Below are 57,671 nucleotides of genomic sequence, written 5' to 3' on the forward strand. Positions count from 1 at the left end.
TCGCCTTCCGCATAAAAGCGGCTGATGAACCGCACCTTGGATAGGATGTCCTCGCAGGTGTAGGAAACAAAGTAGAACCGTGCGTCTTTTTGGCGGATTTGGGTGGCGATCATAACAATCTGATAGCATGCACGAGGACGGCGCTACGTCAATGTTTGAGCCAGCCAATTCCGGGAAAAAAGCATGAATTCTCCTGGGTAAGGAGCGGGAAAGTGGTGGAATCGCGGGTGCAAATGCCGCTGTAACTGCCTCATAGTGTTAAAATTTAGCAACAATAATACTAAATTAATATTAATTTAATTAATAGTTCTTGCATTATAACATAAGTAGCATGTAGTCTATGATCGGAGCAGTAAGTAAAAATTATCAACATCAAATTAAAGAGTATGATCCAATCACCCAATTCCCCCCTTCAAAATCGGCACCGCATGTCTCGAATCAGCCTGCTATTGGCCCTTGTCGTTGTCGCATGGCCTTCTGTCAGCCACGCCGCTGACACCGATCTGGCCTTGCCCACCGTGCGAGATGCCATCTTTCACTTTCCCGGTCTGGCGCTGTCGAGCGAACAAATATTGAGCCTTGGCCTGCTGGTATGTCTGTTGGGGGTCGCTTTTGGTGTTTATGAATATCGCAAGCTCAAGGCATTGCCTGCGCACAAGAGCATGCTGGACATCTCAACGTTGATTTACAGCACCTGCCGCACCTACCTCTTTCAGCAGGGCAAGATGCTTCTTGGCCTGGAGATTTTGATTGGCGCCACCATGGCGTATTATTTCGGATTTTTGAAGGGCCTGCCGGGTTCGACGGTCGCGTTGATTTTGATGTGGTCCGTGATCGGCATCCTCGGTTCGTTTTGCGTTGCCTGGTTTGGGATGCTGATCAACAACGTGGCCAACAGCCGCATGGCGTTCGCGGCCCTGCGCGGAAAGTCGCTCGCGGTTTCCGAGATCCCCACCCGATCCGGCATGAGCATCGGCGTGTTGCTCATCAGCGTCGAACTGTTTGTCATGCTGGTGGTGTTGAAATTTGTCCCTCCGGCGCTGGCGGGCTCGTGTTTCATCGGATTTGCGATCGGCGAGTCGCTTGGCGCCAGCGTTCTGCGCATCTGCGGCGGTATTTTCACAAAGATCGCCGACATTGGAAGCGACATGATGAAGATTGTTTTTAAAATCAAGGAGGATGATGCGCGCAATCCTGGCGTGATTGCCGATTGTGCTGGAGACAACGCGGGCGACAGCGTGGGGCCGACCGCCGATGGTTTTGAAACCTACGGGGTGACCGGTGTGGCGCTGATCAGCTTCATCTGCCTTGCCGTGGCGCCGGCATTTCAATGGCTTTTCATCGTCTGGATTTTCGCGATGCGTATCGTCATGATTCCGAGCGCGTTGATGGCCTGGAAATTGAATTCCATGCTGACGCGCGCGACATGTGGCAAGCGGGACCGCTTTGATTTTGAGCACCCCCTGACCAGCCTGGTCTGGCTGACTTCTGTGCTATGCATCGGGGTCACGTATGCGGTGAGTTATTTCATGCTTCCGCAGGCGCAGTTTGGAGATTTGTGGCTGAAGCTGGCCACGATCATCACCTGCGGCACGATCGCGGGGGCTGTGATTCCGGAACTGACACGGGTTTTCACCAGCACCAACAGCGCGCACTGTCATGAGGTTGTGAATGCGAGCAGCGAAGGCGGTGCGGGTCTGACGATTTTATCCGGGTTGGTGGCGGGCAATTTTTCCTGTTTTTGGAAGGGGCTGGCCATCTCCTCGATGATGCTGGCGGCTTATGCCACGAGCACCTATGGACTGGGTGACTTCATGCAATACCCGTCTGTGTTTGCTTTTGGGTTGGTTGCTTTTGGAATGTTGAGCATGGGGCCGGTCACCATCGCGGTGGACAGTTACGGGCCGGTGGCCGACAACGCGCAGTCGGTTTTTGAGCTTTCCATGATTGAATCCATTCCAGGTGTGTCGGGGGAAGTGCAAAAGGATTTCGGGTTCGATCCTGATTTCATCCTGGGCAAACAGTTGCTGGAGGAGAATGACGGCGCCGGCAACACATTCAAGGCTACAGCCAAGCCGGTGTTGATCGGTACGGCCGTGGTGGGCGCCGCCACGATGATTTTTTCCTTGATCCTTATGTTGAAGGAGCATCTGCATTGGAAGGACCTCTCGGCTCTGAGCATTGTGGATCCCAAGATCATGCTGGGCTTGATCATGGGTGGAGCGGTTGTTTACTGGTTCTGCGGGGCTTCCCGCCAGGCGGTGACGACAGGCTCCTACCGCGCTGTGGATTACATCAAGCGCAACATCAAGCTTTCCGGGACGGAGAGGGCGTCGGAAAAAGACAGCAATGAAGTGGTGAAGATTTGCACCCGCTATGCCCAATATGGCATGATCAACATCTTTGGCGTGGTTTTCTGCCTGGCGCTTGCGTTTGCGTGTTTTGATCCGGTCTTTTTCTGCGGCTACCTGATTTCGATCGCCATTTTCGGCCTTTTCTCGGCCATCAACATGGCGAATGCCGGCGGGTGCTGGGACAACGCCAAAAAGATCGTTGAAGTGGAGCTCTTTCGCAAGGGCACGGACCTTCATGCTGCAACGGTCATAGGCGACATTGTGGGCGATCCGTTCAAGGACACCTCCTCGGTTGCGCTCAATCCGATCATCAAATTTACGACTCTATTCGGCATTCTGGCGGTTGAGATTGCGGTGAATTCCTCCCGATCCCTTTCGTTGGGCCTGGGTTTTGTCTTTTTTGTTGTGGCGCTGTTTTTTGTGATCCGTTCGTTTTACGGCATGAGGATTTCGACCCTGAGTCCCAAACGGCACATTGCGAATGCGGAAGCGCGCACTGCGGCGTTGGCGGCGGAGGCCGCGAGGGGAATCTCGCCGATTTGACGCAATTTTGCGACCGTTCTGCTTCGCAAGCTTGCAGCTTGTGAGATAGTCTCTAGTTTTCGATAACGATGAGTGGGTTTGCTGTTGTGGCTTTGATTCTGGCGGGCGGCGCTGCGGGGTTTGTCAACGCCATTGCCGGCGGCGGCACACTGGTTACATTCCCCACCCTGATCCTGGCCGGCATGAACTCAATCATGGCCAATGCCACCAGCACGGTTGCATTGATTTTTGGAATTACCGGCAGTGTGTATGGCTATCGCAGGCAAATTCCGGCGGTGAAATCCTGGTTGGTGGAATTGACACCCTGGAGTGTGGTGGGCGGGTTGATTGGGGGCGTATTGCTGACCGTGACGCCGACCCGGATATTTGACTGGCTCGTTCCGTTTTTGATTTTGTTTGCCACGCTCCTGTTTATGGCGCAGGGGCTGATTGCCCGGAGGTTTGCGCCGGATGGAAATTTATTCCGGACCCCAGATGGTCGGACGCACGGGGCGGCGATCTTGTTTCAATTCCTGATCGCGCTGTATGGAGGTTATTTTGGGGCGGGTATTGGGATTCTCATGCTGGCCACATTGGGCTGGATTGGCTTGCGGGACATCAACCAAATGAACACAGTCAAAACGATTTTGGGCGGGTTGATCAATATCGTGGCAGCCGTTTATTTTGTGTGGAAAGGGTTGGTGGACTGGGGCAATGTGGGCTTGTTGACACTGGGAGCCTTGCCGGGTTATTACATAGGCTCCGCTTTCGCGCAAAAAATCGCACCCGCGCGGGTCCGGCAATTGATCGTATGGATTGGGCTGCTTATGACGGCCTGTTTGTTTTATCAACGCTTCAAGTAAAACAGCTCCACCGCTTCCAATCATGAAATTCCCCATCATCAGAAAGTGAAGGTAAATGTTTGAAGAGCGTCCTTAAGCACATCGAAATTTTGGGCACTCCCGTGGCATGCGCTACCTATGATACGGCTGTGGAAACCATCCGGACTTTGGCGCAGAAGGAAGCGGCCAGTGCGGTTTGCGCCTGCAACACGCATATTGTCTCGATGGCCCGCCATGATCGGAAGTTCGGGCGGGTTATGCGCAGTTTCGACCTCATTTTGCCGGATGGGATGCCGCTGATTTGGGAAATGAACCGCCGCAGCGCCGGTCTGAAGGATCGTGTTTACGGCCCCTATCTTATGCGCCGTGCATTGCAATTGCTTGGACCGCCGTGGAAACATTTCTTTTTTGGGGGTACGGAAGAGTGCCTGCGGGATTTGGAGGTCCAAGCGCGCCTGCTGTGCCCGAACTTGAAACTCGCAGGGTCATATTCCCCTCCCTTCCGTCCCTGGACAGAGCTGGATGAGGATGAGTTTGCGCGGATTATCGCAGAAAACGATCCTGATTTTATATGGGTCGCATTGGGGGGGGAGCGCCAGGAGCGCTGGATCAGCCGGAATTTGCATCGTTACAGGCGCGGAGTTTTCCTGGCCGTTGGTGATGCGTTCGAATTGCTGGCCCGTCGCCGTTCCTTTGCGCCCGCCTGGCTGCAACGGATTGGACTAACATGGCTCTACCGCTTGATTCAGGAACCCAAGCGCTTGTGGTTGCGCTATTTGAAGTTTAACACGCTGTTTCTGTATTATCTCCTGCGGGATGGAGTTCTGAAAAAGAGGGGATTACCAGACCTTGCGCCCGCAGATGTCGGAGCCGCGCCTGTCCGGATTGCATTCATCGGTTGCCGGGGTGTGCCGGCGCGTTATTCGGGTTTTGAAACCCTGGTGGAGCAACTGGGGGCTCGTCTGGCGAAGCGCGGATATGACGTAACGGTTTATAACCGGGACCCCTATTACGACGGAAGGCGGAATGAATGGAGGGGGATGAAAATTGTCTGGCTGCCCACCGTGCCGACCAAAAGCCTGGACACCATCGTGCACACTTTTTTTTCAATCGTGCATGCTTTGTTTTGCGGATATGACTGGATTTATATCTGCGGTGTGGGCAATGCGCCGCTGGTGAAGATCTCCAAGTTATTCGGCTGCTCCCGCTTGATCATTAATGTGGACGGGGCCGATTTTCGCCGCGCGAAATGGAATGGATTTGCCCGCTGGTGGTTGAAATGGAGCGAACGAAAAGCGGTCAAGCTGGCTGACGTGTTGATAGCTGACAATCATGAAATTGTGAAGCGTTACCAAACGGACTATCAATTCAAGCCGCGCTATGTTTCGTACGGGGCAATAACGGCGCAGCCGGAAGTGCGGGCGGGGGAGTTGGAGCGGTGGGGGCTCAAGTCCCGTGAGTACATTCTTTACGTTTCACGCCTGACGCCCGAAAACGAACCCGACTTGCTTCTTGAGGCCTATGCGTTGGCGGGCGGCCTGCCGCCTCTTGTGATCGCCGGTTCGGCGGGTTATGAACGCAGCTATTACAAGAGGTTGAAGAGGATGGCCGGTGAGCGCGTTGTTTTTACCGGATCACGCTACGGGGACGTGTATGCCGAGCTCAGCCAGCATTCGCTCTTTTTTGTGATGCCCGCGGCCATCGAGGCCACCCGCCTGGTGTTACTGGACCAAATGGGATTTGGCGCCGCAATTCTCTATCGTGACGTTCCTGCCACGCGCGAGGTCGTGGGGGAAACCGGAGTGCCATTTGGTTTCGGCGCCAGTGACAGGGCGATGCTCCTGGAGGCTTTGGCTGGTAAAATGCGGGAGTTGGCCGCACATCCGGTTGATTGCCTTGAAATCGGGGCTGCGGCCCGCGCGCGTGCATCGGAGCTTTTTGACTGGGAGCGGGTGGCGGATGAATATGAGGAAATTTTTCGCCACCAGAAACCCGGTCCTGTGGGATGAAATTTTCCATTATTACTCCCAGCCTGAACCAGGGCCGCTTTCTGGGCGAATGCCTGGATTCAGTGCGTGCGCAGCGGGTTTCAAAACCCGAAGGCTGCCTGGAAGTTGAACACATTGTGGCGGACGGCGGATCGACGGATGAATCGTTGCCGCTGTTGAAAAGTTGTCCGGATGTGACTTGGATTTCCGAGCCGGATGGGGGGCAGTCCGATGCCATCAACAAGGGTTTGAAACTTTCGAACGGGGAGATTCTGGCTTATTTGTGTGCGGATGATTTCTATGAACCCGGAGCTTTGGCCGCGGTGGAACGGGCCTTTGCGGCGCATCCCGAAGCCGATGTGGTTTACGGCGATTATTACTTTATGGAAGGGGCTTCCCGTTGGAAACGTTTGAAGCGCGCCGGGGTGTTTTCGGTCAAACGGCTGAGAAAGGGAAATTTTTTGGGCCAACCTTCGGTTTTTTGGCGGCGCCGAGTTTATGAAAAATTCGGGGGATTTGATGCAGGCCTGAAATATTGCATGGATCATGAGTTCTGGCTGCGCATATGTGGAGCAAGTACCTGGCACTATTTGCAAGAACCTTTGGCAATCTGCCGTCTGCATCTGGACTCCAAGACGAGTTCCCAACTGGTGGCGATGTGGGATGAGGCCGCAGTCATGGGTGAACGTTATGGTGTCGAGCCCGCGCTTAAACGCCAGGCATGTCGGATGCGGATGGGCGGACAGTGGTATTATTGGGCTAAACGTCGGCTTTTTGAATGGATCGGGAAACGGATTCAAAGCCGAGCAAAGAAGAATTTTTTACAGGAAAGACGCGAAGATCGGAAGGCTGATGACTAAAACAAACCTAAAACTTTTGCGACTGCTTGCTGGAAAATAAACACCATGACCCGGACGGAATATTATCTCATCCTGAACAGCCTGCGTCTTATCGGGCCCGTACGCGTCCGACGACTGCTGGATGCGTTTGGCTCTGTTGAAAACGTTTTTTCACAAAGCACCCGCGCACTGGCGTCAGTGGATGGGATTGGCAAGGCGGCCGCGGAATCCATCAAAAACTGGGAAAATGTTTTCAATCCGGAGGAGGAGTTGAACCGGGCCGGGGAACTGGGCGTGCAGGTCATTGACCGCGAAGATCCTGCGTATCCCGCACAACTGCTGGAAATTTATGACCCGCCGCTGGTGCTTTATTACAAGGGAGACCTCGAAGCCGCGAAACGCCGGGGCGTGGCCGTCGTCGGTGCCCGGCATACCTCGCATTACGGCCTCGAGACGGCCAAAAAGCTGGCCTATCAAATCGCGTATGCGGGCTTGACTATAAACAGCGGGCTGGCCCGTGGCATCGACACCGCAGCCCATCAGGCCGCGCTGGCGGCGAAAGGCCGCACGATCGCTGTGCTGGGGTGTTCGCTGGATTTGATGTATCCGCCGGAAAACCGGGCGCTTGCGGAGGCAATTGTGGAAAAAGGCGGCCTGCTCCTTTCGGAGTTCCCCTTCGGCACGCCTCCCGACAAGCAGACGTTTCCCATGCGCAACCGGGTTGTCAGTGGCTTGAGCGGCGGGGTTCTGGTCGTTGAGGCTGGGGAAAGCAGTGGCGCGTTGATCACGGCGCGGATGGCCCTCGATCAAGGACGGCTGGTGTTTGCCGTGCCGGGGCGGATTGACAATCCGCAGGCCAAGGGCTGCCATCGTCTGATCAAGGACGGGGCCAAATTGGTTGAAGGAGTGGAGGACGTCTTGGCCGAGTTTGAATTTTTATTCCCAAAGAATGCACTGGCCGAGCCCAGAAAGGCCGCTCCGGCGGATCTTTCGAGCGAAGAAAAGCAGCTTTTTGAACTGTTGACGACGGAGGAAGTCCATCTGGATGAACTGATTAGAAAATGCGGGTTGCCATCCTCAACCGTGTCCTCTACGTTGCTCCGCTTGGAAATGAGGAAGCTGGTCCGCCAGCTTCCAGGCAAATATTTTATCAAGACGGATTGAAATGAGCGCCGACAAGCAAATGGGCAAGTCACTGATTATTGCCGAGAAGCCGAGTGTGGCGGGCGACATCGCCAAGGTTTTGGGCAAGTTCAAGAAGGAAAAGGACTATTACGAGAATGACCAGTATGTCATTTCCTCGGCCATCGGCCATTTGGTTGAAATCGGCGCGCCGGAGAACGAAGAACCCAAGCGTGGAAAGTGGAACATTGAAAATCTTCCGGTGATTCCCACCCGCTTTGCCCTCAAGCCCATTGAGAGAACCGAAGCCCGTTTCAAGCTGTTGAAAAAACTCGCCGCCCGCAAGGATGTGGCCAATTTGATTAACGCCTGTGACGCCGGGCGCGAAGGGGAGCTGATTTTCCGCTATATAGTACAGTTGGCGGAACTGAAGAAGCCGATCCAACGGCTCTGGCTGCAGTCGATGACTCCAGACTCAATCCGGGACGGCTTCAAGCATCTGCGTTCGGACGAGGAGATGCATCCCCTGGCGGAGGCGGCGCGTTGCCGTTCGGAGGCAGACTGGCTGGTGGGGATCAACGGCACACGGGCGCTGACTTCGTTCAATTCCAAGGGCGGCGGATTCAACAAGACGACGGTGGGCCGGGTGCAGACGCCCACGCTGGCGGTTCTGGTCAAACGCGAGGGACAAATCCAGCGCTTTGAACCGAAACCGTTCTGGGAGGTGCATGCGCTGTTTGGCGCGCAGGCGGGTACTTATCCGGGTCGCTGGTTCGACGAGACATTCAAAAAAACAGCCGGTGACGACAAAGACGAGGATTCGGAGCGGCGCTTGGAGAAGGCGGAACGCATCTGGAACCAGGCACAAGCGGATGCGATTGTCGCAACCTGCCGGGGCAAACAGGGCATCGTTGAGGAAAAGAGCAAGCCGAGCACGCAGCTATCGCCGTTGTTGTTTGACCTGACTTCGTTGCAGCGCGAAGCCAACAGCAAGTTTGGTTTTCCCGCGCGCATGACGCTTTCCATCGCGCAGTCGCTTTACGAAAAACACAAGGCGTTGACCTACCCGAGGACCGACAGCCGCTATCTCCCAGAAGATTATCCGGCGACGGTGCGTACGACGCTTGGGAAGTTGAAGGGAGCAGACTCAGCCCTGAACTCGTTCGCGGCAAAAATCCTGGAAAACGACTGGATCAAACCGACCAAACGTATTTTCAACAATGTAAAGGTCTCGGACCACTTTGCCATTATTCCGACGGCTGAAATTCCCTCCAAGCTGAGCGAGACGGAAGCGAAAATCTACGAGTTGGTGGCCAAGCGGTTCATGGCTGTTTTTTATCCGGCGGCGGTTTTTGAAGTCACCACCCGCATCACGCGCGTTGAGAGCCATGCGTTCAAGACCGAAGGCAAGGTTTTGAAGGAAGCCGGATGGCTGGCGATTTACGGGCGGGAAGAGCAGGAGGAAGGCGATGAAGCCAACCAGTCCCTGCCTGCAGTGACGCAGGGCGAAAAGGTGAATACGGAGGAATTGGAGATCAAGGCGGACATGACGCGCCCTCCCGCGCGTTTCAACGAAGCCACGCTGCTTTCAGCCATGGAAGGCGCGGGCAAGCTGGTCGAGGACGAGGACCTGCGCGAGGCCATGTCGGAAAAGGGGCTCGGCACCCCGGCAACACGCGCGGCGATCATTGAAAATCTCATCAGCGAAAAATACATCGAGCGATTGGGGCGCGAATTGAAACCCACGGTCAAGGCGTTCGACCTGCTCGAAACGTTGGAGGTCATCCGCATTCCGTCCCTGTCTTCTCCGGAATTGACAGGGGAGTGGGAATACAAGCTCAAGGAGATCGAGCACAAAAAACTTACACGGCCCGAATTCATGCAGGAGATCGAGGGAATGACCCGCGATATGGTGGATCGCATCCGCCAAAAGGGAGACCCGTCCGAAGTGGTGCTGCATGACACGAGCCTGGTGGACCCGTTTTCGCAGCAACCGATGATCAAGACCTTGAAAGGTTTCCGGACGAAGGACGGATCATTTGCCGTGGCCAAGGTGATTGCGAGCCGCGTGTTGTCGGAGGCCGAGGTGGCGGAGCTGCTTGAAAAACGAGTGGTGGGACCGCTGGACGATTTCAGGAGCCGCATGGGCCGTTCCTTTAGCGCTTATGTACGGTTGGGCGATGACAAGGAAGTCACGCTGGACTGGGGAAGCACAAAGAACGAGGACGGAAGCTTCCAGACGATGAGCTTTGAGGGCCAGGAACCCGTGGGCGTTTGCCCGATCACGGGTCGCCGCGTGTTTGAAACACCGAATTCCTATATGTGCGAATCGGGAACGGAAGAGAACGGTAAAAAAGCCTTCCGTATTTCGCGAAAAATTTTGGAGCAGGAAATCACGCGGGAACAGGTTGTGAAGATGCTGACGGCCCGCAAAACCGATTTGCTCACAGGATTTGTCAGCAAAAAGACCCGGCGTCCCTTCAAGGCCTATCTGATTTTGAAGGATGATGGGACAACGGCGTTTGAATTTCCTCCGCGCGAGCCGCGGGTTCCGAAGGGCAAAGGCAAGGGCAAGAAAGCGCCGCCGACTTCCGAAGAACCGCCTGCAAAGGACGCGGAGTCTTGAATCGCGCTGCCGGTATTTGTGCGGGTTTGATTTTATTTTTGGCGATTGGGGTTGTGCAGTTGCGTGCTGAGCACGATGCCACAATTTGTACGCCTTTCGCATGCGTGGAATTGACGGTTCCAACAGGGTTCTTCAAAGGCGAGTTGAAAGATCATGCGGATGTAAAACGCGATCTGATGAGTCGCGGAATTAAATTTCCTGTCGGAAGCGAAGTTCGTTACTGGCCCGGAAGCAAAAAGCTTGTCATCAGGAACGACTCGGAAGAGATTGAAAAGGTGAAAGCCTTGCTGGCAGAGCCTCGGCGGTTGTCCTATAAAATCGGCACTCGCTGATTCGCGTTTCCGGATGTGAGACGAAGCGGCAATGCTTCGTCATTGCGAGGAGTCCGGCTGAACCGGACGACGTGGCAATCCAGGACACACCGAAACAAACAAAGAAAAACATCCGCTGCGCAGGATGCGCAGCGGTGCGGGCAGGATGCCCGCGCTCCGGGAGATGCGGGAAATTAGAGTGACACATGACAAAATCTCTCGTTGCAGCAGCAGCACGCAATGGCGCATGATGGCGCAACGATGGCGGATTCCGGCAACAGCCAATTTCTTGAGCCCCGGGCTTGGGCGGGTGATTTTTTGGCCCATCTGGGTTCGGACCGGGGTTATTCGCCGAAAACCATCCGCAATTATCACCAGACGCTGCTTGAGGTCAGCCGCGCTTTTCCCGGCGGCAAATGGTCCGATCTCCAGCCCGGCGACTTTCGAAAGTATCTGTACAAAATTTCCACAGAACAAAAGCTGAGTCCGGCGTCAATCCGGTTGCGCTTTTCCGCGCTGCGGTCGTTTTACAAATTTCTGCTGCGTTTGGGCCGTGTGGCGGAAAATCCCATGGAAGATTTCAATCTGCCAGTCCGGCAGCGGCGCCTGCCGTTGTTTTTGAGCGAGGAGCAGGTGATCCGGTTTTTGAACGCCCCGCTCGAATTGTTGAAGGACGGCAAAAAGAAAAAGCGGGGACCGGGCCGCATGTTGCTGGAATGGCAATACCTGCGAGACGCGGCAATTCTGGAGGTTTTGTACAGCACGGGAGTTCGTATTAGCGAATTGACAGGGATGGAATGGGACGATGTTGATTTTTCCGGCGGGGTCTGCCGGGTGGTGGGCAAGGGGAAGAAGGAGCGCGTGGTGATCCTGGGCGCTCCCTCGCTGGAGGCGATCCGGCTTTATCGCGAAGCGCTTCCCGCGAAATTAAACGCGAAGAGCGTGTTTGTGTCGCCGTCGGGCGAAGCGTTATCGTCCCGGGCGGTGCAGTTGCTGTTCAAGCGCTACCTGGCGCAGGCCGGGCTGGACCCGAAGATTTCGCCGCACAAACTCCGCCATACCTTTGCCACGCATTTGCTGGATCACGGGGCTGATCTGCGCGGGGTGCAGGAGCTGTTGGGGCACGCGAATCTGGCGACCACCCAGATGTACACCCAGGTCACGGCGGAGCGGCTGAAAAAAAGCTACCGCCAGGCCCATCCGCGAGCTTGAGGAGGAATTTAAGTTTTCCTCTGCGTCCTTCGCGATCTTCCTGTAAAAAAGTGTTCTGGTTTTCCTTGCGCCTTGGCGTTAAGTGCTATTTCAGCCGTTCGGCGACCATTAGATTTGAACTCTTCGGCCTCCATTGGTAGCCAAACCCAAATGTCATCGGCGCCGGATGCGAGTTCGAATACACCTCCATAAGGTCCGCCTGATACCGTTCCTTGAACAGCGCGGTCGGCCCGGTGTAAACACCTTCAAAGCGAAGCCTCCACGTTTTCTGGTCGAAATATTTCAGCGGAATTCCCGAATCATCCTGCACGATGGTTTTGGTGTGGCTGAGCAGGAATTTTCGAATCGTGCTGAATCCGTCGTAATGCATCAGATAGGACGCCGCCTTCAACAAACTAACACCATCTCCCTGTTTCGCGCAAAAACTCAGGAACTTGGGGTTGATGTCGCCGTCCGCCAGGTTCGTGCTGAAATAATACAGGGTCTGCTTGCCGCCCGGCCCCGAAAACAGGATCCGAACGCCCATGGCGCCCTCTTGGGCTGGCACAATGTTGCCCGATGCGTCCAAGGTTACAAAATCGACCGATTGAATCCGGCAATTCTGCCGGGCCAAAAAGACGTACAACACTGGCAAGGTTCCGCTCAACCGGGTCTGCTTGAGATCGATCTTCATGTCCTTGGTGCGGAAAAAGCTCCAATTGAGCAGGGCGTCCAGGGACTTGCGCAGGTTGGCCAGTTCGTCGGGCAGCCTGTCATCGGGCTTTGTCACATCCGGCAAAGGTCCGGTCGGCTCCAGCCCGGCCAAAATATATGTCGAAGCGTGCGGGAAAAACGCCGAGGCATAAAGAAAATCAGGCCCGCTGAACATGTAAAACATCGGTCCCGTCGTGGAAGCCGCTTCCCCCAATACCGAAGAACGGGCAATCGGATCCAGTTGCCTCCGCTGCAGGTTCGTCCAGGCACCGTTAAAAAACGCCGCATGGTCTCTCCATGCCTTTTCACTTTCGATCTGGCGCAAGGGCGAATCCGAGCCGCAGGGAAGGCCGGCCAAAAATCGCGCGGTGTCGTCGGCTGTGGCGGCTGCGGCGCGCAAGGACGCGGTTAAAAACAACAACAAAGCAAACAAGGATAATATTCTTTTCATAAAATGGATAGATTTAGCATCAGGTTAGTTTTGGGTTGGGATTGGGTTGGTTCGACATCGCAATCGGATGTGTCGGGGAAATGAAATAAACGGCCAGTCCCACAGCCAAGGTCGCCAGGCCTGCCAGTGATTCCATGGGCCTGTCGGCGAGAATGTGCCACATCATCCAGGCTGTAATGCCCAGAAAAATCAACGCCGTGAAGGGATAGCCCCACATCCTACATGGCCGGGGTAGTTCCGGATGCCGCACCCGCAACACGATCACGCCCAGAACCGCAAGAAACGACATCAAGGTCAGGCTGAACTGGATGTATGTCAGTACGGCATCAAACGTGGAGGTCAGGAGCAGGAGTATCACAATCGCCGATTGCACGATCAAGGCGACCCGCGGCGATCCTTGGGGGCAGCGCTTGGCCAGGAACCGCAAAGCCCGGCAGTCTTCGCCCATCGTCATGGAGACCCGGGGGCCGATCCAGGTCATTGCGCTGACTGCGGATACCAGTCCGAGCCCGATCAGGCCCGACATGATGTCCCCGCCAATCACGCCAAAAATACGTGTCGCGGCGACATGGCCGACGTCAATCCGCCCCGCCAATTCGGTGAGCGGCGCGACATAGAGAAACATCGCGTTAAGTGCCATATAGAGCGCCGTCACGAACACGGTGCCCACCAGCAGCGCAATGGGAGCGGTCCGTGCGGGGTCCCGCATTTCACCCAATATATACACGCACGCGTTCCATCCCGAGTAGGCGTACATCACATACACCAAACTTACCGCAAAAGAGTTTCCCGTGATCAATCCTGTGTCCCTGGTGTGCGGCAGGAACGATGCCTGCGAACGGCCCACCAGTGAAAAGCCCAACACAATCAGCACCACGATCAATATGATTTTCAGCGAGGTTGCGGTGTCTTGAAAAATACTGCTTAGGCGCAACGTGCCCAGATGTATCAGGGTCACAGCGACGACAACGCCCACTGACAGCGCGAGAGGCGCCACCCCCGGGAACAGCCCGTTCAGATAGGTTCCAAAAGCCATTGCCGCCAACGCCACCGGCGCGGCAAATCCGACAGTCGCTGAAATCCAACCCGCAAGAAATCCGACAGCCGGGTGATAAATTTGTGAAAGAAAATGGTACTCGCCTCCGGAACGCGGCAGGGCCGAGGCCAGCTCCGCATACGCGAGCGCGCCGCACAGGGCGCAGACACCGCCGGTTCCCCACAAAACCATGATGGCGAATGCCGACGGCAACCCCGTCACTTGAAATCCGAGACTGGTGAAGACACCCGTCCCGATCATGTTCGCCACCACAATGCATGTTGCCGTGAGGGGCGAAATCAATCGCAGGCCCGTTCCCCGCTGAGAATCCATCCCGGTCATTCAGCCGGATACGTTAGTCGCTCTCGCAAACTGAGTCACGAGAAATGAGGGGTTGTCGGCGAAGCTATTTGGGTGAGGCGGGGGCCGGTGTTTCGACTTTATCTTCCTCTAGGCTGGCTTTTTCAACCAATGTATCCTGGGCTAGAAAATATTGCGCCCACAACGAGGGTTCGCCGACCGGCAGCCAGCGTGGAGGCCAGCTCGTTGAATCAAGCCCGTAATTGCGCCCGTCCGAGCAGTGAAATACCAGGATCGCATGGGTGCCATGCTCGGGAACCGGCCTGGTTTTGGACCATTCAAAAATAACGACATGGGAAGGAGTCCCGGCAGCATCGAGGATTTTTTTGAGTTCGTGCGCAAATAAAAGGTCCTGGCTCGGCTGGTTGCGTCCGGGAACCCTGGCTTTGCGAATCAGGGCAAAGGTCGAGGCGCGATCCGGCATTTCGACGGGCTTGGCAGGACTTTCCGCCGGGGTGGCGGCAAATCCGGACTTTAATGCGGCAAACGAAAAAATAACGGCTGCGCAAAAAACGAAAGCCTTCATGGCGTCAATCTAGCCGATTTGCAGCCTCATGACAGTCAAAAAATGCCTTCCTCTGCGCCTCCGCGTCTTTGCGCGAGAAATGCTTTTCCATTAAATCTTTGGGGGATTGCAATTTCATGACTACCGCGTTATTTTGAAGGTGTGGCAATGCCAGGCAACGAAAAAGAAACGGATTCCGAAGCGCTTCCGGGGCGGGGCATTGTCATGAGCAGCCGCGTCCGCCTGGCGCGCAATTTGAAGGACAAGCCTTTTCCCGGATGGTTGAAAAAAAGCCAGCGTGAAGATCTGCTGGGGCTTCTCAAACCGGCGGTCCGCCACCTTCCGCAGATGGAGAAAGCCGCAATCGACCAAACGATGGATGCCTTCACTCCTTTGGAAAAGCAGATGCTGGTGGAAGAGCATTTGATCAGCCGCGAGCATGCAGCCAAAAATTCCGGCAGCGGGCTGGTGGTCAATGGCGAAAAGACCCTCAGCGTGATGATCAATGAAGAGGATCATCTGCGTCTTCAGGCCATCCTGCCCGGGCTCAGCCTGGAACAGGCCTGGAGTTGCATTGACGGGATCGACACCCAGCTCGAGAACGAGCTCAATTTTGCCTTTTCGCCGACCCTGGGCTACCTCACGGCCTGCCCGACGAATGTCGGCACCGGCATGCGCGCGTCCGTCATGCTGCATCTGCCGGGACTCGTGCTGAGCGAGCAGATCAACCAGGTGATCAAATCGGTCAACCAGATCGGCCTGGCCGTCCGCGGCCTTTATGGTGAAGGCACCGAGGCGTTAGGGAATCTGTTCCAGGTCTCCAACCAGATGACCCTGGGCGAAAGCGAGCAGGACATTCTCAACCGGCTGCAAAAAGTCATCAGCCATCTGATTGAGCACGAGCACAACGCGCGCAAGAAGCTGTTGCAGGAAAAGTCCCGGATGCTGGCCGACCAGTTGGGACGCTCCTACGGGATTCTGCTGCACTCCTATTCGATTTCCTCGAAAGAGGCGCTGAATCTGCTATCTTTACTCATACTGGGAGTCGATTTGGGGCTATGGCCGAACAGCCTGAGAGCCAAGATTGACGACCTGTTTATCCAGACCCAGCCGGCCCATCTTCAGAAGGCGGCGGATAAAAAACTGGGCGCGGAGGAACGGGACGCATTCCGGGCCGACCAGCTTCGGGAGAAGCTCAAGTCAATCCCGGCGCCCAATATAAAAAAAATGAAGAGTGTTTAAAATGGCAGGAGAAGAACCGATGAACAATTTTACGCCCAGAGCCCAGCAGGTACTGGCTCTGGCCCGCAAGGAAGCCGACCGGTTTAACCATAACTATGTCGGCACCGAACATCTCTTGCTGGGATTGATCAAGCTCGGCCAGGGTGTCGCGGTCAATGTGCTGCAAAAAATGGGGCTGGACCTGGAGACGGTGCGCATGGAAGTCGAGAAACAGGTCGGCTCCGGGCCCGACACAAAAATTTCCGGCAATATTCCCTACACTCCGCGCGTGAAAAAGGTGCTGGCGCTCGCGGGCAAGGAAGCCAAGAACCTGCATCACAGCTATGTGGGCACGGAGCACATCCTGCTCGGACTCTTGCGCGAAGGGGATGGCGTTGCCGCTCGAGTGTTGAAAACCCTGGACGTGGATCTGGACCGGGCCCGCAACGAGGTGCTCAGGGAGCTCGACCCGAATTTCGAAGCCTCAGAAGGCGAGGAAGAATTTAATGCGGGAGGGACCGGGGGCGAATCCCAGCAGGCCGCCGCTGGCGGGAAAAAGGAAGTCAAGACCCCGGCGCTCAAGGCCTTTGGCCGCGACCTGACGGAGCTGGCGTCAAAAAACGAGCTCGACCCTGTCATCGGCCGAAAGAACGAAATCGAGCGCGTCATCCAGATTCTTTGCCGCCGCACCAAAAACAATCCGGTGCTGATCGGCGAAGCCGGGGTTGGCAAGACCGCCATCGTCGAGGGGCTGGCCCAGGAAATCATCGCCGGCAATGTGCCGGAATTGCTTCGCGACAAAAAGGTCATCACGCTCGACCTCGCGTTGATGGTCGCCGGTACGAAATATCGCGGCCAGTTTGAGGAGCGCATCAAGGCGGTGATGGAGGAAATCCGCAAGTCCAGGAACATTATTTTGTTCATCGACGAAATGCACACGATCGTCGGGGCAGGTTCCGCCGAGGGCGCCATGGACGCGTCCAACATCATCAAGCCAGCGCTTTCCCGGGGCGAGCTCCAGTGCATTGGCGCCACCACGATGAATGAGTACCGCAAGTACATCGAAAAGGATTCAGCGTTGGAACGCCGCTTCCAGAGCGTGAAAGTCGATGCCCCCAGCGTCGATGAAACCATTCTCATCCTCAAGGGCCTGCGCCCGAAATATGAGCAGCATCACCGCGCCAAGATCAGCGACGAGGCCCTGGATCACGCCGCGCGTCTGAGCGACCGCTATCTGACCGGTCGTTTCCTGCCGGACAAGGCCATCGATATCATGGACGAGGCCGGCGCCCGCGCCCGCATTCAGGCGACCACGCTTCCTGCCGAATTGAAGGAGCAGGAGGGGGGCATTGATAAAATCCGGGAGGAAAAAGAGGCCGCCATCAAACACCAGGATTTTGAAAAAGCCGCTTCGCTGCGCGACAAGGAAAAGGCCGCCAAGAGCAACTTTGAAAACCGCATCGCCGAATGGCGCAAGAAGCGGGATGAGCAGGAAGTGCTCGTGAGCGCAGACGACATTCTTTCGGTGGTAGCCAAGTGGACCGGCATTCCGCTGACCCGCCTGGAGTCCAAGGAGATGGCAAAACTTTTGAGTATCGGAGACGAACTCCAGGGCAAGGTGATCGGCCAGGAAGATGCGGTCAATGCGTTGGCCATGGCGCTCCGCCGGTCTCGTGCCGACCTCAAGGACCCGAACCGGCCGATTGGCTCTTTTATTTTCCTGGGCCCGACCGGCGTGGGCAAGACTCATCTGGCCAAGTCGCTCGCCGAGCATGTTTTTGGAGAAGCCGATGCGCTGATCCAGCTCGACATGAGCGAGTACATGGAAAAATTCAATGTTTCGCGCCTGGTCGGTTCCCCTCCAGGATACATCGGATACGAGGAAGGAGGCCAGCTCACGGAAAAAGTCCGCCGCCGCCCGTATTGCGTGGTGCTGTTCGACGAAATCGAAAAGGCGCACCCCGATGTCTGGAACATTCTCCTGCAGATTCTGGAGGACGGACAGATTACCGACAGTCTTGGGCGCAAGGTGGATTTCCGCAACACGATCATCATCATGACGTCGAATGCCGGCGCCGAGCTCATGCGCAAGCAGAACACGGTGGGGTTTGGCGTGAATACGGATGAACAGGCTTACGAAGCGGTGAAGGAAAAACTCCTGGCCGAAGCCAAGAAAGTCTTCAAGCCGGAGTTTCTCAACCGCCTGACCGATATCATCGTGTTCCATTCGCTCAATCGCGAACATTTGGGCAAGATCGTCAGTCTGGAAATCGAAAAGGTGCAGAAGCGCCTCAAGGCTCGCAACGTCATACTCAAGCTGGCGCCTGCAGCCAACGAACTTCTGATCGACAAGGGCTACGATCCCGCTTACGGCGCCCGTCCATTGCGCCGGGCCATCGAACGATATTTGGAAGATCCGATTGCGGAAGAGTTGATTCGCGGCACAATCAAACCCGACTCCGTCGTGCTGGTGGATGCGAAGGACGACAAGCTGACGTTTACGTCCGAAGTCAAGGCCGGGCCCGAAGCGCCTGCGGCGTCGAAGGGGTGAGAGGCGGGATAGAAGGAAGGCGGAATTTAGAATTCAGAAGCACCTTCGGTGCTTTTCTTAAGAACTCGCACTCATTCCCACTTGTGTATAATGGAGAGCTTAATAGAGGGGATTAGGTCTCGCCAGGTTCAAGCAGTTCTGCTTGAACAATACGCATGAAAATTCCTGGGCTGGTCAAGGGTGATATCGACGGCTTTTTCGGCCTCTTCATCGATAATCTGCTGCAGCTTTTGTTGATCGCCACCCTGTGCCCGCTTATCTGCGGGTTTCCCGCCGAGTTTGTCACCCACCGCATTTTGCCGGCGGCGGCGCTGTCGATCCTGGTGGGCAATTTGTTTTATTCATGGCAGGCGCGACGTCTGGCGCAGCGCACGGGCCGCGACGATGTGACGGCGCTGCCGTATGGAATCAATACGGTAACGCTAATCGCGAACATCTTCCTGATCATGGGGCCGATTTACCATGCCACCGGTGACTTCCATCTCGCGTGGAAGGCCGGGTTGTTCGCCTGTTTTTGGAGCGGCATCATGGAGATCATCGGCGCGTTTGCAGGGGATTCGCTTCGTCGCCGCACGCCGAGGGCGGCGATGCTTTCGGCCCTGGCGGGTGTGGCCATCACGTTTATTGCCATGGGCTTCGTATTTCAAATTTTCGCCTCACCCGCCACCGCGCTGATCCCGATGTTGTTGATTGTGGGGTTCTATGCCTCGGGCACCAAGTTGCCGCTGGGGATTCCGGGCGGACTGCTGGCTGTCGGCGTGGGTGTGATTATTGCATGGGGATTGCGGTTTGCGGGTTTTGAAAGCTTTCATCCGATTTCGGGTGCGCTCCAATTCGGGCTTCATCTACCGGTCCCTGTTTTTGGAGAGCTGTGGGGTATCCTGACGCAGCCAATCGGGTGGAAATATTTGTCTGTGATCCTGCCGATGGGATTTTTTGGCGTGATTGGATCGTTGCAATGTCTCGAAAGCGCCGCCGCTGCCGGGGACCATTATGAAACCCGGTCGTCCCTGTTGATGAATGGCGTTGGATCGTTGGTGGCTGCCTGTTTTGGCAGCGCGTTTGCCACGACGATTTACATCGGTCATCCCGGCTGGAAAGCCATCGGCGCGCGCCATGCCTATTCCGCGATCAACGGGGCTGTGATTGCCGCGTTGTGCGTAACGGGCGCGTTGACGGCTATTCTGAAAGTGGTTCCGATGGAGGCGGCGCTCGGCATATTGCTCTGGATCGGCCTGATCATCATGGCTCAGTCGTTTCAGGAAGTGCCGAGGCAGCACGCATTGGCCGTGGCTTTTGGTTTGGTGCCGGCCCTAGCCGCATGGGCGTTGCTGCTGATCGAAACATCGCTCCGGGTTGCGGGCAGCAGTTTGTTTGAGGCTGCGCCAAAGTTTGGAAATACGCTTTATATCCACGGCGTGATGGCGCTGAGCCAAGGATTTTTGCTTTCGTCGATGATCTTTGCCGCGATCCTCGTGTTTACCATGGAGCGGAAATTGATCTCCGCCGGCCTTTGGACATTGGTGGCCTCCGTATTGTCAGGCGTGGGGCTCATTCACGCCTACACCCTGGCGCCGGAGGGCGTTCAAAACAAGTTCGGCTGGCTGGCGGCCCCGGATTTTTTCTGGTGCTACCTGGCCGTCGGGCTTGCCTTGCTGGCGCTGGGTTGGGCGAAAGCCCGGCAGGCGCGGGGGTAGGTGGGACGACACGGGGGCCGTCCCTCCAACCTGCCGCGTTTATTTCTTAACCGCGCCGTAGATCTTGCCGATCTCGTCCCAGTTTAGAACGTTCCAGATCGCCTTGAGATAATCCGGACGGCGGTTCTGATATTTGAGATAATAGGCGTGCTCCCAGACATCGACGCCGAAGACCGGCTTGTGGCCGTCCATCAAAGGACTGTCCTGGTTGGCGGTGGAGATGACAGACAATTTTCCGCCGCCGTCCACAATGAGCCAGGCCCAGCCGCTGCCAAAGCGCGTGGCACCGGCCTTTTCAATGGCTTCTTTCAACGCATCCGTGCTTCCAAACGCTGCCTTAATGTCGTCCGCCAGCTTGCCTTTGGGCTCTTTGGCACCGCCGGGGGTGAGGATTTTCCAGAACAGGGAGTGGTTGGCATGGCCGCCGCCGTTGTTGCGGACAGCCGTGCGGATGGCTTCCGGCACAGCGGAGAGATTGCCAATCAAATCTTCAACCGACTTTGACGCCAGTTCCGGGGCCGACTCGAGAGCCTTGTTCAGGTTGGTGACGTAGGCCGCATGGTGCTTGTCGTGGTGGATTTCCATCGTTTGGGTATCGATGTAGGGTTCCAGCGCATTTTTCGCATACGGTAAATCAGGGAGTGTATAAGCCATAACTGTTGCTTTCTTTGTTGTTGTATTTGGTTTTTACAAAGGTTGAGAAAGCTAAAATAAACCAAAGAACGCAAGCCGCAAGGGGGAAAATCGTTCTTGGTTTCACGTTCCAGGTTCTTTGTGGGTTTGAGCTTAAAAATCGATTGCACGATGCGGGTCTAAACTCCAGCTTGATGCCGAATAAATATGTCAAACCGTCTGCTTTATGAAACCCACATGCACACGCCGCTGTGCAAACACGCGGAAGGATTGCCGGGCGAATATGCCGCCGTGGCCGAAGGCCGCGGTTTAAAAGGCATTATCGTCACCTGCCACAGCCCCATGCCCGGCGGCTTTTCCGCCTCGGTGCGGATGGAATCGGAACAGTTCAACGAGTATGTCGCGCTGGTTGCGCAAGCCCGGAAGGAATGGGAGGGACGCATCGACATCCGCCTGGGGCTCGAGAGCGATTATTTTCCGGGGATGGAGGGCTGGCTTGAAGAACTGCATGGGCGCGCAACATTCCACTACATCCTGGGGTCCGTGCATCCGCAGATCCGCGAATACCTGGCAAAATTTTTCAAGGGCGACTGGACGGAGTTTTACCGCCAATATTACCGGCATCTGGCCGATGCGGCGGAAACGGGACTTTTCGATTGTTTGTCGCATCCTGACATTGTGAAAAACCAGGGCGCGGAATTCTGGAATGTGGTGGAGTTGATGCCGGAAATCAAAAAGGCGCTGGACCGGATCGCCGCCACGGGGATTGCCATGGAACTCAACACCTCGGGCGTGAACAAAAAGGTGGCGGAGATGAATCCCGGCCGGGAAATTTTGCGCGAGATCCGGGAAAGAGGCATCCCGGTGGTGGTCGGTGGCGACGCGCATGAGCCGGAACGCGCGGGGGACGGATTCATAAAGGCCCTGACAATTCTAAAAGAGGAGCGGTTCGAATCCGTGAGTTATTTCCTGGACCGCAAACGGGTTGAAATTCCGCTGGATGCGGCCCTGGCGAGTCTGCGATAATCGCAGGCGTCATGCCACGAGATGATTTTAAAAAACGCTGCCGCAGCCTGGGTGTCAACCCGGCCGATTTCGAGGAATCGTTTTGCCGTTCCTCCGGCCCGGGCGGGCAGAATGTAAACAAGGTTTCCACGGCTGTGGAATTCAGGCACAGGCCGAGCGGCCTTGCCGTGTCGGTGCAGGATTCCCGTTTTCAAGCGCAGAACCGCAGGCTGGCCCGTGAACGATTGCTGGACCTCATTGAAAGCCGTCGGCAGGAACGCACCCAGATGCGATTGGCGGCCCAGGCCAAAGCGCGGCGGCAACGGGCCCGGAGATCGGCGGGAACCAAGCGCGAACTGGTGGCGGGGAAGCGCGTTCGTTCCGCCATTAAGCAAAATCGCCGCCGTCCGTCCGAGGATTAGCCCGCCTAAAGTCAGGGCCGCACGGCCAAACTCTGTTATTAATACAAGCCAGCAACCTGTCATTGCTATTGTTTGTAGGGGAAACTCCATTTAATTTGCACCCATATGAAATCCGGCTCTCATGCCAAACTGCCTGCCAAATCCAGGCCGCCCAGCGCCTCCAGCCCGTCTTTTATTCCCATTAAAAAACTGCTGGTTGCCAACCGCAGCGAAATCGCCATCCGGATTTTTCGTTCGGCCACCGAGCTCGGATTGCGTACCGTGGCCATTTATGCGGAAGAAGACCGCTTTTCCATGCACCGCTTCAAGGCGGACGAGGCCTATCAACTGGATAAAAGCAAGGGGCCGGTCGGGGCCTATCTCGACATCAACGGCATCATTGCCCTGGCGGTCGAGAAAGGCGTGGATGCCATTCATCCCGGCTACGGCTTTCTCTCGGAAAATCCCGCTTTCGCGCGGGCCTGCCAGTCAGCCGGAATTGTTTTCGTCGGGCCCAAACCCGAATTGCTGGAGTTGATGGGCGACAAAGTGGCGGCGCGCGCGCTGGTTGAAAAGCTCAAGCTCCCGACTTTGCCCGGAACCAAGGATCCGATTTCAAACCGGAAAAAAGCGCTGCAAGCCGCAAAACAAATCGGCTTTCCGCTCATGATCAAAGCGGCATTCGGCGGCGGTGGCCGCGGCATGCGCGTGGTGCAAAAGGAGTCCGACCTGGACCGCCTGCTCGACGAAGCCCAAACCGAGGCCGACCGCGCCTTTGGCAATCCCGCCGTTTTTTTGGAAAAATTCATTTCACGGGCGAAACACCTGGAAGTGCAGATTCTCGGCGACAAGCACGGCAATGTGGTACATCTCTACGAGCGCGATTGCTCGATCCAGCGCCGGCACCAGAAGGCAGTGGAAATAGCGCCCTCCGTCGGAATCGACGAAAGTATCCGCCAGGAACTGTTTAACGCCTCGGTGGCGATAGCAAGCGAAGTCGGATATGACAACGCGGGAACCATCGAGTTCCTCTATGACGCGGACCAGAAGGAATGGTTCTTCATCGAAATGAACCCGCGCATCCAGGTGGAGCATACGGTCACGGAAGAAATCACCAACATCGACATCGTCCGCTCGCAGATTCTCATCGCGCAGGGCCATCCGTTGCACGGAACCGAGGCGGGCATTCCGGCGCAGGAGGAAATCCCCTGCATCGGCAACGCCATCCAGTGCCGTGTTACGACCGAGGACCCCGGAAACGGGTTCACTCCGGACTATGGCGAGATACTGACCTACCGCTCGGCGGCCGGATTCGGCATCCGCCTTGACGGAGGAATGGCCACGGCTGGAGCGGTCATCACGCCGTTCTATGATTCGCTCCTGGTGAAAATCACCGCGCATGGAAAAAACTTCCCGATCGTTCTGCAGCGCATGGAACGTTCCCTGCGCGAATTCCGCATCCGCGGGGTCAAGACCAACATTCCCTTTTTGGAAAACGTCATTCTCAACGAAACGTTCCGGGCCGGCCAGGCAACCACGCGGCTCATTGACAGTACGCCCGAACTGTTTGAGTTCAAACCGCGCAAGGACCGGGCGACCCGGTTGCTCGCTTTTTTGGGTGAAGTGATCGTCAACGGGAACCCGCACGCCAAGGGATTCAAACCGGTAAAAATTCCCGCTGAAGCGATCCTGCCGAAGTTTGACCACAAACAGGAACCGCCGCCCGGCTCCCGGCAGCGGCTGCTCGAACTCGGCCCCCGGAAATTTTGCGACTGGGTGCTTGCGCAGAAGCAGTTGCTTCTTACCGACACGACATTCCGCGACGCGCATCAGTCCCTGCTGGCCACCCGGGTCCGGACGTATGACATGGCAGCGGTGGCCGACGCCGTGGCGCGGCTGACGCCACAGTTGTTCAGCCTGGAGATGTGGGGCGGGGCAACCTTTGACACAGCCATGCGTTTTTTGCATGAAGATCCCTGGGACCGTCTGCGCCTTTTGCGAGCCCGGGTTCCGAACATCTGCTTCCAGATGCTGTTCCGCGGTTCCAACGCGGTGGGTTATTCCAATTATCCTGACAATGTGGTGGCGGGATTTGTCAAGCATGCGGCGGAGGAAGGCATCGACATCTTCCGCATCTTCGACTCCCTGAATTACGCTCCCAACCTGAAGGTTGGAATGGAAGCGGCGCTGAAAACGCATGCCATTTGCGAGGCGGCAATCTGTTATACCGGCAACATCCTGGACCCGAAGAGGGACAAATATCCGCTCAAGTATTATGTGAAGTTTGCGAAGGAGCTGGAGCGCATGGGGGCGCACATGCTGGCCATCAAGGACATGGCCGGATTGTGCAGGCCGCATGCCGCCTACAAACTGGTCAAGGCCCTCAAGGAAGAAATCGGCATCCCCATTCATTTCCACACGCACGACACCAGCGGAATCAATGCGGCCTCGATTTTGCAGGCGGCCGAGGCGGGCGTGGACGTCGCGGACGCCGCCATCGCTTCCATGTCCGGCTCCACAAGCCAGCCGAATCTCAATTCCATTGTCGCGGCCCTGCAATTCCATCGCAGGGACACCGGGCTGGATTTGGATACCTTGAACGAATTTTCAGACTATTGGGAGCAGATCCGGACGTATTACGAGCCTTTCGACACCGCGCCCGGCTCCGGTTCCGCCGAAGTCTATCTGCATGAAATGCCCGGCGGCCAATACACCAACCTGAAGGAGCAGGCGGCGAGCATGGACATCGCGCATCGCTGGTCCGAGATCGCCCGCTGCTATGCGGACGTGAATAAATTGTTAGGCGACATTGTCAAGGTGACGCCCAGCAGCAAGGTCGTCGGCGACCTGACCATGTTCCTGATTACGCGCGGCATTCAGCCCAAGGACGTGCCCAATCTGCCGCCCGGAACGGACTTTCCGGAATCGGTAATCGACATGCTTGCCGGCGGACTGGGCCAGCCCTTGGGCGGGTGGCCGAAGAAGCTGCAAAAAACCGTCCTGGGCAGCCGCAAGCCGTTGAAAGGCCGTCCGGGCGCCTCGGCGCAGGCGGTCAATTTCAAGCAGCTTCGCGAGGAGCTGAAAGGCAAATTGCGGCGCGACCCGTCTGACAGCGATGTGTACAGCCACCTGATGTACCCCGCTGTGTTTGCCGAATTTGTAAAATTCCAAAAGGACTACGGCGACGTTTCGGTTCTGCCGACCTGCCCCTTCTTTTATGGATTGAAAATCAACCAGGAAATTTCCGTCCACATCGAGGAGGGAAAAACATTGTTCGTCCGCCTTGTCAATGTGAGCGATGCGGACCAGGAAGGCAAACGGCAGGTGGTGTTTGATCTCAATGGTTTGCCACGGCATACGACCGTGCAGGACAAATCGATCAAGCCGCAGACCCAACCGCGGCAAAAGGCCGACCCTGCCGATTCCCTGCAGGTCGCAGCCCCGATTCCGGGCATGGTGACATCGCTGGCTGTTAGTGTGGGCTCGAAGGTGAAACAGGGCGACAAGCTGCTTATCCTTGAGGCCATGAAAATGACCACCACACTATCATCGCCGGTGGATGGCGTCGTCGCGGAGCTTCATGTCAAGGTGGGCGAGACGGTTGAAAGCAAAGACCTGATCCTCAAGCTGCGCGCGGAGAAATAGAGAGCACGATCCCCCTGACAATGGGGAAGTGAAAGGGGTTGTATTTCCCGCGAACTCCGACATTTGTCGCGAGCGGGAAGACGCGAAAGTAACAAAGATTTTAACCGCAGATGAACGCAGATAATCGCTGATGGAAACGACAAATCGCATTTAAAACCTCGAAACACATTTGGGCAGGCAGGATTTACAGGATCGACATTATGCTTTGCCAGAGGCCTGCTTTTTCGTCCGATAGGCTGCGGACTTTTCGGCCACATGGCAGGTTGTGACTGGGCTAAAGCTGACGTGTACCCGGGCATGAAGGACATCGGCCACCCTGCGGAGCATGGACAACGAATGGCCTTCATAACTCGGAGACTCCAGCCGGCTGACCTGTTGCTGGGAGGTGCTCAACCGACGCGCGAGTTCCGCCTGGCTGAGGCCTGCCATTTTGCGGAGGTTCGTAATTTGAAGTGCAACGTCCCAGGCTTCTCCCGCGCGTTTGAATCGCGCTTCGAAGGCGGGATCTTTGTGCTGCTCTTCTAAATACCTGTCAAAATTGGTTTTTTTCATCTTGTTGCCTCCCGTTCCATCCAATCCTTCATTCGTGCCAAAGCGGTTTCTTTATCCGACACTGGAATCTTCCAGGCTTTGTTCCTAATTCCATGAACAAGAATGATTCTGCGTCCCTTGGTAAAAAACCATAGAACCCGGGTGTTCAGCTTCCCAATATGCCGAAGTTCATAAAGGTTATCCCCGATATCCTTGGAGAGGGGTTCCCGATGACATTGGCGATTTTTCAACTTGTTCAAGCCCGCCATCACAGCGGCATGGTCATCTGGATTGGTTTCCTTTAGCTCCTCCAAAAATTCGAGAACCGGTTTTTTCCCGGTCTCCGATTCATAAAACTCTACAGTGAATTCCATGGGCAGTCAACATCAATATTGATGTATAACCTTTTAGCTCTTCCAAAGAGGATTGTGCGGCGCAACCCAAGGCTTTTCTTTGTCGCTTGTGTGAAAAACGCGTTTCGATTATTGCCTCTGAAAATCCATGCCAATCCGTGGATCAAACGGCGCCCGTTCTTTTACCCTTGTCTCACGTTCGCTGAAGCATTTAGCCCGGATTTTTCACCTGCTTCTGAAAACCCCTGCAAAGTGTCCAGCCAAATGGGCGGGCAAAATCAGGGATGCATTCACATCCGGGCTATAAACAAAACCGCCTGAATTGGATTTTTTTGAATTGGAAACGCCTTATTTTGAGGCGGTTTTGCAATAACCTGCATAGGCGTAGTGCGTGTCTTTCCACGGTCGCGTCACAGCGCAAATAGGTTGATCATTAAAATGAGTGTGAAATATGCAGGTTAGCGCAATCGGCTTGATTCTGTAGTGGCCGGTAATCTTGAACTCGAACAACCGGTCTTCTTCCTGCGCGCCACCGCCAATGTTATGAATGACAAGGGGGCAGCCCGCCGCATCGCTGCGGTCGCTGACGATCATGATGTGGGGAAGATTCTGGGGCACAATGCACGTGACGAGATCGCCCGCTTTATAGTCCGCGGGATTTGTCGAAACGGGCAGTTCGTATCCCTTGCGCTTGAAATAAATCTGCAGATTAGGGACGCGCCGATGGTCAATGTTTTTATCAGGTTGCCTGAGTCCCCACTGCTGGGGATAACTTGAAAAATGCTGCGTCATGTCTTCATGGACTAATTTCTGAAGATCCATGCCCATGCTTGCGCGCAAGGCGCGCACAACCACATCAGAGCATACTCCGCCTGCAATTGGTACATCCCCGCCGGGATAATCCAATTTTTGGTAGCTGGGATCATAACGCAGTGTGCAGCCGATCTGGCAGCGGGCGGCGCTGACAATGTTCACTGGGGCCGCCTCACCGGCAGCCTTAAGCGACAGTGGCAGAGTCAGCAGCCAAAGCGTGATCATTGCCGGAATTTTCATTATGGGATTGAATGTTAAATTTCAGACACTGTGCGCAGAGGAACTGTCTGTGCAGAATTGTTATGCATTTGTTTTGTCACCTTCGAAAGCACGCCTTCGAGAAGCGGCGTCATCAGGTTCAGTTTCTTTAACTGAATCACGGTGTTCCACAGCGGCTCGAATTTCTTCCATCCGCTCGTGTAAAAGAAATGTTTCAGTTGATGTTTAAGCGCGCCATGAGACAAACTGCTCTGGAAGATTGAACTCCACTTGTAGAATTCGCGATACGACCGGTCATATCCGTCTTTCAGTTGCGCGGCGCTTATTTGCGTGGGCATGAATGTAACATGGCGGGTGTCGTATAGGTCCCAATTATCGGTCATGATGCGGTTTGCATCCTTCATCTTCTGATAAAATGCGGTTCCAGGATAGGGTGTGGCAATATGAAAGGTGGCGGTTGTAATTCCGGACTCGACCGCCCATGAAACCGTCCTTTCAAATACTTCATGGTCGTCGCCATCCAAGCCAAAAACAAAACTCCCGTTTATCATAATCCCCAGTTCATGCAACCTATTGACGGCATTGCGATAATTTCTGCCCAGATTTTGCCGTTTATTGCTCTGCCTCAGATTTGATGAATCCAAACTCTCAAATCCCACAAAAATGCTCCTCAGGCCGGCATCCGCAGCCGATTCAATCAGGTCGCCATCCAGTATGGAGTCCACTGTGGCCGCGCCTTGAAAAATTCTCTTCATGCCCCTCATTCCATTGAATAAATCACGGGCAAATTGTTTATGTCCGAGCAAGTGGTCGTCTAAAAAGTAAAGATGTCGTCCGGGGAGCCGCTCGATCTCGCTCAAGGCTTCCTCCACATTCTGGGTATAAAAGGGCCTCCCTCCCTTGAAAAAGGCGTCCTTGTAACAAAACTCGCAATGGTGGGGACAACCTCTGGTAACCACGATTGAGTTTGGAACCAAATATAACTCCCGCTGAATCAGGTCCCTGCGAATAGGCGGGACTCCCTTCAATGTCCTGTTTTTCGAAGTATATTCTTTTTGTAGTGTCTTGTTTTTAAAGTCTTTTAAAAATGCGGGAAACGACTCTTCAGCAGGTCCGATAAAAATAGCGTCCGCATGCACAGACGCCTCTTGTGGCAGTGATGTCACATGCAATCCTCCCAGGATTACAAACACGCCCTTTTTGCGATAGTGGTCAGCAGTCCGGTATGCCCGGTAGGCATTGGTTATATAAACTTGGATAACAACAATGTCCGGTTCATCATCCAGGTACAATTTCTGCACATGCTCATCGATGATTTCCGCGTTGTCGGATGGCGATAAATAACCGGCAAGCGTTGCCAATCCAAGAGGGGGGAAAAGCGAATACTTAATCGGCCGCCAAAAGGGGCCCTCGGCTTCTGTTAAGGCCGGCAGTATGAATTTTATCTTCATTCAAACAATTCTCCGATGGCCCGGCCCTAAAGGTTACTTCGGACTTTTTTCCGGCGCGGGCGGCCTGGGCGGGGGAGGCAACGCCTTATAAGCTCCAGAGACTTGCAAATCAATGCTGTAAAGGGAGGTTCGGGCGGTGACAAACAGGGTTTTATGGTTCTTGCCCCCAAACGTCACATTCGAGGGCTGTTCCGGGAATTGGATGCATTCAAGCAGCACGCCTTCCGGCGAATAAATGGCCACTTTTTTCCCGGCCATATAAACATTGCCGTTATCATCCAAAGTCATCCCGTCGCAATCCTGTTCGGCAAAAAGCCGTTTGTTTCTCAGATTGCCGCCCCGGACGATGGTGTACACCCAGACCCGTTTGGCGCCTTCATCGGAGATGTACAGTTTTTTACCGTCCGGTGTGCCGGCCAGGCCGTTGGGCTTTATCAAATCATCGGTGACCCGCCTCAGCTTCCCGTCCTTGGGCAGGTAATAGACATGCATGCCGTCCTGTTCGAGGTCATCGGTCTTGCCGTAGCGGGGATCGCTGAAATAAATCCCGCCCGCGGGGTCAACCCAGAGGTCGTTCGGGCTGTTGAGCTTTTTCCCCTCGTAACTGTCCGCCAGCGGGGTCAATTGGCCGTTGAGATTGTCACGGATCAGGCGGCGTCCGGCGCCTTCGCAGACGAGCAGGCTCCCGTCCGAATCGAAGTACAGCCCGTTGGCGGCGTTGGATTTTTCCCGGTACAGCTTCAGGTCGCCATTGAGGGTCCAGATGTAGATCCGGTTGTTGGGTATGTCGCTGAAATAAAGGTTGCCGCCCGAATCGCAGGCGGGGCCTTCCGCAAAGCGGAACCCGCCGGCGAGATACCGGATTTCCGCGCCGGGTTGGATCAGGCCCGGGTCGTGTGCCGACACAGGGTTCTGGGAGATTGCGAGCAGTGCAAAGGACAATGCAAAATGGAGCAGGGAGCGTGGATTCATAATCTGAAGTCGGTTTATCCGGATCATGATACAGATTTACGCAGAAGAAAAAAGCAGCTTTTCAAGCAGCCTGCCCCGATGACTATCGGGGATGGAAGAACCCACTTGGTCACAGCGTGAGCCCATTTCATGGCTCGCCTTGTGTTTCGGCAATGAACTTCTGGAGAAAAGACAAATAGTTCCTCGACCCGGGAATATCGCTCCTATGGGTGTCGATTGAGTGTTGCACAGTCTCGATTGCTTTGAGCCAGTCAGATATTTCAAGCGGGCTCTCAATAAGGCTTCCATCGGCATCATTGGATTGCTCCATGATATCGTCTGGCGCGAGGTAAATGCTCCTGGCAAGCCCCGTCAAAATGCGATCCCGCTCTGTTGCTTCAGGCAAATTTGGCTGTGCGCCTTGAACGAGCTTGCGGGCCTTTATGATTGTGGACCGGACTTGAGAATCGGTTAGCTCGCATCCAGACGTTTGGGCAAGCGTGTCAGCCGCGCAGATCATCTGCTCGATATGGAACATCAGGCCTGCAAAGAAGGCGTTCTTCATTCGATTTGTTGGGTTGGATTTCATTTGTTATTCCGATACGTCAGGCAACGTTCTGTCCAGCCTTCGAGCCAGCGTTTTTCGTCCCGTTCCGGCGGTGAGTTGGCCACACGGCGTTTCAGCATCCGGATTGCTGCGGCCGAAAATTCAACCAAAGCGGGATTGCCCGGCGCGGTGTTTTTCATGCTCTGCAAAACCTGGAGCAGGCCCCAGCCTTCGCCTTTGTAACGCTCGGTTTCCTTGATGCCTTCGCCCTTGAAGTTGACGTAATCGATCAGCGCATACAGGCCGTGAGGGGTTGCGGCAACCCGGTAAAATTTATCCCGGATCGGACCGGTCTCGGCGGGCGGCAGGGTTTCCAAAATCCGGGGCAGGGCCTGTTCGAGTCTCTGGGCTGCGAATTGGGCCTGGAGTTCAATCGTGTCGCGCAGAAAAATCCGCAGCGAGTTCATTTCCGGGCTGTTTTGTTCCGTAAGGAATTTCTCGCGCGAGTTCCAGGGACATTCACGGTATTTCAACAGGACTTCGGGGAGCTTGGCGCCGCGGGATTGGATGTAAGCCCGCACCAGGGGAAAACTTTCCTCAAACGGGCCCCGGTAATTTTTGGGATACCAGATGAAATGGCAGATGCCGAGCGAGGCGAAGTTTTCGCCCTCGTTCCAGGACGTGAGGCCCTCGATGGTGCCGTCGCATTCGTTCCGCCAGATTTTTTTGCCGATTTCGAGCGCCTGCTCGCGCGTGACTTGGACCTCGGCCCGGCCGGACGATGTTGCCAGCGCCAGGAAGATGCATAGAAGCGGAAGAATGGGTCGCCATAGGGCAATTTTGGACTGCGGTGGCATGACACCGCTTTTCATTACGGGCGACATGTCGCCCGTTTCCAAAGCGCAGACATGTCTGCGCACTCCAAAGTCGGACTTGCGATGACGCCGGGCGACGCGGCAGTATTCAGGGCCGCCTTGGCTTAATAATCCAGATGTGATTGTTCGGATCATAATGGCGGAAACTCCTCTCCACTGTTCAGGCGTTCGTATTCTTCAAGCGTGCCGACATTGAACCAGTACCCTTGATTGAGCGGCATGCCGAAAAGCGGGCCGTGTTCCCGGGCCATCTGCGACCAGATGGCGGCGAGCCCGCGGGGATTGGAATCGGGAATGCGCCGCAGGAAGGCCGGTTCAATGACGGCGACATTGGCGTAGTCGTGATAGGCAAGATCGGAGCGCGACGCGAATCGCCCCACATCGCCTATGCGGCCATCCGGATCAATGCCGACAGTCTCTATGCCGGGGCGCGTGCGCAGCGCGAGACTGATTTCGGAGTCATGAGCGCGATGAAAATCCAGGAGGGCGTCGATGGGCAGGTCGCTAAGCACATCTCCGCTGTGCAAAAGAATCGTTTCATCGCCCAGCAGGTCCTCGACGTTTTTGAGCCCGCCGGCCGTGCCAAGCAAGAGCGGTTCATGGCGCAATACAAGTGGCAGGCCGTGCCAGGTGTTGTCCGGAAAAGCCGCGGCGTAAACTGCGGCGCAATGATGGGTGTTGATGATAAAGCGCCGGATGCCAGCCCGGGCCAGATGCTCGAAAACGTATGTGATCATCGGACGACCGCAGACGGGCAGGAGGGGTTTGGGGCAGGCGTCGGTCAACGGCTTGAGCCGGGTTCCCAGACCCGCGCCCAAAATAAAAGCTGTCGTGACTTTTTTCAAAACCGCATCACTCTTACCGAATTCAAAACGCGTGTAAATGATGCATACAACAAACTTTGAACCGTTGCGGGAGGCCACGATCCGGGCTTTATCCCTGGACCCGTCCGAACCGCTGGAATTCGACCCGCTCCTGAAGGGGGGCTCCGACCGGCATTTTTACCGGTTGAAGGCCGGTGGGGGACGTTCCTGGATTGCCGTGTGTTATGGCACCGAACGGGCGGAAAACGCGCTTTATACGGACATTGCCCGTTTCCTGGAAAAGATCGGGGTGCCGGTACCGCGCATTGTGGCCGAGGATGCGGCAGGCCGCATGCTCTGGCTGGAAGATCTGGGTGGCGAGGATTTGTATTTTTATCGCAGCGCAGCGTGGGATCAAAAGTTGGAATTGTACGGAAAGGCAATCCGCGCAGCGTCCGTGTTGCATGGCAGCGGATGGGAACGGGCCCAGGCTCTGAAACTGGAGTTGATGCCGGGGTTTGACGAAAAACTCTACGCCTGGGAGCGAAACTATTTTTATGACGAATTTTTGGCCGGGGTTTGCCGCGATCCGCTCGACACCGGCGCGCGTGAAAAGATAGAGGCTGACTTCCAGCCCGTTGCCCGCCGCTTTTCGGAAGCCGCGCCCGAACTGGTACACCGCGATTTTCAATCGCAGAACATCATGGTGCGGGGCGGGGATGTGGTCCTGATCGATTTTCAAGGCATGCGCCGCGGGGTGCGGCATTACGACCTGGCCTCGCTGATTTTTGATCCCTATGTGGTTTTCACAACGGGAGAACGGGAAAAGTTGATAGGGCTGGCCTTTTCCCTGGATGGCGGCGGGCAGAGCCCCGCGGATTTTCGGCGGGACCTGCTGGCCGCCGCCACGCAGCGGTTGATGCAGGCGCTTGGCGCTTATGGATTGCTGGGCTTGAAAAAGGAAAAAACCGCGTTTTTGCGCCACATTCCGCATGCGCTTGAAAATCTGGGATGGGTGCTGCGCGCCGGTGGGATTTCAACAGCGCTGTTGGAGCGCGTGGAAAAACATCTGCCTGTGTGCAAAGAAAAATATGCCGCAACGAAACCCGGTGCTTGAATTGCTGGCGGGATACAAGGCCTTCGACGGAAACGAAGCCGCTTTGTTGGAGCGGATTCTGGAGTTTGTTCGCAGGGAACCCGCCTGCTTTGAGCGCTCAACGCAGGAAGGGCATTTGACCGGCTCGGCCTGGGTTCTGGACCCGGCTGCAAAAAAAGTGCTTCTACTGCACCACGCCAAGCTCGGAAAATGGCTGCAGCCGGGAGGCCATGCCGATGGAGATCCGGATCTCGAACGGGTTGCCAGGCGCGAGGTATTCGAGGAAACCGGCCTTGAAGGCCTGGAATTGTCCGGCAACGGAATTTTTGATGTGGATGCGCATTGGATACCGGCGTGGAAGGATGATCCCGGCCATTGGCATTTTGACGTGCGGTTTTGTTTTTTGGCGGACAGCAATGCGCCGTTGCGTGTTAATGCGGAGTCGCACGAGCTGGCCTGGGTGCCGCTGGATCGGGTGGGGGAATATACGCAGGAAGAATCGGTGCGGCGGATGGTGCGGAAAAGCGGATAAAAACAAGTTTTCGCGCCAAGTTCGCAAAGAAACGCCAAGGGAAACAAATTTTAACCGCGGATAAACGCTGATTTCCGCAGATGGAAAACAAGCGCATTCCTCACGCAAAGGCGCGAAGCCGCAATGAAAAGCACTTAAACCACTAAAATCACGAACAAAGGATTGGCCGCGAACTCCGACATCCGTCGCGAGCGGAGGGACGCGAAGGAAAATAATTTTGAACCACGGATAAACACGGATTTGGAACGGAGTGGCTATTGAGTTATTTAAAGGGAGCGCAGGCGTCCCGCCTGCACCGAGAGGCATCCTACCTCTCGGCTGTTTATAATGAGATCAGAAAAGGACATTCTTGCACCCTGGTTTTGAGATCGTAGGGTTTTAACATGCACTATACCGCCATAATTAAGCAGGATGGAGATTGGTGGATTGGTTGGGTCGGGGAAGTTTCGGGAGTTAATGCACAGGAAAAGAGCAAGGCGGAATTAATTTCCTCACTACGGGGGCTTCTTATGGAAGCGCTTGAGTTTAACCGGGCAGAAGCACGCTTTGCAGCAGAAGCAAATTACACTGAGGAACTGCTATCAATATGAAGCGCAGCGATTTCGTGCACCATCTTGATCTGCACAGATGCACCCTCGTCAGGGAAGGGGGTAATCATCCCTGGTGCGTTAACCGCTCAAAAAACAGAAGATCTAGCGTTCCTCCTCATGACGAAATCTCTGATATACTAGCTCGAAAAATTTGTAGGGATTTGGACATACAGGAAACCCCGCGTCCGCAGCCTTCCGGGAGAAAAACAAGACTTTTTGAAATATGTATTGATGACGATTCCCCTCAAGAACTGAAGGATTATGTAAAGCGGATGCGAGGCTCTGATTATAAGCCAACGCCTGAAGATCAGGTTATCTTTGAGAAATACGCGGTTGAAAAAACACCCGATTCCGGATTGCCACATCCATGATCAAATTCGCCGCATTTTTTGCTTACCCTGTCGCTGAGCTGCGGCGGGCGAGGATGTTTCACGAGGGGATTCCCGGGCTCACCACGCGTAATCCACGGCTTCTCAATATCCGCGACCATCCGTGTTTATCCGTGGTTCAATTCGAGTTTTGAGTTCCCCGTTTCAAGCGGGCTTCGCGATCTTCCTGTGAATATCAAGTTTTAAGTCTTAAGTTTGTAAGTTGTAAGCGGTTCCCATTCCCGATGATTTATTTGCTGCTATCCCGACGATGGCTGGCATAATGGCATCATGGAAGCGTGTGTGTATCCTGAAGATCTTGAAGAGTGGTGGGGAAGACAGGCTCTCAACCATTTTCATCTGCGCGATCTGAAGGTTGCGGCCCAAAAGCTGGCTCTGCAGGCCGGGAAATTAAGCGATGCCTTCACCACGGAACGATCTGCGAAATTTGCCGGTTGTTATGAAACCCCGTTGGATTGGATTACTTACGGCAATTTCTTTTTCCCCCAGACTTACGCCAGGACACAGCTTGCCCTGTCCGAGCTGACGCAATTCAGGGGCTGGAAGCCGGCAGGCAACCGCCCGCTGAAAATTCTGGATGTGGGGGGAGGCAGCGGCGCCGCATTGATCGCAGCCGTGGACACCCTGGCCGCTCAATCGGAAAATCTGAATTTTGAGGCGACGTTGCTGGACCAATCCGAACTGGCATTGAAATATTATCGCGCGCTTTCGCGGGACCGCCGCAAACGTTCCCTTTTCAAAACGACGATCCAGCAAGCGAGCCTGGCCGAGCCGGAGAAATGGCAGAATACAGCCTCGAAATTCGATCTGATCCTCGTGAGCTTTTCGCTGGGCGAGGCTTTTCACGAAAAGCCCGGCACGGAAGTCTTGGCATGGTTGGATCGAATGGAAGACTTGCTGGAAGTGGGCGGAATTCTTCTGATTCTGGAACCTGCGTTGAAGGAAACCAGCGAGCGGTTGGAGCGCCTGCGCAATCACGCCGCCGCAACCCCGTCCTGGCATATCTGGGGGCCCTGCCTGCACCGCCATCATTGCCCGCTGCTGGAAGGAAAAAAATTCTGGTGCCATGAGGTCCGGCATTGGCAGGTGCCGCCCATGGTCAACCGCATCAACACCGGCCTCAAACGCTCCGTCTGGGACCTCAAGTTCAGCTTTCTCGCGCTTGGAAATACGGAGCCATCCCGCCACTACAACGGTTCGGAATATCTGCGTCTGCTCTCTCCCGTCGCCAAGGGGCACGGACGCCTGCTGTTGTCAGGCTGCAACGCCGCCGGCGCGCATGCAGAATACGACATCCTCAAACGCCATTTGTCGAAAGAGCAAACGGCCAAAATTGAAACTCTCGAGCGGGGTGATATTATTTCCCTGGGAACTTTGGAAACGCTCGGTGGCACGGGCCAGTTCCGCATCGTGAACCCGGATCAAATCCAGCGGGTCCTTTTGAATTCATGATCGTCGAAGTCATCAACACCGGCAGTGAGCTGCTTCTGGGGCATACCCTCAACACGCATCTGGGTTATCTTTCCAGCCGGTTGCTGCCGCTGGGCCTGCAAATTCAACGGCAACAAACCGTGCCGGATGGTCCGGAGATCGAGCACGCCCTGCGCGAAGCGCTTTCCCGTTCCGAGATTATTATTGTGACCGGCGGTTTGGGGCCGACTTCGGACGATCTCACGCGCGACATCGCGGCGCGTTTGTTCCAGGCCCCGCTTGAATTTCATCCGGAGATCCTGGAAATAATCCTGGGTCGTTTTGCCCGGCGCAAGATATGTCCTCCCGACATGGTGCGAGTGCAGGCATTTGTTCCCAAAGGCGCCGCTGTTTTGCCCAATGAGCATGGCACCGCGCCTGGGCTTTATTTTGAGCGTGACGGGAAACACATTTTTTTTCTGCCCGGTCCTCCGAACGAACTGCATCCCATGTTCGAGGATTCCGTCCTGCCGCGATTGCGCGGCCTGTCTGCCGGGCGGGCGGCTATATTGAGCAAAACCCTGCGCGTTTACGGACAGGGCGAATCCTTCGTGCAGGAAGCGGTTGAAAAGCCTGTCAAGAAACTGGGCGCTATCGAAGTTGGTTATTGCGCGCGCGCCGGGGAAGTGGATTTGAGGCTTATGGCGCAGGACCCGGATCTGTTGGCCCGCGCCGCCGATCTCGCCCGGCATTTGTTGGGGCACTCTGTTTATGCCGAGGATGAGGCCGGGATGGAAGAAACGGTGGTGCATCTTGCAACCCAAAAAAATTGTACGCTTGCCACAGCCGAGTCCTGTACCGGCGGGCTTGTTGCCCATCGCCTGACCAACGTGCCCGGCGCTTCAGCCGTGTTCCTGCGCGGATGGGTCACTTACAGCAACCTGTCCAAAATTGAGGAATTGGGGGTCCGCGAGGAAACGCTTCGAGCGCATGGGGCGGTCAGTGCTGAGACAGCTTCCGAAATGGCGCGGGGCGCCCTTCAAAAGAGCAAAGCGGCGCTGGCCGTGGCGGTGACGGGCATTGCCGGGCCCGGGGGAGGGACTGCTGAAAAGCCGGTGGGTACGACTTTCTTTGCTTTGGCGCAGCTAAATTTTAACACAAATGATATAAAAGTTGCCACATACGCAAAACATCTTGTTCCCCAGCGTGAAGTCTTTAAAACTATGGCCTCGCAATTTGCGCTCGACCTCTTGCGGCGGGCCTTGCTTGCTCTAAACTGAACAACAAACACATAAATCTATGCCACCAAAAGCCGAAAAATCCGAACCCAAAACAGAACCGAAAGCCGCCACAGCCGATAAGGACCGTAAAAATCTGGATCTCGCCATCCAGTCCATTGTCAAACAATACGGCGACAACTCCATCATGCGCCTGGGGGACGAGCGGGCGAAGTTGAAAATCGATGTGATTCCGACCGGCGCGGTTGTGATTGATCGCGCGCTTGGCGTGGGCGGGTTCCCGAGAGGCCGCATCATTGAAATCTACGGGCCGGAATCTTCAGGTAAAACCACCCTCACGCTGACCGTGATTGCCCAGGCCCAGAAAATGGGCGGCACGGCCGCATTTATCGACGTGGAGCACGCCCTGGATCCAAGCTACGCGCGCAAGCTTGGCGTCAACATGAACGAGCTGCTGGTTTCCCAGCCTGACTCGGGCGAGGAAGCCCTTACCATCACCGAAACCCTGGTACGCTCAAACGCGATTGATGTCATCGTGGTCGATTCCGTGGCCGCGCTGGTCACAAAATCCGAACTGGAAGGCCAGATGGGCGACGCGGTCGTCGGCTCACAAGCGCGACTGATGAGTCAGGCCATGCGCAAGCTCACCGCGCTGATCAGCAGGGCCCGGACCATCTGTATTTTTACCAACCAGATGCGCGAAAAAATCGGCGTCATGTTTGGCAGTCCGGAAACCACGCCGGGAGGGAAGGCGCTCAAGTTTTATGCGAGCGTGCGCGTGGACATCCGCCGCATCGGCGCGATCAAGTCGGCTGACGGAACCGTTCTGGGGAATCGCACCCGCGTCAAGCTGGTCAAGAACAAGGTGGCCCCTCCGTTTACCGAGGCCGAATTCGACATCATGTATGACGAAGGCATCTCCAAGACCGGGTCGTTGCTGGATCTGGCCATCGAAATCAACATCCTGGAAAAGAAGGGCGCTTGGATTTCATTTGAAGGCACCCAGATTGCCAACGGCCGGGATGCCGCCAAGGAGGAGCTCAAGAAAAGCCCTGAGCTCTATGCCCGGATTGAAAAGGCCGTGCTGGCCAAACTCAACGAGGTTCCCCTGCCCATCGGCAAAGCGGATAAGGCGGATAAGCCGGATGGCGGCGCGGCGGCTGAATAAGTAAGAGGCCATGAGCCAGGACGGAGTTGACGATCCGCGATCTCTGGATTGCCGCGTCGTCCGGCTGAGCCGTTCTCCTCGCAATGACGTTGTCGTGTACTTCGTCATCGCGAGAACCCAAACCTTTCAAAAAAGGTGTTTTGAGCGGGAATGAACGTGGGTTCGTGAGAGAAGCACCAAAGGTGCGGCCCATACCAGCCTGGGGCAACGCCCCAGGAATACGAATAGTATAAAATCTCAAGCACTGAAGGTGCGCTCTAACGTATGTCGAGCTCTGGGTCGCTCCTTCAGAGCTCGATACATTTTTATACGTCCACACCTAGGGCTTCGCCCCAGGCTGGTATAGGGCGGACCTTCGGCCCTCATGAAGCACACAAAATATCTAAGGTATTCTATCTTAACATCTTGTAGCAAAAAAACAGTCACAGAGCGGCTCTAAAATAGGGTTAAAAATCATTGTGAATAACTGCCTTGGAAAAAGCTTGTGCCGTTGACTTAAAGTGTGCCTGACCGAAGCTAACGTCAGGTCATGAAAGCAGGCACACTCAACTACGCTTTAGGAAAAGAATATCGGACAACCCATGCCGACGCGCGCTACCGGCGTTATTTGCTGGCTCTTCTTGCGTCCGTGCTCGTGGCGTTGGCCGCGTTGCTTGGCACCTGGAAAAGCGCCCCCCACCACGGGCACAATTCTCCGGTTGAACTTATCAGCGGGGGATAAGCCGGCCGCGCAGCGCGGTTTTCTTTTCCGGCATTCGTAATAAAAAGGTTGTCGCCAGACAGTATAGGCATAAACTGCGGCGATGGCTAACAAGGCAGTGCTAGCAGCTCTCACGATTGCCGGCTCCGACAACAGCGGCGGAGCGGGCATCCAGGCCGATCTCAAAACATTCACCACACTGGGCGTATTTGGCGCGGCAGCGGTTACTTGTGTCGTTGCGGAGCATCCCGGCCGCGTGGAATCCATTCATCCGGTGCCGCCAAAAGAGGTGGCCCGCCAGATAGCCCTGGTATTCGAAGCATTTCCGGTTGGCGCGGCCAAAACCGGCATGCTGTATTCGAAGGCGATCATCGAGGTGGTCGCCCGCGAGCTTGAACTGTTGCCCCGGAAGAAGCGCCCTCCGCTGGTGGTCGATCCGGTTATGGTGGCAAGCAGCGGCGCGCTTTTGATGAAAAAGGAAGCCGTGCGCGCTTTGATGAATCGGCTGCTGCCTCTCGCGGCATTGGTTACGCCGAATCTCAATGAGGCCGAGGTTTTGTTGGGGCGCAGGATTCGCAACGTGGATGAGGCTGAATCGGCGGCTGTCGATTGCTTCCAGATTTGGGGGGTGCCCTTTTTGATCAAAGGCGGGCACTTGCAGGGGAGCGAGGCGGTGGATTTTTTATACGACGGCAGGAGGATGATGTCCCTGAACGCGGCCCGTGTTCCACGGGTGAAGACGCATGGCACCGGCTGCACCTATTCCAGCGCCATCACGGCCTGCCTTGCGCGGAGGCAGACGTTGTCGGAATCGGTTTGGACCGGCAAGGAATTTGTCACGCGGGCCATCCGGGATCATTTCAGATTGGGGCGCTATCAGTTGTTAAACCAATTGCCGGAGTGAGGTATCTGGGGAGCCGTCATGAAAGAACATTCGCAGCAAGCCGGAGCGTTGTTCTGGCTGGGGTTGGCCGCTTGCGCCGGAGTGTTTGCAGGCCGGGCGTGGCTGATGCCACCGTGGATTATCCCCGTCCTGTTTCTTTTCAGCGCCGGGCTTGTGCTTGGGACGAAAAAATGGCCCAGAGCCGTTTTCGCATTGTGCGCGGCGTTTTTTGCCTTTGCCTGTTACAGCAACGCGTTGTTGCATTATTATCCGCCGGAACACCTGCTGCGCACGATTGGCGAGGCGGGACAAACACAAAGGCTGAGGCTGTTGATTGCCGATGAACCCGGGAAAACATCCGACTCAAGCGGGCGGGCCCGCTGTGATTTTCTTGCGGAAGCCCGGGAGGCTTGGTCGGAAGCGGGTTGGCAAAAAATTTCCGGAAAAATCCGGGTGCGGATTTCCGGCGCCCCGATGCCGGACTTGCATTACGGCGATGTGGTGGAAACGGCGGGTTATGTCCGGTTCCCGTCAAGCCCCCGTAATCCCGGCGAATTTGATCTTCGCTCCTACCTGGCCGCAAAGAACATTTATTACGAGTGCCGTGCCGATGCCGGTGAGACGGTGGTGCTGCGCAGGGGCGAAGGACGGTGGCTGGAGGTGCAGGCGTACCGGTTGAGGGAACACATGTTGCGGACACTCGGCATCGGGCTTCAGGATGACCCGCAAATCTCCGCCCTGATGGCGGGAATGCTGTTTGGTTATCGCGACGGGATTGCGGAGGAAGTGACGGAGGCGTTTCGCAATACCGGGACGCTGCATTTGTTTGCCGTCAGCGGGCAAAATGTGGCGGAGATCCTCGGAATTTTGCTGGTGACTTTGCAACTGACCGGCGTGGTAAAGTGGCGCTACGCGTGGCTGGCATTGCCCGCGTTGTTGGTCTTTTGCCTGGCCACCGGGATGCAGGCCAGCGCGGCGCGCGCTTTCGTCATGGCCGCCTTTATTCTGGCGGGATGGGCCATCTGCCGTCCCGTGCAGGTGTTGAATTTGCTGGGGGCGGCGGCCTTGTTTCTGTTGGTCTGGGAGCCGAGGCAGATGTTCGACTGCGGGTTTCAACTTTCATTTCTGGCGGTGATGGGCCTGGCAACTGGCAGTCGCCCCGTGTCTTTATGGTGTTACCAGTGGGGAAAGCCGGATCCCTGGATTCCGAAGCGTCTGCTTTCCCGTTCGCGGAAGCTGATGGACCGGATTTACTACGGAGTTTGCGGGCTTGCGGCAGCTTCAATTTCGGCCTGGGTGGCCACACTCTGGATTTTGATCCTGCAATTTCATGTGCTGTCGCCTGTGACCCTGCTGGCGAACCTGGTGGTGGTTCCGTTGGCGGGACTGGTTGTAACGGTGGCGACGCTGTCTGTTTTTTGCGGATGGATATGGACGGGAATTTCCCTGCTCTTGAACCAGGTAAACTGGCTGTTGCTTAAGGCCATCCTGTGTTGCGTCATGTTGCTGTCAAAAGTGCCCGGCGGTTCTTTTTATGTCGGTTGGGATTCTCCCCCGCAGGAGCACGCCCGGTTTACTTTTTTCCAGGCCGGCCAGGCGGCGCCGGGTTTGTTGGAGTACGCCGGCAGGCGATGGCTGATTGATACCGGAACGGAGCAGGCTTGGAAATATACATTGGATCCCTGCCGCCGCAGCTTGGGTGTGAACCGGTTGGATGGCTTGATTTTGACGCAGGACGCCACCGCACATCTGGGTGGAGCGCCGGATCTGGCCCGGCATCTGCCGGTGCAGTTTTGGGTGGAAAGCGGATACCAGAGCCGGGCGGCGGCGCAGCATCGATTGTTGGATACATTACAACGGATGGGATTGGGAAAGCGCTTCTGGCGGCGTGGTGAAGTGCATGATCTGGCGGAACATTTGCGGGTACGGGTACTCTGGCCGCCGGGCTCGGAAACTTTTCCCCGGCAGGAGGACAACGGGTTGGTGTTGCAGTTTTGCATGCCTGGGGGCCGGCTGCTCTATGCCGGTGATATTTCGGAGGAGGTGGAAGGCCGACTTGCGGCGGAGGAACCGGATTTGAGGTCCGATTGCCTGGTGGAAGGGGAGCATTCAGCCGTTCGGAATCTGTCCCGGACCTGGCTCGAAAAAGTGCATCCGCGTTATGTGGTGCGTCCGGCCCGCGGTTACCAGCCTGACCGTTCCCTGACGCCCGATTTCTGGGAACGTGCGTCCGCAGGGGGGATCGAGGTGTTGCGCATGGAAAAAACCGGTGCGGTTTTCTTTGAAATTCAGCCGGAAGGCTGCCATATTGCCCCCTATCTTTGGGAGACCGGTTGGAAATAGTGGAAAGGCTTGTGGGATTGCGATGCGTGCGAAGCTGATATCGGGGACGGAAAAATGGGGCTTTGAGCAGCCAAGGGTTACTCTTGGGCGTTCCAGCCGCTGTGATATTAATGTGTCAGATCCTTCCGCCTCGCGCGTTCATGTCCAACTGAGGTATGATCTTTTGGGCCGTTACATGGTCATGGATTGCGGCAGCCGCAATGGGACCCTGTTGAATAACGAGCTTATTTTGGGGCCCACACTTCTCAAAAACGACGACGTGATCCGCATCGGCCAGCAGGAATTCATTTTTCAAGGCAATACCGGGTTGCCTGAATCCGGTACCGGAAAAATCGGCGCCAAGGTCGAAGCGCTTGAAAAATTCCCCATGATCATGGTGGCGGTCCGCTTGAGAGAGGATTCCTCGGCCCTGGTGCGCGAGCCATTGGCGTATAGCAATGTGTTTGGCCAATGGTTTGACGCCCATGAAAAATCGGTGGTAAAACATGAGGGCATTTTTGACAGCATCGATCAACGCGGTTTTTTCGCCTACTGGCCGACCGAGGAAAAAATTGTGCGGGAATCCATGAAGCAGGTTCTGGCCTTTGTGAAGGAAAGCCGGAAAACGACGGCCCGGCTTGTTGAGGAATTGCGCGAAGCCATTCCAGGCGCCCAATCGCAGCCGTTTCTTGCCTCGGGCATCGGGCTTCATTTTGGCATTGGGCACGGACGCAGAATGTCCAGCGGCGAGGCTGAATATTACCTGATGTGCGGCGAGGATGTGGAACTGGCGATTGACCTGTCATCGAAGGCGATTCAGAACGTGGACTTGGTGGTCTGCGATGAGAAAACCCAATCCATGCTGCCGGACCTTTCCCTTGCAACGCCGTTTGTGATGGGCGTGGTGGGCCCGCGCCGCCAGGCCATGCTGCTTCACAAATTGAAGATTTGAGGCGGCTTTTTATTCGCCCTTTTGATCCAGCGGAATCCAACTGTTGCCATCCCGTTTGAGCAGGTAGTTGGCCTCGGTGGGCCCCCAGTCGCCCTGCCGGTAGATGGCCACGGGGCTGTCCTGCCAGCCTTTTGAAATCGCATCCACAATCCGCCAGGCTTCGAGCACCTCATCCGACCGCGTGAAAAGTGTGGAATCACCCACGATAAAATCATGCAGCAAGCGCTCATAGGCCTCCGGGGAATAGGAGCCGAAACGGTTCTTGTAGGCGAAATCCATATCGACTGATCCCATGGCGCTTTTGCCCGGCACCTTGGCGTTGAATTGCAGGTGAATGCCTTCGTCCGGCTGGAGGCGGATGTGCAGGCGGTTCCGGTGCATTTGTTCCCGGTCCGTGGCGTGGAAAAGCGTCAGGGGCGGGCGGCGGAAGACAACAATGATTTCACTGGCGCGGGTGCGCAGGAATTTGCCGGTGCGCAGGTAGAAAGGCACGCCCGCCCAGCGCCAGTTGTCGATCATCAGCTTGAGCGCCACATAGGTTTCCGTGCTGGACGCCGGATTCACACGGTCCGACTGCCTGTAGCCCTCGTATTGGGCGCGAACCACGATGTTTTCCAGATTGGCCGACGACGGCGTCGGAATGGATTTCAGCACTTTTACTTTTTCATCGCGAATCGCCTCGGAATTGAGGGTCCCAGGAGGCTCCATCGACGTGATAGTCAAAAGCTGCATCAGGTGGTTTTGCACCATGTCCCGCAGGGCGCCGACCTGGTCGTAGTACGCGCCGCGGGTGCCGACGCCTTCATCCTCCGCCACGGTGATCTGGACATGGTCAATCAGCGAACGGTTCCAGATGGGTTCGTAAATCGAGTTTGCAAACCGGAAATACAGGAGGTTTTGAACCGTTTCCTTGCCGAGATAGTGGTCGATGCGGTAGAGGCAGGACTCACTGATGCAGCTTTGCAGGGAAGAAACCAGTTCCTTGGCCGATTGGTAATCGTGGCCGAAAGGTTTTTCGATTACGACGCGTGAGCGGCATTGGGGAGAAACGAGCCCGCAGCCGTGCAGGTGTTGCATGACGCTGGTGAAGCATTCCGGCGCAGTGGAGAGATAATAGAGCTCCTGCTGGAGTGATTTTTCCTGTTTCAGGCGGGCAACCCGCTCGGACAGGCTTTGGTAGGCGGCGGCATCGTCAAAGTTTCCGATATGATAGGAAAGGTGGGGGGCGAAGGCGTTCCAGTCCGCATCAGAAATCGGGGAAAAACGGGAATATTTTTTAATGCCTTCCAACATTTCTTCACGAAAGGCATCTTCGGTTTTTTCCCGGCGCGCGAATCCGATGATTTGGAATTGGTCGGGCAGGCTTTTTTCCTTGAACAGGCCGAAAAGCGCGGGGATCAGCTTGCGCCGGGTCAAATCGCCGCTTGCGCCAAAGATGACGAGAACAAAGGGCTTGGCGGTGCGCCCGGAAGGCAGGGATGAAAGATCCTGAAGCATAAGAACCGTAACGTTATCCGACTTTTAGCTAATTTCCAGTGCAACCTCGCATTTTTTCATTGCTCCTAAACGGTACAATTAAATATCCGGATTTCTCCAGAGTCACAGGCAATGCGGCCCGCCGGGAAGTCCGCGCCCTGGCCCTGCGCCATTTTTTCGATCCAGGGTTGTTTTTCGGCGCCCTTGGATACAAACCAAATTTCGCGGGCAAGCTTGAACAGCGGATAGGTGAGGGTCAGGCGCATGGCATCGGCTTGGGGAACCCAATTTGCCACCGCAAGTTTTGAGTTTTCTTCCAGAGCTTTTGTGCCGGGGAAAAGGGACGCGGTATGTCCGTCATTGCCGATTCCCAGCAGCACCAGATCGAAGCGCGTGGGGTGGGAGAGTTCCTTGTGCAGGCGCCTTTCGTAATCAGATGCCGCGTCCTCGGGTTTTTGCAGTTCGGTTTTCCAGCGTTCCAGCCTGACGTTGCGGGGATAAAAAGATTCATAAATCATGTGATAATTGCTGTCCTTGTGGTCCGCCGGCACCCAGCGTTCGTCGCCGATAAAAAGCTGGGTGGAAGACCAGGGCCACTCGATTTTGCTCAAGGCCTTGTAAAAGCTTTCAGGGCTGGAGCCGCCGGAAAGCGAAACGGTAAAATTACCGCGCTTTTGCAGGGCATTGCTGCCGGCCTGCTGCCAGGCTTTGATCAGGGCTTCGATCCAACTGTTTTCCGATTCAAACCGCAAGTGGGTCATTCGCGCACATAATAGAACGGCCGCGGGAACTGGCTACAAAGAAAAAACCGGTTTTTGGTCTTTTCTCAGGCGGGCGTTCGGCTTTAATCGGGCGGCATGGGCCCGCTCGACGAACTGGATCTCAGCAAGCAGATTGAGAGCAAGGCGAAGTACAAGGAGAAGCTGGAAAAGTACCAGTTGGAACTGCTGCATCTTCAGCGGATGCTCCAGCAATCCCGCCGCAACCTGATCCTGGTGTTCGAGGGCCCGGATGCGGCCGGCAAGGGAGGAGTCATCAAGCGTACCGTCGAGATCCTGGACCCGCGCAATATTCGCGTCTATTCGATTGTTAAGCCAACGCCGGAGGAATACAAACACCACTACATGTGGCGGTTTTGGAACAAGCTGCCGGCCTATGGCGACATCGCCATTTTCGACAGGAGCTGGTATGGCCGCGTCCTGGTGGAACGGGTGGAGGGTTTTGCAACCAAATCCGAATGGAAGCGGGCTTACGAGGAAATCAACAATTTTGAACGGGTGTTGGTGGACGATGGTTCGATCCTCATGAAATTCTACCTGCACATCACGAAGGAAGAACAACTGCTCCGTTTCAAGAAACGGGAGGGCGATCCCTACAAACATTGGAAGATCAACGCGGAAGATTGGCGCAACCGCGAAAAGTGGAACCAGCACAACGAAGCGGCGGAAGACATGTTTGCCAACACCAACACCAAATACGCGCCCTGGATGCTCGTGGAGGCCAACTTTAAATGGTATGCCCGTCTCAAGGTTTTGAAAGCCGTCGCCCGGAAACTGGAAAGCGAGCTGCCGCCCGAATGAATTCCCCCTCACTTCCCGACATACCGGAAGCAACCGTCAAGGTCCGGGTTTATTTTTTCGACACCGATGCCGGCGGGGTGGTGCATAATATCGCCTACCTGCGCATGATCGAGATTGCCCGCTCCGAACTGGCGGCTTCCCTCGGCTGGTCTCTGGATCAAATGACCACCGGCAACCGGGAATGCCCTGTCGTGGCGCGGACGGAAATCGATTATCTCAAACCCGCGCGCCTGGGCGACGATCTGCAGATTCATGCCTGGCTGGCCGGAATGGAAAAAATCAGATTTTACATTGAGTTTGTGGTGTCGCGCACCTCCGATGGCGCGGTCATCAGCCGTTGCCGCCAGACCATGGTGACCGTGGCACTGGACACCGGACGCCCGCGGCCGCTGCGCGAGGATTGGCGGGCCAAATGGCCGGCCCTGGAACAAAAAGCGCAAGCTTGAGATTTTTTCCACCGCAGAGAATGCAGCGGCATTTTAACCACGGATGAACACGAATAGACGCAGATGGGGAAACCAACATAAAATACGTTTTTTGAAAAACCCATGGCAAAAATGCCCTTGTTCCCTGACATCTTTTGTGTAAAATGTAATGCCAATGCGCTATGCGATAAAGATCAATTACCCTCTTGCGTTGATCTGGCTTGCAGCCGCATTTCTCCTTGCCCCGCTCCCTACGCAGGCCGACGGCTGTTATATTGCTTCCCAGAAAGCCTACAAAAAAATCCCAGGTATTCCGGCACAACGGGCTTTGTTGAAATGGGAAAACGGCAATGAGACACTGATCATATCCTCGACCCTTGATTCGGAATCGCAGAAACTCGGGTGGATTATCCCGCTTCCATCCACGCCAACGGAAATCACGAAAGCCGACCCGGGTGGCTTGAAAACATTGAGTTTTCTCGTGCAGCCGGAGATCACACATCTTGAGGGGTTCCCCATAACAGCCACTTTCTTCAGCCTGATTACGGTTCTGTTGGTTGCCACATTTCTGTTCAAACGGCCCAGGTTTGTCGAATTACTCGCATTCCTGTTCATTGTGCTGATTCTTGCCGGGTTGGCGGTGCCGGCAGTCTCAACCAGCATGGGTTCTGTAAATGTTGCATCCTCAGCACTTCGTGTTGAAAAAACTGCCAGAGTCGGTTCCTATGAAATCGCGGTACTCCACTCCAAGGATATAGCCGATCTAAATGTATGGCTGGGAGCAAATGACTTCGGCCCTTTTCCCGAAGCCGCAAATCCAATAGTCATTAATTATATTAAAAAAGGCTGGGTGTTTGCGGCCATTAAACTTGCCAGGGAGGAGCCGGGGGAAAACACGCCTCATCCCCTCAAAATAGCCTTCAAATCCAACAAAGCCGTTTATCCACTGCAACTAACAGCTTTGGCAGAAGGCGCGCCCATGTTTGAACTCTTTGTCTTGGGCAATGGCCGTGCCAGCTCGGAATTGCTCAAAACTGAATTCTGCGACCGGTATAATGAAAAGAAGGTTGCGCCGCCTGAGGAATATAACAGCTACTTTTCAGGTGAGAAATTTTACGAAAAAATCGGGCATCCCGACATCTGCAATCTTATGTGGAATGGCTGTGTGCTGACCAAATTATCGGGCGCGATCTCCGCAAGCAAAATGTCACGCGATCTTGATATTGCATGGTCGGATTATCAACCCTATCGGCGGCATTTTTATACGATAACTGGGGCTAAAACGGCCGGCTACATCCTATTCATCCTGTTACTTGGCGGTTATGTGTCCGTCTCGATGATTTTAAATCGCAACCCAATACGAATACCGCGCGGATTCGGAAACTGGCTGGCTCACAAAGTGGCCCCAGGAGTTTTGCTTTGTGGATTGGCAGCGCTGATTTTGTACCAGACAGTTCCAAAAATTCCTGCCGACGAAACATTGACTACAAGCCGTTTGTATCAAGCTTGGTTCCCACACCAGCTAGCTGAGGTTAGTAGTATCCCATTTTCAGAAAACCCGCCAATTTTTCAAAAGTCCGAGACGGAAATCGCTCAAGCCATCCTGGCGGAATTTGATAGGTCTCGCAAAAATTCAGCTTGGAACAAAACAAAAGACTCCAACCTCCTCTTTGGAGGCAACGTGACGGTTGAATCCACCCCTGGGAATTTTACAGTTGAGAAGCAAGGCTCGATAGTCATCGTGAACATTTATGACGCTATTGGATGTCGTCGAACATCATACCAATACGATCCGATTTCTACTTCTTTAAAAAAGCCTCAACGCGCGAATTGATATTTTTTTTGTGGTTTTACTTCTTTGTTGCACTTCTGACGAATCCGTCCCCGTCCTTTGGCCAACGTAAGAAATATATTGCAGGATGCAAAATCGGGCGCAGCAAGCTGGCCTCTCCATTTCCTATGCGGAGAATAGGATAAAAATGGGCTCGCTTCAGCCCATTTTTACATCAAACCCTGCTGCCCTTCGGAAAGTTTCGGGCGGACTTTTTTCTCCTGGGGTATAATGCCGCCAACTAATTGTACCGTGCCGTCTGCTGCTTTTGCCAGTGTCGGCTTGGTATCGCCAACGGTCCGGTCTTCTTGTTTCAAGATTTTGCCTTTGGAGTTGGCCATTGTGTAACGGGAGGTTTTTGCCCCTACTGTATGCACGATGTGGATGTTCTGGTCCTTGTCAAATTCCACGACTGGATCAGCATAAGCGGTCAACTTTCCAAGCCGGATGGTCGTGTAAACCGTGTTGATATCCGGATCTTCCACGCGCAGGTACAGGTTGGAGTCGTTGTTTTCCAGGAAGCGGATCAGGGAATAAACCCGTTTGGTGCCCTCATTGTATAATTCCTTCTTCCATACGACGTCGCCCTTGCCGACGCTGAAATAAAGTTCGGATGTCAGGAGGGGGCGGCGGCCCGGGATATTGACCACGGCTTGGACGGTGTAGGATCCGGTCGAGCGAATTGCGAAATACGGAGTGACATTGATGGGGACCTTCAGGGTTTCGCCGGGTGGAATGGTTGAAGCGGGAACTGTCAGAGTATTTTCCGAATGAATTTTTTCCTTGTTCACTGTGAAAATCATAAAATTGAGCCAGTCTTCATCGCTGCCGGGGTCGCGGCTCAAAACTATGGATTCATCGGTCGTGTTGGTGAGTGAAACCGTGAATTCCATGGGCTCATAGAGGAGATAGACCGTCCGGTCCTGGGAAAGTTTGATTTGCAACTGGGCGAATAATGCCGAGTTGGTGGCTGTCAGCAGCAACCCGGCCAGGAGGATTGGGGAAAATCGCATGAACAACCTCTAGCGCAGAAAATTGCCGTTGACAAGCCGGGTAAACATGCAAGCACGGAGTTTTTTTAACAGGAAGATCGCAAAGGACATTTTACAAAAAAAGGGCACGGAGACGGGGAAAAGTCAGAGGTTTGAATTAAGAAATGTTTTTCCCGCGTTTATTCAAAATTTCCGCCCAGGGCGAGATGCAGATTCACGCGCTGGGTCAAGCGGCCTCCCTTGGCGCTTATCAAACTGCTAAGAGCCTGCAATTCCTGCCGTTGCGCGAGAAGGACGCTCGCCAGGTCCGTCGCGCCTTCCTTGTAGCGCAGTTCGGCTGTTTTCCGCGCTTCGCCATAGTTGCTTGCGGCTTCGGAGAACTGGGCTTCCTGCTTTGCCAGCGAGTCTTCGTTATCGAGCGCATTCTCCACTTCCTGAAAGGCATTCAGCGCCGCCTTCGTGTATTGGGCGACTGCTTCCTTTTGCGCCCCTTGGGCCCGGTCAAATTCCGCCCTTCTCAATCCGCCGTCGAAAAGCGGCTGGAAAAGGTTGGCTGCAAAATTTGCCACCACCTGCCTGGGATCGATGAGGCTTTTCAGCGCATTCCCGCTGACTCCAATTTCCGGAGTCAGCGAAATCCGGGGCAGCCGCGCGGCCTGGGCTTCTTTGGTAAAATGAAAAGCCGCCGCCACTTCGCGTTCGGCGGAAATGATGTCCGGGCGCCGTTCCAGGATTTGTGAAGGCAGGCCGGCCGGTATTGGTGGCGGGAGCGCCTGCAACTCTTTGACTGTTTCGAGTTCATTGGACGGATACCGGCCCAGCAGGGTTTCCAGGCTGCGGTTGGCTTCATTGAATGCGGTTTCCGCCGCTTGCGCGGATTGCCGGGAGGTGGCCAGGTCCCCCTTGGCATTGGCCAGGTCCTGCCGGGTCACGTTCCCCGCATCAAACTGCGCCTGCACGATCTGCAAAATATCCTGAAAGTTGCCCGTCAGTTTCCGGTTCAAATCGCGCTGCAGCCGGGTTTGGACCGACAGGAAATAGGCTTTCGCAACCTGGGCGGCGAGTGATTGCCGCGCGAAATCGTAATCGGCCTGGGAGGCATGAAATTGTTCCAATGCGCCGCGATGCGCCTCGCGCAGGCGGCCCCAAATATCCAGTTCCCAACTCAGTTGCAAAGATGCGCCCAAAACCGTGCTGTCGCTTTGATGGAGTGGATTGTTATCTGGTTTGAGTTGGTCGGTCTTTGTCCAGCCGGCATTAAAGTCCAGCTCGGGTACAAGCGCGGCGCCGGCTTTTCTGGCTTCCGCCTGGGCTTGGTCGAGCTTGGCCGAGGCGATCAGCAGGTTGGGATTTTTTTCCATGCTTTCTGCGATCAGTTGTACCAGGAGGGGATCGCCGAAGTTTGAAATCCAGCCGTTTCTGACTTCACCCGGGATTGCGCCGCTTTTCCAGGAAGATGGGGCGAGCGCCGCCATGTTTTTTTGAGCCTCGGGCGCCGGCCCGCTGGAACACGACAGAAGCATCCCGCACAGAACCAGGAGGCTGAACCCCATGAATGCGGCTTGTCTTTGAGTTTCAAGTTTCAAGTTCGCGCCCGCTGAATCCGTCCACTGGCGGATTTGTAAGTTTTAAGCACCTCTGCGCCTTTGCGGCTCTGCGCGAGACCATGTGTTGGCTTTCATTCGTGTCATTCCTGGTCCAGATCTTTGCCATCGGCCAGCAACTTCCGCGCCCGGAGCAGCTCTTCCCGTTGTTCCTTCCCAACCTCGGGATACTCAAGTCCGAGGGATTCCAGCGTTTCGATCACCACCGAGGACACCACCATGCGCGTGAACCATTTGTTGTCCGCCGGCACCACATGCCACGGGGCATGGCCCGTCGCGGTGTTCCGGATCATGTCCTCATACGCCTTCATGTAATCATCCCAACGCGCGCGCTCCCGGGAATCGGCCGTGGAGAATTTCCAGTTCTTTTCCGGATTGTCCAGCCGCGCAAGGAAACGTTTTTTTTGCTCCTTTTTTGAGAGGTTCAGGAAAAATTTGCGGATGACCACCCCGTTGCGCGTGAGATAACGCTCGAAGTTCCGGATGTCCTCGTATCGTTCGTCCCAGATTTTTTTGGTGACAAGTTCTTCCGGGATTTTTTCATTTTTCAGGTATTCCGGGTGCACGCGCACGACGAGCGTTTCCTCATAATAGCTGCGGTTAAAGATGCCAATCCGCCCCCGCTCGGGCAGGCACTTCATGCAGCGCCACAGGTAGTCGTGATTGAGTTCTTCCGACGACGGGCTTTTGAAGGAAAAAACCTGGCAGCCCTGGGGGTTGATTCCCGACATCACATGCTTGATGACGCCGTCTTTGCCGGCGGCATCCATCGCCTGGAAAATCAGGAGGATGGACCAGCGGTCCTGCGCGTAGAGGACATCCTGAAAATCCGCCAGCGTTTCAATGCCGCTTTGCAGGATTTCTCCGGCCTCCTGCTTGCTGGCGGCGCCAAGCCCGTTTGTGTCGCCGGGATCAAAGTCCTTCAGCGAAAATTTATGCCCTTTTGTGATCTGGTAGAGCTTCGCAAATTTCCGCGCCTTGTGAAGGACTTCCTTGGTTTTCATGTTTTAGATGGCGGCGGCGCGGGTCATTTCATTAATTTAGGCATCCGGGCTAGCCGTACACCTTTACAAATTTTTCGCCCTTTTTAAGTTTGCCGCCGCTGCTCCATTTGACCCCGTTGTAATTCTGGCGGAATTCCTCGCTGATGTTCCGTGGTGCCGAGCCTTTGCCGTTTTGAATTCCCGCAGCCTTTGTGGAAGGCGTCTTGGATTCCGTGCTCTTCGTCGCACATGTCCCGTGGCTTTTGCCGCAGCCGCAACCGCCGCTCGATTTTGCTTCACTCATTGCTTGTCTCCTTTTGAAAAATGGGGGGATACCGCTCCCCCTCGTTCCGCGTGCAAACACGGCGGAACTGGGAACTATGTTCCAAGCTCCGCCGCTCTGCGAACATTTTTTACGCGACTTTTACGTCAATTTGCAGGGGTTTGGCTTTTTCGCTCTTTGCCACCCGCACGTTCAAAACGCCGTTCTTGAAGTCCGCGGCGATTTTCGACGCGTCGGTATCTTCCGGTAGTGTGAAGCTGCGGGTAAAACTTCCGTAGCTCCGCTCCACGCGATGATACTTTTTGCCTTTGTCTTCCTTCTCGAACTTGCGTTCGCCGGTGATGACCAGTACGCCCCGGTTGACCGAAACCTTGACGTTTTCCTTTTCAACTTCAGGGAGTTCGGCCTTGATGACGTACTCTTTTTCGTCCTCGGTAATATCGACCAAGGGTGTCCAGGTACCGGCAGTCAGCCATTCGTTTTCCGCGTCTGCCCGTGTCGGGCTGGTGCTGAAGAACGAGGTGAGTCGATTCTGGAAGTCATCCAGTTCTCTCAATGGATCCCATTTTGTAATGCTTCTCATGGTAATTATTTCCTTTCCACCTTCATAACTGCACATTCCATGCCAGCCTTTTTGGAAGGCAGCGCAATTTATAAGCCATTCATAAAAAGGAACTTATGGATTACGAAAAGCCGATATTTTTAATCAAGTAGTGACATATTGTCGCATTACAAAATTACAAAATTTCAAAATGTGTCATTCTGTCGCTTTTTGTCAAAGCCTCTCTTCTCGACTTAACCATTTAGGTCAGCTACAATCCGTTCACAGTGAAGCGGTTATCCGCATTCAGAAATTAATATTCCACCCAAGCCGAACTGGAATAAGACCTGCACTTATTCAGTTGAGAGTAAAATTATGGATTTAAACAAATTCACAGAAAAGGCCCAGCAAGCCCTCGCCGAAGCCCAGCAGACCGCCGCCCGGCTCGGCCACCAAAATGTCGATGTTGAGCACCTGCTCATGGCCTTGATCGAACAGGAAAACGGCCTCGCAGCGCGTTTGGTGGAAAAATGCCGGATCTCGCTCGAACTCCTGCTTTCCAAGCTGGAAGGCGAACTCGGCAAAATCCCGCGTGTCAGCCATTCAGGCACCCAGCCGGGGAACCTCTACATAACCCAACGTCTCAACGCCCTGTTGGCAAAAGCCCAGGACGAAGCCAAGCGCCTGAAAGACGAGTACGTCAGCGTCGAGCATCTCATTCTCCCAATGTTCGACGAACCGCGCGACAGCGGCGTCGGCAAGGTGTTTGCCGATCTCTTTTTCCGGAAGGAAGATTTTCTCAAGGCCCTGACTGAAGTCCGCGGCCATCAGCGTGTCACAAGCGCCAATCCGGAATCCACCTACGAAGCCCTTGAAAAATACGGGCGCGACCTGACGCGCCTCGCGCAGCAAAACAAACTCGACCCCGTCATCGGGCGCGATGCCGAAATCCGCCGCGCCATCCAGGTGTTGTCGCGCCGCACCAAAAACAACCCGGTGCTCATCGGCGAACCGGGCGTCGGGAAAACCGCAATCGTTGAAGGTTTGGCGCGCCGCATCGTGGCCGGCGATGTGCCGGAGAGCTTGAAGGAAAAACGCATCGTTACGCTCGATCTGGGTTCGTTGATTGCCGGCGCAAAATTCCGCGGCGAGTTTGAGGAACGCCTCAAGGCGGTGCTGCAGGAAGTTTCAAAGGCCGCGGGGCAGATCATTCTCTTCATTGACGAAATTCACACCATGGTCGGCGCGGGCAAGGCCGAAGGCGCCATGGATGCGGGCAACATGCTCAAGCCGATGCTCGCGCGCGGTGAATTGCATTGCATCGGCGCCACCACCCTCGACGAATACCGAAAATACATCGAAAAAGACGCCGCGCTTGAACGGCGCTTCCAGCCCGTCATGGTCAACGAACCGAGCGTCGAAGACACCATTTCCATCCTGCGCGGCCTGCGTGAGCGTTACGAACTGCATCACGGAGTCCGAATTCAGGACGCCGCCCTCGTGGCTGCAGCGACCCTTTCACATCGCTATATTTCCGACCGCTTTTTGCCAGACAAGGCCATCGACCTGATGGATGAGTCCGCCGCGAAATTGCGCACGGAAATGGAGTCCATGCCGGAGGAACTGGAATCCCTCGAGCGGCGCGTCATGCAATTGGAAATCGAACGCGAGGCGCTGAAAAAAGAAAAAGACAAGGCGTCCAAGAGTCGGCTGGCCGATCTCGAAAAGGAACTGGCCAATTTAAAATCCGAGCGCGACACGCTTAAAGCCCAGTGGACTGCTGAAAAGGGCTCTCTTGAAAACGTACGGGCGTTGCGCGAACAGTTGGAAGCCCTGCGCCATCAGATGGAGGTCGCCCAGCGCAATCTGGACAACAGCAAGGCCGCCGAACTCAAATATGGAAAAATTCCGGACCTCGAGAAAAAAATCAAGGAAGCCGAGGGCAAATCCGCAGGCAAAAAAGGTGCTCCGCAGCTTTTGCAGGAGGAAGTCACCGCCGATGAAATCGCCGAGGTGGTCTCGCGCTGGACCGGCGTGCCGGTTTCCCGGCTGCTCGAAGGCGAGAAAGACAAGCTTTTGCGACTCGACCAGATTTTGCACGAACGTGTCATTGGACAGGACGAAGCCGTCCAGTCCGTGGCCGACGCCGTCATCCGCGCGCGTTCGGGTTTGAAAGATCCGAAGCGTCCAATTGGTTCCTTTATTTTCCTGGGCCCGACCGGTGTTGGCAAAACAGAGCTCGCGCGCGCGCTGGCCGAATCCCTTTTCGATTCGGAAGACAACATCATCCGGATCGACATGAGCGAATACATGGAAAAGCACGCGGTCGCGCGGCTGGTCGGCGCGCCTCCGGGCTATGTCGGCTACGAGGAAGGCGGTCAACTGACCGAAGCAGTCCGGCGAAAGCCCTATGCTGTCATCCTCTTTGATGAAATCGAAAAAGCGCATCACGATGTGTTCAACATCATGCTGCAAATTCTGGATGATGGTCGCCTGACCGACAGCCAGGGCCGGACGGTGGATTTCAAGAATTCGCTCATCATCATGACGTCGAATATCGGAAGCCCGTATCTGATTGAAAACAGCGGCGACTCCGGAATCATCGACGACAAGACGCGCTCAAAAGTCATGGGCGAGTTGCGACAGCATTTCCGCCCGGAATTTTTGAATCGCGTGGACGACGTGGTGCTCTTCAAGCCGCTGACGCTGCCTGAGATCAAACAGATTGTGGATTTGCTGTTGGGCCAGTTGCGGGGCCGCCTGAAAGATCGCGGGATTGAGTTGGAACTGAGCGATGCCGCGCGTGAACATATTGCCCGCAGCGGTTACGATCCGGTGTATGGCGCGCGTCCGCTCAAACGTTTCCTCCAGCGCGAGCTGGAGACCGGCCTCTCGCGGAAACTGCTGGCTGGAGAAGTGACCGACAACAGCAAGGTACACATCGATTTCAAAAATGACGCGCTGAGCTATACCTCGAAAGCGCGGGGTTAGAGAAAATATATTTCACCACAACCTATTGATTAAAAACGGCAAGGCCGTTTCGTCCTTCAGTGCAAACATTTTGGAGTGCGCAGACATGTCTGCGCTTTGGAAACGGGCGACATGTCGCCCGTGATGGAAAGCGGCGTCGTGCCGCCGCAGTCCAAACTAGTCTCGTGGCGATCTATCCTGTTGGTGTTACGCGAAGTTAATGTTGCCCGAGATGCCGTTTTCCACGGCGCGGTCCAATAACTGAACCAAAGCTGCACGCTCAACCGCGCGACTTTTACGGCGGATGGGAATAATGATTCCGTCATACACCTGTGCCTTGGTGATGTCAGGGAAGCATTGCGGGGAGCAGTCCGAGTCCACCGTTTCCCCGTTCTGAAGAAGACCAATCACGTCATGCACTCCGATGCGGCTGCCCTAGAGTCGAGTTCAATTCAGATTGTGGAGCAAGTGAGCCTGTCTCGACCCGCTATTTTTGGATGTGATCCGCCAGAGGTGAGACAGCCAAGTGCAGCCCTGCATGAAAAGCCTTGGGCGGGACGCCCAGGCTACTTTGGAACGAATCACGCGTCGTATTGTTTGTGATCGCCGACCCAATCGAGGTGGAATTTTTTCCCCTTGGGCTGGTCGATCCGCTCATAGGTGTGCGAGCCGAAATAATCGCGCTGCGCTTGCAGGAGATTGGCAGGCGACTGCTCGCTGCGGTAGCTGTCGAAATACGCCAGCGAGGCGCTGAAGGCCGGCGCCGCGATGCCCGACAGGGCGGATTCGGCCACAATCTTCCGCCAGTTGTGCTGGGTTTTTTCGATGATCTCCTTGAAATAAGGGTCCAGCAACAGGTTGGTTAGTGCCGGGTCCTTGTCATAGGCGTCCTTGATCCGCTGCAGGAAGCGGGCGCGAATGATGCAGCCGCCGCGGAAGATCATGGCGATTTCACCGTAGTGCAGGTTCCAGTTGTATTGCTGCGAGGCGGCCCGCATCAGGGCAAAGCCCTGGGCATAGGAACAAATCTTCGAGGCATAAAGGGAGTCGCGCACCGCCTGGATCAATTCATCCTTCCCGCCGCTGAAAGCAAGCTTCGGACCTTTTAAAATCCGGGAGGCTGCCACACGCTCTTCCTTCAGCGCGGAG

The 57,671-nt window shown here is 55.3% G+C and carries 49 protein-coding genes (1 of these 49 running past the window's edge); 28 read left to right on the forward strand and 21 right to left on the reverse strand.

The window, feature by feature from the left end; translation table 11 throughout:
* Positions 1-428: 428 nt before the first annotated feature.
* The 8 genes from PHD76_07085 to PHD76_07120 all read left to right on the forward strand — a co-directional run bounded on the left by PHD76_07085 (position 429) and on the right by PHD76_07120 (position 11,816).
* Positions 429-2,897, forward strand: coding sequence for a sodium-translocating pyrophosphatase (locus tag PHD76_07085; GenBank protein MDD5261599.1), 2,469 nt, complete (start codon positions 429-431; stop codon positions 2,895-2,897).
* A gap of 68 nt (positions 2,898-2,965) precedes the next feature.
* Positions 2,966-3,739, forward strand: a complete 774-nt coding sequence (locus tag PHD76_07090) for a sulfite exporter TauE/SafE family protein (protein ID MDD5261600.1) — start codon at positions 2,966-2,968, stop codon at positions 3,737-3,739.
* 59 nt (positions 3,740-3,798) lie between these two features.
* Positions 3,799-5,727, forward strand: a complete 1,929-nt coding sequence (locus PHD76_07095) for a WecB/TagA/CpsF family glycosyltransferase (protein MDD5261601.1) — start codon at positions 3,799-3,801, stop codon at positions 5,725-5,727.
* A complete protein-coding gene (locus PHD76_07100) occupies positions 5,724-6,566 on the forward strand; it encodes a glycosyltransferase family 2 protein (GenBank protein ID MDD5261602.1) in 843 nt (280 codons plus the stop codon). Before PHD76_07095 ends, PHD76_07100 begins: the two co-directional genes overlap by 4 nt.
* 45 nt (positions 6,567-6,611) lie before the next feature.
* On the forward strand, positions 6,612-7,709 hold the full coding sequence (dprA, locus tag PHD76_07105; protein MDD5261603.1) for a DNA-processing protein DprA: 1,098 nt from the start codon (positions 6,612-6,614) through the stop codon (positions 7,707-7,709).
* A gap of 1 nt (position 7,710) precedes the next feature.
* Positions 7,711-10,293, forward strand: a complete 2,583-nt coding sequence (locus PHD76_07110) for a DNA topoisomerase III (protein ID MDD5261604.1) — start codon at positions 7,711-7,713, stop codon at positions 10,291-10,293.
* The gene (locus PHD76_07115) at positions 10,290-10,625 is read left to right on the forward strand and encodes a hypothetical protein (protein ID MDD5261605.1); all 336 of its coding nucleotides are present in this window, start codon (positions 10,290-10,292) and stop codon (positions 10,623-10,625) included. Before PHD76_07110 ends, PHD76_07115 begins: the two co-directional genes overlap by 4 nt.
* A gap of 201 nt (positions 10,626-10,826) precedes the next feature.
* A complete protein-coding gene (locus tag PHD76_07120) occupies positions 10,827-11,816 on the forward strand; it encodes a tyrosine recombinase XerC (GenBank protein MDD5261606.1) in 990 nt (329 codons plus the stop codon).
* A gap of 85 nt (positions 11,817-11,901) precedes the next feature.
* On the opposite strand, the gene PHD76_07125 is transcribed toward PHD76_07120, so the two are convergent.
* The 3 genes from PHD76_07125 to PHD76_07135 all read right to left on the reverse strand — a co-directional run bounded on the left by PHD76_07125 (position 11,902) and on the right by PHD76_07135 (position 14,882).
* Entirely contained in the window at positions 11,902-12,960 is a 1,059-nt protein-coding gene (locus tag PHD76_07125; GenBank protein MDD5261607.1) for a hypothetical protein, read from the reverse strand.
* 19 nt (positions 12,961-12,979) lie between these two features.
* Positions 12,980-14,329, reverse strand: a complete 1,350-nt coding sequence (locus tag PHD76_07130) for an amino acid permease (protein ID MDD5261608.1) — start codon at positions 14,327-14,329, stop codon at positions 12,980-12,982.
* A 73-nt stretch (positions 14,330-14,402) separates the two neighbouring features.
* Positions 14,403-14,882: a hypothetical protein gene (locus tag PHD76_07135; GenBank protein ID MDD5261609.1), complete on the reverse strand. Its 480-nt coding sequence runs from the start codon at positions 14,880-14,882 to the stop codon at positions 14,403-14,405.
* A 147-nt stretch (positions 14,883-15,029) separates the two neighbouring features.
* Here PHD76_07135 and PHD76_07140 point away from each other — a divergent pair, with 147 nt between their 5' ends.
* The 3 genes from PHD76_07140 (at position 15,030) to PHD76_07150 (ending at position 20,330) form a co-directional block, all read left to right on the forward strand.
* Positions 15,030-16,103 (forward strand): protein arginine kinase, encoded by a 1,074-nt coding sequence (locus tag PHD76_07140; GenBank protein MDD5261610.1) that lies wholly within the window; start codon positions 15,030-15,032, stop codon positions 16,101-16,103.
* A 1-nt stretch (position 16,104) separates the two neighbouring features.
* Entirely contained in the window at positions 16,105-18,633 is a 2,529-nt protein-coding gene (locus PHD76_07145) for an ATP-dependent Clp protease ATP-binding subunit (protein ID MDD5261611.1), read from the forward strand.
* Positions 18,634-18,788: 155 nt separating this feature from the next.
* The gene (locus PHD76_07150) at positions 18,789-20,330 is read left to right on the forward strand and encodes a hypothetical protein (protein ID MDD5261612.1); all 1,542 of its coding nucleotides are present in this window, start codon (positions 18,789-18,791) and stop codon (positions 20,328-20,330) included.
* A 39-nt stretch (positions 20,331-20,369) separates the two neighbouring features.
* On the opposite strand, the gene PHD76_07155 is transcribed toward PHD76_07150, so the two are convergent.
* A complete protein-coding gene (locus tag PHD76_07155; protein ID MDD5261613.1) occupies positions 20,370-20,984 on the reverse strand; it encodes a superoxide dismutase in 615 nt (204 codons plus the stop codon).
* A gap of 186 nt (positions 20,985-21,170) precedes the next feature.
* Between PHD76_07155 and PHD76_07160 the strand changes: the two genes are divergently transcribed.
* The 3 genes from PHD76_07160 to PHD76_07170 all read left to right on the forward strand — a co-directional run bounded on the left by PHD76_07160 (position 21,171) and on the right by PHD76_07170 (position 26,014).
* Positions 21,171-21,989: a histidinol-phosphatase gene (locus tag PHD76_07160; protein ID MDD5261614.1), complete on the forward strand. Its 819-nt coding sequence runs from the start codon at positions 21,171-21,173 to the stop codon at positions 21,987-21,989.
* Between the two features lie 11 nt (positions 21,990-22,000).
* The gene (locus PHD76_07165; protein MDD5261615.1) at positions 22,001-22,390 is read left to right on the forward strand and encodes a peptide chain release factor-like protein; all 390 of its coding nucleotides are present in this window, start codon (positions 22,001-22,003) and stop codon (positions 22,388-22,390) included.
* 105 nt (positions 22,391-22,495) lie between these two features.
* Positions 22,496-26,014 (forward strand): pyruvate carboxylase, encoded by a 3,519-nt coding sequence (locus PHD76_07170; protein ID MDD5261616.1) that lies wholly within the window; start codon positions 22,496-22,498, stop codon positions 26,012-26,014.
* A 198-nt stretch (positions 26,015-26,212) separates the two neighbouring features.
* On the opposite strand, the gene PHD76_07175 is transcribed toward PHD76_07170, so the two are convergent.
* The 8 genes from PHD76_07175 to PHD76_07210 form a co-directional block, all read right to left on the reverse strand.
* Complete coding sequence (locus PHD76_07175; GenBank protein ID MDD5261617.1) at positions 26,213-26,566, reverse strand: helix-turn-helix transcriptional regulator; 354 nt, start codon at positions 26,564-26,566, stop codon at positions 26,213-26,215.
* Positions 26,563-26,919 carry a type II toxin-antitoxin system RelE/ParE family toxin gene (locus tag PHD76_07180; protein ID MDD5261618.1) on the reverse strand — a complete coding sequence of 119 codons (357 nt, stop codon included), beginning with the start codon at positions 26,917-26,919 and terminating at the stop codon, positions 26,563-26,565. Before PHD76_07180 ends, PHD76_07175 begins: the two co-directional genes overlap by 4 nt.
* A gap of 327 nt (positions 26,920-27,246) precedes the next feature.
* Entirely contained in the window at positions 27,247-27,951 is a 705-nt protein-coding gene (locus tag PHD76_07185) for a DUF1287 domain-containing protein (GenBank protein MDD5261619.1), read from the reverse strand.
* A 14-nt stretch (positions 27,952-27,965) separates the two neighbouring features.
* Complete coding sequence (locus tag PHD76_07190; protein ID MDD5261620.1) at positions 27,966-29,381, reverse strand: radical SAM protein; 1,416 nt, start codon at positions 29,379-29,381, stop codon at positions 27,966-27,968.
* A gap of 33 nt (positions 29,382-29,414) precedes the next feature.
* Entirely contained in the window at positions 29,415-30,353 is a 939-nt protein-coding gene (locus PHD76_07195) for an SMP-30/gluconolactonase/LRE family protein (protein MDD5261621.1), read from the reverse strand.
* Positions 30,354-30,480: 127 nt separating this feature from the next.
* Complete coding sequence (locus PHD76_07200; protein MDD5261622.1) at positions 30,481-30,921, reverse strand: hypothetical protein; 441 nt, start codon at positions 30,919-30,921, stop codon at positions 30,481-30,483.
* On the reverse strand, positions 30,918-31,736 hold the full coding sequence (locus tag PHD76_07205) for a hypothetical protein (protein MDD5261623.1): 819 nt from the start codon (positions 31,734-31,736) through the stop codon (positions 30,918-30,920). Before PHD76_07205 ends, PHD76_07200 begins: the two co-directional genes overlap by 4 nt.
* A 149-nt stretch (positions 31,737-31,885) precedes the next feature.
* On the reverse strand, positions 31,886-32,599 hold the full coding sequence (locus PHD76_07210; GenBank protein MDD5261624.1) for a nucleotidyltransferase family protein: 714 nt from the start codon (positions 32,597-32,599) through the stop codon (positions 31,886-31,888).
* Positions 32,600-32,636: 37 nt separating this feature from the next.
* Here PHD76_07210 and PHD76_07215 point away from each other — a divergent pair, with 37 nt between their 5' ends.
* From PHD76_07215 to PHD76_07260, 10 genes are all read left to right on the forward strand, one after another.
* Positions 32,637-33,674, forward strand: coding sequence for a phosphotransferase (locus PHD76_07215; GenBank protein MDD5261625.1), 1,038 nt, complete (start codon positions 32,637-32,639; stop codon positions 33,672-33,674).
* Entirely contained in the window at positions 33,649-34,185 is a 537-nt protein-coding gene (locus PHD76_07220) for an NUDIX hydrolase (GenBank protein ID MDD5261626.1), read from the forward strand. The genes PHD76_07215 and PHD76_07220 overlap by 26 nt, the downstream gene beginning before the upstream one ends.
* Before the next feature lie 383 nt (positions 34,186-34,568).
* Complete coding sequence (locus PHD76_07225; protein ID MDD5261627.1) at positions 34,569-34,775, forward strand: hypothetical protein; 207 nt, start codon at positions 34,569-34,571, stop codon at positions 34,773-34,775.
* A 659-nt stretch (positions 34,776-35,434) separates the two neighbouring features.
* Complete coding sequence (locus tag PHD76_07230; protein MDD5261628.1) at positions 35,435-36,616, forward strand: small ribosomal subunit Rsm22 family protein; 1,182 nt, start codon at positions 35,435-35,437, stop codon at positions 36,614-36,616.
* Entirely contained in the window at positions 36,613-37,854 is a 1,242-nt protein-coding gene (locus tag PHD76_07235) for a competence/damage-inducible protein A (GenBank protein ID MDD5261629.1), read from the forward strand. The genes PHD76_07230 and PHD76_07235 overlap by 4 nt, the downstream gene beginning before the upstream one ends.
* A gap of 19 nt (positions 37,855-37,873) precedes the next feature.
* Entirely contained in the window at positions 37,874-38,980 is a 1,107-nt protein-coding gene (gene recA, locus PHD76_07240; GenBank protein MDD5261630.1) for a recombinase RecA, read from the forward strand.
* Positions 38,981-39,509: 529 nt separating this feature from the next.
* Entirely contained in the window at positions 39,510-39,701 is a 192-nt protein-coding gene (locus tag PHD76_07245) for a hypothetical protein (protein MDD5261631.1), read from the forward strand.
* Between the two features lie 82 nt (positions 39,702-39,783).
* Positions 39,784-40,584 carry a bifunctional hydroxymethylpyrimidine kinase/phosphomethylpyrimidine kinase gene (thiD, locus tag PHD76_07250; protein MDD5261632.1) on the forward strand — a complete coding sequence of 267 codons (801 nt, stop codon included), beginning with the start codon at positions 39,784-39,786 and terminating at the stop codon, positions 40,582-40,584.
* Positions 40,585-40,602: 18 nt separating this feature from the next.
* Positions 40,603-42,906 carry a ComEC/Rec2 family competence protein gene (locus tag PHD76_07255; protein ID MDD5261633.1) on the forward strand — a complete coding sequence of 768 codons (2,304 nt, stop codon included), beginning with the start codon at positions 40,603-40,605 and terminating at the stop codon, positions 42,904-42,906.
* 22 nt (positions 42,907-42,928) lie between these two features.
* The gene (locus tag PHD76_07260) at positions 42,929-43,837 is read left to right on the forward strand and encodes an FHA domain-containing protein (GenBank protein MDD5261634.1); all 909 of its coding nucleotides are present in this window, start codon (positions 42,929-42,931) and stop codon (positions 43,835-43,837) included.
* A 9-nt stretch (positions 43,838-43,846) separates the two neighbouring features.
* Here PHD76_07260 and zwf read toward each other — a convergent pair whose 3' ends face one another.
* The gene (gene zwf / locus PHD76_07265; protein ID MDD5261635.1) at positions 43,847-45,334 is read right to left on the reverse strand and encodes a glucose-6-phosphate dehydrogenase; all 1,488 of its coding nucleotides are present in this window, start codon (positions 45,332-45,334) and stop codon (positions 43,847-43,849) included.
* 65 nt (positions 45,335-45,399) lie between these two features.
* Complete coding sequence (gene pgl / locus PHD76_07270) at positions 45,400-46,074, reverse strand: 6-phosphogluconolactonase (protein ID MDD5261636.1); 675 nt, start codon at positions 46,072-46,074, stop codon at positions 45,400-45,402.
* Positions 46,075-46,170: 96 nt separating this feature from the next.
* Between pgl and PHD76_07275 the strand changes: the two genes are divergently transcribed.
* The 3 genes from PHD76_07275 to PHD76_07285 all read left to right on the forward strand — a co-directional run bounded on the left by PHD76_07275 (position 46,171) and on the right by PHD76_07285 (position 49,152).
* Positions 46,171-46,893, forward strand: coding sequence for a hypothetical protein (locus PHD76_07275; GenBank protein MDD5261637.1), 723 nt, complete (start codon positions 46,171-46,173; stop codon positions 46,891-46,893).
* On the forward strand, positions 46,890-47,339 hold the full coding sequence (locus tag PHD76_07280) for a thioesterase family protein (protein ID MDD5261638.1): 450 nt from the start codon (positions 46,890-46,892) through the stop codon (positions 47,337-47,339). The genes PHD76_07275 and PHD76_07280 overlap by 4 nt, the downstream gene beginning before the upstream one ends.
* 154 nt (positions 47,340-47,493) lie before the next feature.
* Positions 47,494-49,152 (forward strand): DUF2330 domain-containing protein, encoded by a 1,659-nt coding sequence (locus tag PHD76_07285; GenBank protein ID MDD5261639.1) that lies wholly within the window; start codon positions 47,494-47,496, stop codon positions 49,150-49,152.
* Positions 49,153-49,319: 167 nt separating this feature from the next.
* Here the strand turns inward: PHD76_07285 and PHD76_07290 are convergent, their stop codons facing one another.
* From PHD76_07290 to PHD76_07310, 5 genes are all read right to left on the reverse strand, one after another.
* Positions 49,320-50,162: a hypothetical protein gene (locus tag PHD76_07290; GenBank protein ID MDD5261640.1), complete on the reverse strand. Its 843-nt coding sequence runs from the start codon at positions 50,160-50,162 to the stop codon at positions 49,320-49,322.
* 158 nt (positions 50,163-50,320) lie between these two features.
* A complete protein-coding gene (locus tag PHD76_07295) occupies positions 50,321-51,694 on the reverse strand; it encodes an efflux transporter outer membrane subunit (protein ID MDD5261641.1) in 1,374 nt (457 codons plus the stop codon).
* Between the two features lie 134 nt (positions 51,695-51,828).
* Complete coding sequence (locus PHD76_07300) at positions 51,829-52,749, reverse strand: polyphosphate kinase 2 family protein (protein ID MDD5261642.1); 921 nt, start codon at positions 52,747-52,749, stop codon at positions 51,829-51,831.
* Between the two features lie 49 nt (positions 52,750-52,798).
* Entirely contained in the window at positions 52,799-53,032 is a 234-nt protein-coding gene (locus PHD76_07305) for a hypothetical protein (protein MDD5261643.1), read from the reverse strand.
* A 109-nt stretch (positions 53,033-53,141) separates the two neighbouring features.
* Complete coding sequence (locus PHD76_07310; GenBank protein ID MDD5261644.1) at positions 53,142-53,594, reverse strand: Hsp20/alpha crystallin family protein; 453 nt, start codon at positions 53,592-53,594, stop codon at positions 53,142-53,144.
* A 333-nt stretch (positions 53,595-53,927) separates the two neighbouring features.
* On the opposite strand from PHD76_07310, the gene clpB reads away from it, so the two are divergent.
* Positions 53,928-56,543, forward strand: a complete 2,616-nt coding sequence (gene clpB, locus PHD76_07315; protein ID MDD5261645.1) for an ATP-dependent chaperone ClpB — start codon at positions 53,928-53,930, stop codon at positions 56,541-56,543.
* A gap of 186 nt (positions 56,544-56,729) precedes the next feature.
* On the opposite strand, the gene PHD76_07320 is transcribed toward clpB, so the two are convergent.
* Both PHD76_07320 and gndA read right to left on the reverse strand, forming a co-directional pair.
* Positions 56,730-56,933 (reverse strand): hypothetical protein, encoded by a 204-nt coding sequence (locus PHD76_07320; GenBank protein MDD5261646.1) that lies wholly within the window; start codon positions 56,931-56,933, stop codon positions 56,730-56,732.
* Between the two features lie 170 nt (positions 56,934-57,103).
* On the reverse strand, positions 57,104-57,671 hold the 3' portion of the coding sequence (gndA, locus tag PHD76_07325; protein MDD5261647.1) for an NADP-dependent phosphogluconate dehydrogenase. The gene runs 929 nt beyond the window's last position; 568 of the gene's 1,497 nt are visible here — the last part of the coding sequence; the start codon falls outside the window, past its right edge; the stop codon is at positions 57,104-57,106.

It is taken from the genome of Candidatus Methylacidiphilales bacterium, from assembly GCA_028713655.1.
GTDB lineage: Bacteria > Verrucomicrobiota > Verrucomicrobiia > Methylacidiphilales > JAAUTS01 > JAQTNW01.

What these genes read in the sequence shown, in the direction of transcription:
- PHD76_07085 (MDD5261599.1), top strand. Translation starts at nt 429, where the DNA reads ATGTCTCGAATCAGCCTGCTATTGGCCCTTGTCGTTGTCGCATGGCCT.
- PHD76_07090 (MDD5261600.1), top strand. Translation starts at nt 2,966, where the DNA reads ATGAGTGGGTTTGCTGTTGTGGCTTTGATTCTGGCGGGCGGCGCTGCG.
- PHD76_07100 (MDD5261602.1), top strand. Translation starts at nt 5,724, where the DNA reads ATGAAATTTTCCATTATTACTCCCAGCCTGAACCAGGGCCGCTTTCTG.
- dprA (MDD5261603.1), top strand. Translation starts at nt 6,612, where the DNA reads ATGACCCGGACGGAATATTATCTCATCCTGAACAGCCTGCGTCTTATC.
- PHD76_07110 (MDD5261604.1), top strand. Translation starts at nt 7,711, where the DNA reads ATGAGCGCCGACAAGCAAATGGGCAAGTCACTGATTATTGCCGAGAAG.
- PHD76_07125 (MDD5261607.1), bottom strand. Translation starts at nt 12,960, where the DNA reads ATGAAAAGAATATTATCCTTGTTTGCTTTGTTGTTGTTTTTAACCGCG.
- PHD76_07130 (MDD5261608.1), bottom strand. Translation starts at nt 14,329, where the DNA reads ATGGATTCTCAGCGGGGAACGGGCCTGCGATTGATTTCGCCCCTCACG.
- PHD76_07135 (MDD5261609.1), bottom strand. Translation starts at nt 14,882, where the DNA reads ATGAAGGCTTTCGTTTTTTGCGCAGCCGTTATTTTTTCGTTTGCCGCA.
- PHD76_07140 (MDD5261610.1), top strand. Translation starts at nt 15,030, where the DNA reads ATGCCAGGCAACGAAAAAGAAACGGATTCCGAAGCGCTTCCGGGGCGG.
- PHD76_07145 (MDD5261611.1), top strand. Translation starts at nt 16,105, where the DNA reads ATGGCAGGAGAAGAACCGATGAACAATTTTACGCCCAGAGCCCAGCAG.
- PHD76_07150 (MDD5261612.1), top strand. Translation starts at nt 18,789, where the DNA reads ATGAAAATTCCTGGGCTGGTCAAGGGTGATATCGACGGCTTTTTCGGC.
- PHD76_07155 (MDD5261613.1), bottom strand. Translation starts at nt 20,984, where the DNA reads ATGGCTTATACACTCCCTGATTTACCGTATGCGAAAAATGCGCTGGAA.
- PHD76_07160 (MDD5261614.1), top strand. Translation starts at nt 21,171, where the DNA reads ATGTCAAACCGTCTGCTTTATGAAACCCACATGCACACGCCGCTGTGC.
- PHD76_07165 (MDD5261615.1), top strand. Translation starts at nt 22,001, where the DNA reads ATGCCACGAGATGATTTTAAAAAACGCTGCCGCAGCCTGGGTGTCAAC.
- PHD76_07170 (MDD5261616.1), top strand. Translation starts at nt 22,496, where the DNA reads ATGAAATCCGGCTCTCATGCCAAACTGCCTGCCAAATCCAGGCCGCCC.
- PHD76_07175 (MDD5261617.1), bottom strand. Translation starts at nt 26,566, where the DNA reads ATGAAAAAAACCAATTTTGACAGGTATTTAGAAGAGCAGCACAAAGAT.
- PHD76_07180 (MDD5261618.1), bottom strand. Translation starts at nt 26,919, where the DNA reads ATGGAATTCACTGTAGAGTTTTATGAATCGGAGACCGGGAAAAAACCG.
- PHD76_07185 (MDD5261619.1), bottom strand. Translation starts at nt 27,951, where the DNA reads ATGAAAATTCCGGCAATGATCACGCTTTGGCTGCTGACTCTGCCACTG.
- PHD76_07190 (MDD5261620.1), bottom strand. Translation starts at nt 29,381, where the DNA reads ATGAAGATAAAATTCATACTGCCGGCCTTAACAGAAGCCGAGGGCCCC.
- PHD76_07195 (MDD5261621.1), bottom strand. Translation starts at nt 30,353, where the DNA reads ATGAATCCACGCTCCCTGCTCCATTTTGCATTGTCCTTTGCACTGCTC.
- PHD76_07200 (MDD5261622.1), bottom strand. Translation starts at nt 30,921, where the DNA reads ATGAAATCCAACCCAACAAATCGAATGAAGAACGCCTTCTTTGCAGGC.
- PHD76_07205 (MDD5261623.1), bottom strand. Translation starts at nt 31,736, where the DNA reads ATGCCACCGCAGTCCAAAATTGCCCTATGGCGACCCATTCTTCCGCTT.
- PHD76_07215 (MDD5261625.1), top strand. Translation starts at nt 32,637, where the DNA reads ATGATGCATACAACAAACTTTGAACCGTTGCGGGAGGCCACGATCCGG.
- PHD76_07220 (MDD5261626.1), top strand. Translation starts at nt 33,649, where the DNA reads ATGCCGCAACGAAACCCGGTGCTTGAATTGCTGGCGGGATACAAGGCC.
- PHD76_07225 (MDD5261627.1), top strand. Translation starts at nt 34,569, where the DNA reads ATGCACTATACCGCCATAATTAAGCAGGATGGAGATTGGTGGATTGGT.
- PHD76_07230 (MDD5261628.1), top strand. Translation starts at nt 35,435, where the DNA reads ATGGAAGCGTGTGTGTATCCTGAAGATCTTGAAGAGTGGTGGGGAAGA.
- PHD76_07235 (MDD5261629.1), top strand. Translation starts at nt 36,613, where the DNA reads ATGATCGTCGAAGTCATCAACACCGGCAGTGAGCTGCTTCTGGGGCAT.
- recA (MDD5261630.1), top strand. Translation starts at nt 37,874, where the DNA reads ATGCCACCAAAAGCCGAAAAATCCGAACCCAAAACAGAACCGAAAGCC.
- PHD76_07245 (MDD5261631.1), top strand. Translation starts at nt 39,510, where the DNA reads ATGAAAGCAGGCACACTCAACTACGCTTTAGGAAAAGAATATCGGACA.
- thiD (MDD5261632.1), top strand. Translation starts at nt 39,784, where the DNA reads ATGGCTAACAAGGCAGTGCTAGCAGCTCTCACGATTGCCGGCTCCGAC.
- PHD76_07255 (MDD5261633.1), top strand. Translation starts at nt 40,603, where the DNA reads ATGAAAGAACATTCGCAGCAAGCCGGAGCGTTGTTCTGGCTGGGGTTG.
- PHD76_07260 (MDD5261634.1), top strand. Translation starts at nt 42,929, where the DNA reads ATGCGTGCGAAGCTGATATCGGGGACGGAAAAATGGGGCTTTGAGCAG.
- zwf (MDD5261635.1), bottom strand. Translation starts at nt 45,334, where the DNA reads ATGCTTCAGGATCTTTCATCCCTGCCTTCCGGGCGCACCGCCAAGCCC.
- pgl (MDD5261636.1), bottom strand. Translation starts at nt 46,074, where the DNA reads ATGACCCACTTGCGGTTTGAATCGGAAAACAGTTGGATCGAAGCCCTG.
- PHD76_07275 (MDD5261637.1), top strand. Translation starts at nt 46,171, where the DNA reads ATGGGCCCGCTCGACGAACTGGATCTCAGCAAGCAGATTGAGAGCAAG.
- PHD76_07280 (MDD5261638.1), top strand. Translation starts at nt 46,890, where the DNA reads ATGAATTCCCCCTCACTTCCCGACATACCGGAAGCAACCGTCAAGGTC.
- PHD76_07285 (MDD5261639.1), top strand. Translation starts at nt 47,494, where the DNA reads ATGCGCTATGCGATAAAGATCAATTACCCTCTTGCGTTGATCTGGCTT.
- PHD76_07290 (MDD5261640.1), bottom strand. Translation starts at nt 50,162, where the DNA reads ATGCGATTTTCCCCAATCCTCCTGGCCGGGTTGCTGCTGACAGCCACC.
- PHD76_07295 (MDD5261641.1), bottom strand. Translation starts at nt 51,694, where the DNA reads ATGGGGTTCAGCCTCCTGGTTCTGTGCGGGATGCTTCTGTCGTGTTCC.
- PHD76_07300 (MDD5261642.1), bottom strand. Translation starts at nt 52,749, where the DNA reads ATGAAAACCAAGGAAGTCCTTCACAAGGCGCGGAAATTTGCGAAGCTC.
- PHD76_07305 (MDD5261643.1), bottom strand. Translation starts at nt 53,032, where the DNA reads ATGAGTGAAGCAAAATCGAGCGGCGGTTGCGGCTGCGGCAAAAGCCAC.
- PHD76_07310 (MDD5261644.1), bottom strand. Translation starts at nt 53,594, where the DNA reads ATGAGAAGCATTACAAAATGGGATCCATTGAGAGAACTGGATGACTTC.
- clpB (MDD5261645.1), top strand. Translation starts at nt 53,928, where the DNA reads ATGGATTTAAACAAATTCACAGAAAAGGCCCAGCAAGCCCTCGCCGAA.